Origin of the sequence: Gluconobacter kanchanaburiensis NBRC 103587 (assembly GCF_007988905.1) — a bacterium.
GTDB lineage: Bacteria > Pseudomonadota > Alphaproteobacteria > Acetobacterales > Acetobacteraceae > Gluconobacter > Gluconobacter kanchanaburiensis.
On record NZ_BJVA01000013.1, the window covers coordinates 1 to 57,671 of the forward strand.

52 protein-coding genes, 1 tRNA gene, 2 pseudogenes and 1 riboswitch are annotated in these 57,671 nt (G+C 56.9%); of the genes and pseudogenes, 34 read left to right on the forward strand and 21 right to left on the reverse strand.

The window, feature by feature from the left end:
* Positions 1–668: 668 nt before the first annotated feature.
* Positions 669–743, reverse strand: a tRNA-Val gene (locus GKA01_RS10180).
* A 75-nt stretch (positions 744–818) separates the two neighbouring features.
* On the opposite strand from GKA01_RS10180, the gene GKA01_RS10185 reads away from it, so the two are divergent.
* A complete protein-coding gene (locus tag GKA01_RS10185) occupies positions 819–1,679 on the forward strand; it encodes an N-formylglutamate amidohydrolase (RefSeq protein ID WP_146862424.1) in 861 nt (286 codons plus the stop codon).
* 34 nt (positions 1,680–1,713) lie between these two features.
* Here the strand turns inward: GKA01_RS10185 and GKA01_RS10190 are convergent, their stop codons facing one another.
* The 5 genes from GKA01_RS10190 to GKA01_RS10205 form a co-directional block, all read right to left on the reverse strand.
* On the reverse strand, positions 1,714–2,868 hold the full coding sequence (locus GKA01_RS10190; protein WP_146862427.1) for a hypothetical protein: 1,155 nt from the start codon (positions 2,866–2,868) through the stop codon (positions 1,714–1,716).
* A 750-nt stretch (positions 2,869–3,618) separates the two neighbouring features.
* Positions 3,619–3,756 carry a hypothetical protein gene (locus tag GKA01_RS13710; protein WP_208653409.1) on the reverse strand — a complete coding sequence of 46 codons (138 nt, stop codon included), beginning with the start codon at positions 3,754–3,756 and terminating at the stop codon, positions 3,619–3,621.
* 45 nt (positions 3,757–3,801) lie between these two features.
* Positions 3,802–4,023: an MFS transporter gene (locus GKA01_RS10195; RefSeq protein ID WP_146862430.1), complete on the reverse strand. Its 222-nt coding sequence runs from the start codon at positions 4,021–4,023 to the stop codon at positions 3,802–3,804.
* A gap of 387 nt (positions 4,024–4,410) precedes the next feature.
* Positions 4,411–5,754: a GntT/GntP/DsdX family permease gene (locus GKA01_RS10200; RefSeq protein ID WP_146862433.1), complete on the reverse strand. Its 1,344-nt coding sequence runs from the start codon at positions 5,752–5,754 to the stop codon at positions 4,411–4,413.
* 135 nt (positions 5,755–5,889) lie between these two features.
* Positions 5,890–6,660 carry an SDR family oxidoreductase gene (locus GKA01_RS10205; protein ID WP_146862436.1) on the reverse strand — a complete coding sequence of 257 codons (771 nt, stop codon included), beginning with the start codon at positions 6,658–6,660 and terminating at the stop codon, positions 5,890–5,892.
* 285 nt (positions 6,661–6,945) lie between these two features.
* Between GKA01_RS10205 and GKA01_RS10210 the strand changes: the two genes are divergently transcribed.
* From GKA01_RS10210 to GKA01_RS10255, 10 genes are all read left to right on the forward strand, one after another.
* Positions 6,946–8,592, forward strand: coding sequence for an FGGY-family carbohydrate kinase (locus tag GKA01_RS10210; RefSeq protein ID WP_146862439.1), 1,647 nt, complete (start codon positions 6,946–6,948; stop codon positions 8,590–8,592).
* A 93-nt stretch (positions 8,593–8,685) separates the two neighbouring features.
* Positions 8,686–10,014, forward strand: coding sequence for an ABC transporter substrate-binding protein (locus GKA01_RS10215; RefSeq protein ID WP_146862442.1), 1,329 nt, complete (start codon positions 8,686–8,688; stop codon positions 10,012–10,014).
* A 25-nt stretch (positions 10,015–10,039) separates the two neighbouring features.
* Positions 10,040–10,963, forward strand: a complete 924-nt coding sequence (locus GKA01_RS10220) for a carbohydrate ABC transporter permease (RefSeq protein WP_146862445.1) — start codon at positions 10,040–10,042, stop codon at positions 10,961–10,963.
* A gap of 2 nt (positions 10,964–10,965) precedes the next feature.
* Entirely contained in the window at positions 10,966–11,793 is an 828-nt protein-coding gene (locus GKA01_RS10225) for a carbohydrate ABC transporter permease (protein ID WP_146862449.1), read from the forward strand.
* Between the two features lie 53 nt (positions 11,794–11,846).
* A complete protein-coding gene (locus GKA01_RS10230; RefSeq protein WP_146862452.1) occupies positions 11,847–12,950 on the forward strand; it encodes an ABC transporter ATP-binding protein in 1,104 nt (367 codons plus the stop codon).
* 17 nt (positions 12,951–12,967) lie between these two features.
* Positions 12,968–13,741, forward strand: a complete 774-nt coding sequence (locus GKA01_RS10235; protein ID WP_146862455.1) for an SDR family NAD(P)-dependent oxidoreductase — start codon at positions 12,968–12,970, stop codon at positions 13,739–13,741.
* A gap of 180 nt (positions 13,742–13,921) precedes the next feature.
* Positions 13,922–16,108 (forward strand): TonB-dependent siderophore receptor, encoded by a 2,187-nt coding sequence (locus tag GKA01_RS10240; protein ID WP_146862458.1) that lies wholly within the window; start codon positions 13,922–13,924, stop codon positions 16,106–16,108.
* A 13-nt stretch (positions 16,109–16,121) separates the two neighbouring features.
* Complete coding sequence (locus GKA01_RS10245) at positions 16,122–16,394, forward strand: DUF3810 domain-containing protein (RefSeq protein ID WP_146862461.1); 273 nt, start codon at positions 16,122–16,124, stop codon at positions 16,392–16,394.
* Positions 16,391–17,848: a PepSY-associated TM helix domain-containing protein gene (locus GKA01_RS10250; RefSeq protein WP_146862465.1), complete on the forward strand. Its 1,458-nt coding sequence runs from the start codon at positions 16,391–16,393 to the stop codon at positions 17,846–17,848. Before GKA01_RS10245 ends, GKA01_RS10250 begins: the two co-directional genes overlap by 4 nt.
* A 1-nt stretch (position 17,849) precedes the next feature.
* Positions 17,850–18,164, forward strand: coding sequence for a hypothetical protein (locus GKA01_RS10255; RefSeq protein ID WP_146862468.1), 315 nt, complete (start codon positions 17,850–17,852; stop codon positions 18,162–18,164).
* 197 nt (positions 18,165–18,361) lie between these two features.
* Here GKA01_RS10255 and GKA01_RS13830 read toward each other — a convergent pair.
* The 5 genes and pseudogenes from GKA01_RS13830 to GKA01_RS10275 form a co-directional block, all read right to left on the reverse strand.
* Positions 18,362–18,535, reverse strand: a pseudogene (locus GKA01_RS13830) (IS5/IS1182 family transposase); the annotation flags it as partial.
* Positions 18,536–18,653: 118 nt separating this feature from the next.
* Positions 18,654–18,889, reverse strand: a pseudogene (locus tag GKA01_RS10265) (acyl-CoA dehydrogenase family protein).
* Between the two features lie 125 nt (positions 18,890–19,014).
* Positions 19,015–20,277 (reverse strand): glycerate kinase type-2 family protein, encoded by a 1,263-nt coding sequence (locus GKA01_RS10270; RefSeq protein ID WP_146862472.1) that lies wholly within the window; start codon positions 20,275–20,277, stop codon positions 19,015–19,017.
* Positions 20,278–20,397: 120 nt separating this feature from the next.
* Positions 20,398–20,565, reverse strand: a complete 168-nt coding sequence (locus GKA01_RS13640; protein ID WP_167506357.1) for a hypothetical protein — start codon at positions 20,563–20,565, stop codon at positions 20,398–20,400.
* Positions 20,566–20,756: 191 nt separating this feature from the next.
* Positions 20,757–20,981, reverse strand: coding sequence for a hypothetical protein (locus GKA01_RS10275; protein ID WP_146862475.1), 225 nt, complete (start codon positions 20,979–20,981; stop codon positions 20,757–20,759).
* Between the two features lie 172 nt (positions 20,982–21,153).
* Here GKA01_RS10275 and GKA01_RS10280 point away from each other — a divergent pair, with 172 nt between their 5' ends.
* Positions 21,154–21,360, forward strand: a complete 207-nt coding sequence (locus GKA01_RS10280) for a cold-shock protein (protein ID WP_146862478.1) — start codon at positions 21,154–21,156, stop codon at positions 21,358–21,360.
* Between the two features lie 82 nt (positions 21,361–21,442).
* Here GKA01_RS10280 and GKA01_RS10285 read toward each other — a convergent pair whose 3' ends face one another.
* Positions 21,443–22,519 (reverse strand): saccharopine dehydrogenase family protein, encoded by a 1,077-nt coding sequence (locus GKA01_RS10285; RefSeq protein WP_146862481.1) that lies wholly within the window; start codon positions 22,517–22,519, stop codon positions 21,443–21,445.
* 122 nt (positions 22,520–22,641) lie between these two features.
* On the opposite strand from GKA01_RS10285, the gene GKA01_RS10290 reads away from it, so the two are divergent.
* The 4 genes from GKA01_RS10290 (at position 22,642) to GKA01_RS10305 (ending at position 25,804) form a co-directional block, all read left to right on the forward strand.
* Positions 22,642–23,070 carry an Lrp/AsnC family transcriptional regulator gene (locus GKA01_RS10290; RefSeq protein ID WP_146862484.1) on the forward strand — a complete coding sequence of 143 codons (429 nt, stop codon included), beginning with the start codon at positions 22,642–22,644 and terminating at the stop codon, positions 23,068–23,070.
* A gap of 106 nt (positions 23,071–23,176) precedes the next feature.
* On the forward strand, positions 23,177–24,157 hold the full coding sequence (locus tag GKA01_RS10295) for an ABC transporter ATP-binding protein (protein ID WP_146862488.1): 981 nt from the start codon (positions 23,177–23,179) through the stop codon (positions 24,155–24,157).
* Positions 24,154–24,978, forward strand: coding sequence for an ABC transporter permease (locus GKA01_RS10300; RefSeq protein WP_146862490.1), 825 nt, complete (start codon positions 24,154–24,156; stop codon positions 24,976–24,978). Before GKA01_RS10295 ends, GKA01_RS10300 begins: the two co-directional genes overlap by 4 nt.
* Before the next feature lies 1 nt (position 24,979).
* Positions 24,980–25,804, forward strand: coding sequence for an ABC transporter permease (locus GKA01_RS10305; protein WP_228120011.1), 825 nt, complete (start codon positions 24,980–24,982; stop codon positions 25,802–25,804).
* A gap of 12 nt (positions 25,805–25,816) precedes the next feature.
* On the opposite strand, the gene hpxZ is transcribed toward GKA01_RS10305, so the two are convergent.
* Complete coding sequence (gene hpxZ / locus GKA01_RS10310) at positions 25,817–26,218, reverse strand: oxalurate catabolism protein HpxZ (RefSeq protein ID WP_228120010.1); 402 nt, start codon at positions 26,216–26,218, stop codon at positions 25,817–25,819.
* A 171-nt stretch (positions 26,219–26,389) separates the two neighbouring features.
* Between hpxZ and GKA01_RS10315 the strand changes: the two genes are divergently transcribed.
* From GKA01_RS10315 to GKA01_RS10325, 3 genes are all read left to right on the forward strand, one after another.
* Positions 26,390–26,722 carry a hypothetical protein gene (locus GKA01_RS10315; RefSeq protein ID WP_146862498.1) on the forward strand — a complete coding sequence of 111 codons (333 nt, stop codon included), beginning with the start codon at positions 26,390–26,392 and terminating at the stop codon, positions 26,720–26,722.
* Positions 26,723–26,772: 50 nt separating this feature from the next.
* The gene (locus GKA01_RS10320) at positions 26,773–27,153 is read left to right on the forward strand and encodes a VOC family protein (protein WP_146862501.1); all 381 of its coding nucleotides are present in this window, start codon (positions 26,773–26,775) and stop codon (positions 27,151–27,153) included.
* Positions 27,154–27,241: 88 nt separating this feature from the next.
* A complete protein-coding gene (locus GKA01_RS10325) occupies positions 27,242–28,252 on the forward strand; it encodes an MYG1 family protein (RefSeq protein WP_146862504.1) in 1,011 nt (336 codons plus the stop codon).
* A 17-nt stretch (positions 28,253–28,269) separates the two neighbouring features.
* On the opposite strand, the gene GKA01_RS10330 is transcribed toward GKA01_RS10325, so the two are convergent.
* Positions 28,270–29,061 (reverse strand): DNA/RNA non-specific endonuclease, encoded by a 792-nt coding sequence (locus GKA01_RS10330; RefSeq protein ID WP_146862507.1) that lies wholly within the window; start codon positions 29,059–29,061, stop codon positions 28,270–28,272.
* 352 nt (positions 29,062–29,413) lie between these two features.
* On the opposite strand from GKA01_RS10330, the gene GKA01_RS10335 reads away from it, so the two are divergent.
* Positions 29,414–30,757 carry a superinfection immunity protein gene (locus tag GKA01_RS10335; protein ID WP_146862510.1) on the forward strand — a complete coding sequence of 448 codons (1,344 nt, stop codon included), beginning with the start codon at positions 29,414–29,416 and terminating at the stop codon, positions 30,755–30,757.
* A 6-nt stretch (positions 30,758–30,763) separates the two neighbouring features.
* On the opposite strand, the gene GKA01_RS10340 is transcribed toward GKA01_RS10335, so the two are convergent.
* Positions 30,764–32,104 carry a voltage-gated chloride channel family protein gene (locus tag GKA01_RS10340; RefSeq protein WP_146862514.1) on the reverse strand — a complete coding sequence of 447 codons (1,341 nt, stop codon included), beginning with the start codon at positions 32,102–32,104 and terminating at the stop codon, positions 30,764–30,766.
* A 35-nt stretch (positions 32,105–32,139) separates the two neighbouring features.
* Positions 32,140–32,219: riboswitch (Fluoride riboswitch) on the reverse strand.
* Between the two features lie 181 nt (positions 32,220–32,400).
* Here GKA01_RS10340 and GKA01_RS10345 point away from each other — a divergent pair.
* The 4 genes from GKA01_RS10345 (at position 32,401) to GKA01_RS10360 (ending at position 40,337) form a co-directional block, all read left to right on the forward strand.
* Complete coding sequence (locus tag GKA01_RS10345; RefSeq protein WP_146862517.1) at positions 32,401–35,037, forward strand: M1 family metallopeptidase; 2,637 nt, start codon at positions 32,401–32,403, stop codon at positions 35,035–35,037.
* 109 nt (positions 35,038–35,146) lie between these two features.
* Positions 35,147–36,787 (forward strand): ABC-F family ATP-binding cassette domain-containing protein, encoded by a 1,641-nt coding sequence (locus GKA01_RS10350; protein ID WP_146862520.1) that lies wholly within the window; start codon positions 35,147–35,149, stop codon positions 36,785–36,787.
* Between the two features lie 343 nt (positions 36,788–37,130).
* Positions 37,131–38,963, forward strand: coding sequence for a hypothetical protein (locus GKA01_RS10355; RefSeq protein WP_167506358.1), 1,833 nt, complete (start codon positions 37,131–37,133; stop codon positions 38,961–38,963).
* 93 nt (positions 38,964–39,056) lie between these two features.
* The gene (locus tag GKA01_RS10360) at positions 39,057–40,337 is read left to right on the forward strand and encodes an MFS transporter (protein WP_146862525.1); all 1,281 of its coding nucleotides are present in this window, start codon (positions 39,057–39,059) and stop codon (positions 40,335–40,337) included.
* Between the two features lie 68 nt (positions 40,338–40,405).
* Here GKA01_RS10360 and GKA01_RS10365 read toward each other — a convergent pair whose 3' ends face one another.
* Positions 40,406–41,020 carry a YceI family protein gene (locus GKA01_RS10365; RefSeq protein ID WP_371859269.1) on the reverse strand — a complete coding sequence of 205 codons (615 nt, stop codon included), beginning with the start codon at positions 41,018–41,020 and terminating at the stop codon, positions 40,406–40,408.
* A 33-nt stretch (positions 41,021–41,053) separates the two neighbouring features.
* Entirely contained in the window at positions 41,054–41,794 is a 741-nt protein-coding gene (locus tag GKA01_RS10370) for a DODA-type extradiol aromatic ring-opening family dioxygenase (protein ID WP_456305908.1), read from the reverse strand.
* A gap of 186 nt (positions 41,795–41,980) precedes the next feature.
* Between GKA01_RS10370 and GKA01_RS10375 the strand changes: the two genes are divergently transcribed.
* Complete coding sequence (locus GKA01_RS10375) at positions 41,981–42,892, forward strand: LysR family transcriptional regulator (protein WP_146862531.1); 912 nt, start codon at positions 41,981–41,983, stop codon at positions 42,890–42,892.
* A gap of 18 nt (positions 42,893–42,910) precedes the next feature.
* Here the strand turns inward: GKA01_RS10375 and GKA01_RS10380 are convergent, their stop codons facing one another.
* Positions 42,911–44,623 carry a M28 family metallopeptidase gene (locus GKA01_RS10380; protein WP_371859270.1) on the reverse strand — a complete coding sequence of 571 codons (1,713 nt, stop codon included), beginning with the start codon at positions 44,621–44,623 and terminating at the stop codon, positions 42,911–42,913.
* Between the two features lie 68 nt (positions 44,624–44,691).
* Positions 44,692–46,818, reverse strand: coding sequence for a M3 family metallopeptidase (locus GKA01_RS10385; protein ID WP_146862534.1), 2,127 nt, complete (start codon positions 46,816–46,818; stop codon positions 44,692–44,694).
* A 211-nt stretch (positions 46,819–47,029) separates the two neighbouring features.
* Here GKA01_RS10385 and GKA01_RS10390 point away from each other — a divergent pair, with 211 nt between their 5' ends.
* The 4 genes from GKA01_RS10390 (at position 47,030) to GKA01_RS10405 (ending at position 49,441) form a co-directional block, all read left to right on the forward strand.
* The gene (locus tag GKA01_RS10390) at positions 47,030–47,365 is read left to right on the forward strand and encodes a hypothetical protein (protein WP_146862537.1); all 336 of its coding nucleotides are present in this window, start codon (positions 47,030–47,032) and stop codon (positions 47,363–47,365) included.
* Between the two features lie 111 nt (positions 47,366–47,476).
* Positions 47,477–47,989: a hypothetical protein gene (locus GKA01_RS10395; RefSeq protein WP_146862540.1), complete on the forward strand. Its 513-nt coding sequence runs from the start codon at positions 47,477–47,479 to the stop codon at positions 47,987–47,989.
* A 76-nt stretch (positions 47,990–48,065) separates the two neighbouring features.
* Positions 48,066–48,815, forward strand: coding sequence for a C1 family peptidase (locus GKA01_RS10400; protein ID WP_146862543.1), 750 nt, complete (start codon positions 48,066–48,068; stop codon positions 48,813–48,815).
* Entirely contained in the window at positions 48,812–49,441 is a 630-nt protein-coding gene (locus tag GKA01_RS10405; protein ID WP_146862546.1) for a hypothetical protein, read from the forward strand. The genes GKA01_RS10400 and GKA01_RS10405 overlap by 4 nt, the downstream gene beginning before the upstream one ends.
* On the opposite strand, the gene GKA01_RS10410 is transcribed toward GKA01_RS10405, so the two are convergent.
* Complete coding sequence (locus GKA01_RS10410; RefSeq protein ID WP_146862549.1) at positions 49,438–50,625, reverse strand: serine hydrolase domain-containing protein; 1,188 nt, start codon at positions 50,623–50,625, stop codon at positions 49,438–49,440. The two genes, GKA01_RS10405 and GKA01_RS10410, sit on opposite strands and share 4 nt — an antisense overlap.
* Before the next feature lie 244 nt (positions 50,626–50,869).
* On the opposite strand from GKA01_RS10410, the gene GKA01_RS10415 reads away from it, so the two are divergent.
* Entirely contained in the window at positions 50,870–52,915 is a 2,046-nt protein-coding gene (locus GKA01_RS10415; protein ID WP_146862552.1) for a DUF6311 domain-containing protein, read from the forward strand.
* Between the two features lie 29 nt (positions 52,916–52,944).
* Here GKA01_RS10415 and GKA01_RS10420 read toward each other — a convergent pair whose 3' ends face one another.
* On the reverse strand, positions 52,945–53,871 hold the full coding sequence (locus GKA01_RS10420) for a glycosyltransferase family 2 protein (RefSeq protein WP_146862555.1): 927 nt from the start codon (positions 53,869–53,871) through the stop codon (positions 52,945–52,947).
* 338 nt (positions 53,872–54,209) lie between these two features.
* Between GKA01_RS10420 and GKA01_RS10425 the strand changes: the two genes are divergently transcribed.
* The 4 genes from GKA01_RS10425 to GKA01_RS10440 are packed head-to-tail and all read left to right on the forward strand — an operon-like array spanning position 54,210 to position 57,647.
* Positions 54,210–55,280: an MlaE family ABC transporter permease gene (locus GKA01_RS10425; protein WP_371859271.1), complete on the forward strand. Its 1,071-nt coding sequence runs from the start codon at positions 54,210–54,212 to the stop codon at positions 55,278–55,280.
* Positions 55,281–55,285: 5 nt separating this feature from the next.
* Positions 55,286–56,053, forward strand: coding sequence for an ABC transporter ATP-binding protein (locus GKA01_RS10430; protein WP_146862600.1), 768 nt, complete (start codon positions 55,286–55,288; stop codon positions 56,051–56,053).
* Positions 56,053–57,015 (forward strand): MlaD family protein, encoded by a 963-nt coding sequence (locus GKA01_RS10435; RefSeq protein ID WP_146862561.1) that lies wholly within the window; start codon positions 56,053–56,055, stop codon positions 57,013–57,015. The genes GKA01_RS10430 and GKA01_RS10435 overlap by 1 nt, the downstream gene beginning before the upstream one ends.
* Positions 57,012–57,647 carry a PqiC family protein gene (locus GKA01_RS10440; protein ID WP_244289201.1) on the forward strand — a complete coding sequence of 212 codons (636 nt, stop codon included), beginning with the start codon at positions 57,012–57,014 and terminating at the stop codon, positions 57,645–57,647. Before GKA01_RS10435 ends, GKA01_RS10440 begins: the two co-directional genes overlap by 4 nt.
* Positions 57,648–57,671: the final 24 nt, after the last annotated feature.

Sequence of the window (57,671 nt, forward strand, 5' to 3'; positions counted from 1 at the left end):
GGAAAGAGAACATGTCGGGCCGCGTCAACGGTTTTATGCGAACGATTTTGGGAAGTCTTTTGTTTGCAATGGGATGGGCTCGAAGCAGGTGCTGCTCGACCGCTGTGCGGTGTTTGCGGTTTGCACATCTACGAAGAAATACGGCGAACGATGACGCCCCCTGTCGCTTGCCCTCACGGGCTGCACCAGCGTGCGCTATGTACTTTTGACGTACTCGTCCACGGACCAGCGGGCGCTTGCCAGGGAGATCGCAGCCCATCCCCAACCACAGACTATCCGCTGGATCGGCAACTACATCGGCATGCGGGATCAGGTGCGGGCGTGTTTGACGTTAACGAAACACCGTTTTCATAACACCAAGCCCGTTAGTGTTAAAAACAGATCGAAAAACTGAAGTGAGTTGTAGGGTTTCCACCTGCGGCGAGGTGTGCCAGCCGTTTCCGGCCCATCCACTCGATCCCAGCAATGATTTTGTATCTATAATCCTAGTGCAGGCGCACAGGTCGATACTAAGGGAAATGCGAGTCGGGAGATGGCGAATGACTGCACGGATTTTATCGGTGCAGTTCGATTCTTATCGACACATAACGGGAGCAAGAAAAATACAAACCACCCCAAGTCATCCATAATAAATGTCAGATTTTAAGGGATCTTCTTACCGGACCGAGTGGTGGGCGCAACAGGGATTGAACCTGTGACCCCTACCATGTCAAGGTAGTGCTCTACCGCTGAGCTATGCGCCCCCCGGTCCGGTGAGTGGGTTTCTATCTCTGTCTCTCCAACCTTGCAACCCCCGACAGAGACAAATAAGAAAAAATATGAAATTTTCTTTGCCTTACCGTGGGTTACATCTCGAAAACCCGCGAAAAACAGCTGTTCCAGTGCTGCTTTCCTCTCCTCATTCAGGTCGAGTTTATCCTGAAGATTTCCTTGAAACATCCTGTCTGCCATTCCGCGATCTTCAGCAGAGTGAAGACCGTTTTGTGGATCGACTGTTGGAAGACACTCCCGACCTTGGAATGACGCTTCTTTGTGCGGAATTCCCCCGAGTATGGTGCGACGTTAATCGGGACTGGAGGGAGGTGGATGCGCACATGTTCAGCCCTCCCCCTCCGGCTGATGAGATTATCTCTACTGCGAAAGTGAGTGCCGGCTTCGGGGTCATTCCTCGTTCTGTCTCTCTGGGACGCCAGATTTACGATCGTCCTCTCGATCTTCACGAGAAGGAGATACGACTGGCCCGTGCATGGCTCCCTTATCACGAGTCTCTCTCTGCGATTTTGAAGGAAATGCATGCACGTTTCGGTTATGCGGTCCTCTTGGAAATTCATTCCATGCCTCCGCTACCTTATGCAAGATCGCCCGAGATTGTTTTGGGTGACGTACATGGAAAGAGCTGTCATCCCGATATAACGACACTGGTTGAGGATCTGTTTGAAGAAAGGAAATATACCGTCCGCCGGAATATTCCTTATTCTGGCGGATATATTACCCAGTCTTATGGTCATCCGCAGAATAATATCCATGCTCTACAAATCGAAATTTGCCGATCACTCTATCTCAACACATCTACACTTAAAGAAAATTCCGGATTTTCTAAAACCAGAAAAAATATCACAGAAATTCTGAAAGATTTTTTATCCCGGGCTGAGATGGGCCTGCTGAGCGCCCTTGGATAAAGCAGTTCTGAGCGGGCTGCACTCTTTCGAGCATTCAGCGACAGGGGGTTTCGCTTCTATACAACTGACCTGCTGAACTGAGGCAGGCATAAGCATTCCCTGCCCCCTTCAGAGAATTGGAACTGATATTTCCGTCAAATGTCGTTTTAGGTGCGCGGACACTCAAAGTTCTGCCGTCATTGCTTGTCGAGAGTCGTGGACGCTGTGCGGGTGACATCCCCGGAGAAGATAATTCTATCGCCGTGGCATCATCTTGCTGGCTGATTGAATTTGAGACCACCAATGCGCCGTCCTGCGCCCTTCCAAGCGCCACATATCCAGCCGGTGAGTGAATGGATATCACTTCTTCTCCTGGCCCGCTAAGAATGAATCCCGGATGATTAAGAAGCACCTGCCCGTTTCCCTGAAGGATTTTCAGCGCATCAGGATCTTTGCTGTTTCCAAGCGTAATCCCCGATGGGCTGCGGTTATAAGGATTGAAAATCTGTAGCGTCGCGTCGTTTGCCGAGGCGACGATCTGAACATTGGCCGACGGTCCGGAAAAAGTCAGATGGGTCTGGGTCAGAAAAGAACTTTTAGGTGTTAGGTAGATGTTAAGCGGGGTGTTGATCCCATTTAAATTTCCACCCTGAATATTCACTTTCGTAGACGACTGATAGGCCATGTCCTGTAGTCTGGAGACGCTGTTATCCAGAATGGTATTAATATCCGAAAGCGACCGTTCCGATGATGGTGCGCCTGAAAAGGCTCGCTGGTCAGGCTGATCCGCAGTTCTGAGGGGAGAATAAAGACGCTCGGCTCTGATGACAGCCTCTTCCGATGAGCCTCCAGACATGCGCGGCACGGCAATACCTGCCGGGGAAACCGGCAGCGTCGAAAGATACAAGGCGACCTGATTGGTCGAGTCAGGGGAGTTGTCTCCGTTGACCGTGTTGACCGAACTAATCTGTGTTCCGCAATAGTCTTCAGCCGCATATTCTGTTGGCGGTGGAGCTTTTGACAGAAGATAGGTCACGAAAGCCCGGGTATTCTGTAAATAGTCATGATCAAATGTACAGCCCCCCTTCCCTAGAACGAAGGGGGATACAAGAAGGGTTACCCGCAGGTGATGCCGGATACCCCATGCGATTTCGTTGGCATAATTGTCCAGCGCTGCGGCCGACTGACTCATGGCAAGCGTGGACGGCATATCGATCGCAACCGCACCTGTATAAAGAGCCAGTTTTCTATACGGAGCGTAAAAAGCATCCTGATCCCATACCCGATCCGGTCTGGCGGGGTCTGGCCGCATGAAAGGTGCGATATTTCTGGGACCACCGGGATAAGCGACAACTGCCGCAAGTTTTTTCTCAAGATCTGCCTCGTTAGCGTCCGTCATAATCGCGCCGTCCCCGCCCTCTTCTTTTGGAAGGTTCATGGTTGCGAGCCCCGGAATACGCCCACCATAGTTTCTGGCTGCGGATGGGTCTGGCTGGCAGCACCCAAGCTCCGCAATTCCAGCTCCTCCGCCAGTCAGAAAGCGAGTCCCTCGTTTGCCCCAGACGGCCTGAAGCGCTGCTTTCTGGGCTTGGGAAGTCACCACCGGGTTAACGGAATCCCCATGGAGATAGAGCGTTATATTCCCCGCCGCGAGAGACTTCTGTACATCCTCCGTGGCCTCCGCGAGATGGAATGCTGACCCCATAAAAACAGTGAAACGCCTGCTTTCCACATTGAGCGGTTCTGAGGCAGAAGCCTGCAAGGTCTGAACGGTTTCCGCCTTCAACGGTATCGAGATCGCGGCCCCAAATGCGACCGTGAGAACGAGGGTGAGGCTGAACGCATGATTCACTTTTTTCTCCGGTCTGCTGACGTCTCGACCTTTCCCGCAAGACGATGTGACGTCAACATTCCAACCAAATCATGCGCGAAGACGAGACAGCCCTCCCCACGAAACGCATTACAACGGCACGGTCGCAGCCGCGTCGGTCTGCGGACAGTTCTCAGGCGACAGCTCCTTACGCACCTGACCCGGCGTTGATTTTATAAGTTTCAGAACCGACTGCGCCTCACCCTTCCGTTCGGTAACGATCATCATTTCGTTCTAACATCCCAGACGCTCACGGCGACTGGGATGCGCCATTTACGAAACAAACATCGGAGCCAGTGCGGACGCACCGCCCACAGCAGACACCAGAAGCGCTCTCATGACGACCATGACAGAGACTGAGGGTGCCGTGGCCGTACCGAGCGCACCAGCCACAAAAAACAACCGCGCAACCAAACTGCCACGCGTGCTGTAACGATCGGCGAGATGAACACAGACCAGTGACCCGCTTGTGACGCCGACGTCGCAGGCCCTCACTGAAAGGGGTTAAGAGCAAGTCTTCCTTGTGCAGGCAGTTTCACATGAACGGTAAAGCTCCGGAAATAACGCCGGTATCGTAGCCAAATGCCAGAGCCCCTGTGGTCACAACCATAACGATCTTGATCACGAATTTCTGTTGAAGAGTAAATTTTGCCATTCGCAACCCAACAGCTTACGCGTCACACTCCTTCATACAGTTATAAGCATTAGTAGCCGCAGCAAAAGCCACGACCGAAGCATAGATAACGTATATGAGAGATGAAATCTTCCATTCTTTAGAAAAGCAATCTTCTGGCGTCTAGGTTTTCGGGTTATTCGCGCAATTTTCTGATATTTATTCGAATTTCCGAAACAATATTTATGACCATTCCTTTAGAAAAACAGTCAGTGGATGAAGATTGAAGCCAGCAGACAGAACACAAGACCAAACACCGCGATCAGTGTTTCTAGTACAGACCAGGTTCTGAGGGTCTGCGGTACCGTAAGACCGAGATATTCCTTCATCTGCCAGAAACCGGCGTCATTCATCGGCCCGAAAGCGACAGAACCCGCACCCGTTACCAGCACCATAAGTTCAGGCGATACACCGCTCGAGCGCGCTAGTATGGGGGCGACGATCCCGGACGCTGTGGCCATCGCGACAGTGGAAGAACCGCATGCGACGCGAACGATAGCCGCCAGCATCCATGCGAGCACCAGAAGCGGCATGTGAACTCCGAGTGCAGCATCGGTGATGGCCTTGGAGACGCCGCTATCGACCAGAACGCGACCAAAACCGCCCCCAGCTCCGACAAGAAGCATGATCAGCGCCGTCGGTCCGAGACATTCATTCGTAAAGCGGAGGATCGTCTCACGTGAAAAACCACGCGCCTGTCCCAGAACGTAGAAGGACAGCACAGTTGCCAGCAGAAGCGCGATGTCCGTATTGCCTATGAAATGCAGGAACGTTCCTAAAAAAGTATGAGGCGCAATAAACCCCTCGGACAGCGACCCTATCAGCATCAGGAAAACGGGGGAAAGAATAGTCAGTACCGTGACGCCGAACCCAGGCAGACTTGACGGAGGCTCACTGTTCACGAACTGCTCGGCCAGTGGGTTAACTCCGATGGGGATCACTCTTGATGCAGCGAACCGTCCGAAAAGCGGGCCGGCAATAATCGCGATTGGAGCCCCGATCAGCACCCCGAGCAGGATCGTCATGCCAATATTGGCATGATAAGCGCCCAGAGCCAGCAGGGCCGCCGGATGCGGCGGAATGAGAGCATGTGTAATAGAAAGCGCCGCTCCCATCGGAAGTGCGACACGCAACAAAGGAGTATCGGTACGTTCAGCAAGTACGAAAGCAAGCGGAATCAGCAGCACGAACCCGACTTCAAAAAAAACCGGGAGGCCAATGAGCAGCCCGATCAGCATCATAGCCCAATCAACCCGCCGGCGACCTGAGAGCTGCGAAATGGTGAGAGCAATTCGGTCTGCACCGCCTGACTCAGCCAACATTTTTCCAAGCATGGTTCCCAGGGCAATGACCGTCCCGACATGCCCCAGAACATGGCCTGCCCCCGCCTCAAAGGAGCCGACCACTTTGTCCGCAGGCATGCCCGCGACGAGAGCGAGTGCGATTGATACGGAAAAGAGGACGATAAACGGATTGATCCTCAGCCGAGCGATGAGAATGACGACCGCAGCAATGGCGGCAGTCGCAATCGATATGGCAAAAATGGAACTCATCCGATGACCACTTTCTCGATAAGTGTCTGACAAAAACCCAGCAGATTATTGAAAACGCTTCTGCCACAAACCCGACAATGCCGCTTCCCCATTATGGAATTTTGTCCACAGAAGCGTTTTCTGCCAGCATGTGAGCTACAGCGAGATACTGATCCCACCATCGACCATGAGCATATGACCATTGATAAAGCTCGAAGCCGGTGAAGACAGGAACACTGCTGCCCCCACCAATTCATCCACCTGCCCCCAGCGGCCCGCAGGTGTTCGTTTGCTCAGCCACTCGCTGAAACCTTCGTCCGCTACCAGTCGCTCTGTCATTTCCGTCGCAAAATATCCTGGGGCGAGCCCGTTGATCTGAAGACCATGCCGTCCCCAGTCTGTTGCCATGCCTCGCGTCAGGTTCCTTACTGCGCCCTTTGTGGCAGTGTAGGGAGCGATGCCCGGCCGAGCCAGTTCGCTCTGGACGGAACAGATATTGACGATCTTGCCCCGTGCACGTGGAATCATGTGCCTGGCAACAGCCTGACCAACGAAAAAAACTGCGTTGAGATTTGTCGAGATAAGGTCGTCCCAGTCCTTGCGGCTGAAATCCTCCAGCGGTGCGCGCCGCTGTATCCCGGCGTTATTGATCAGAATATCGATCGGTCCCATCTCTTTCTCGATTCTTCCGACGCCTTCCTCCACAGCATTCTGATCGGTGACGTCAAACGCAGCGACACTGACGGGAGGAAGACCCGGATCAAAACCCGCTCTCGCGACCTTCAGAGCCTCTTCGTTGCGACCGTTGAGCACCACTTCCGCGCCATATCGGGCAAGGCCTTTGGCAAGAGTAAGGCCGATCCCGCGCGAAGCCCCGGTTAGGAGAGCCCTATGTCCAGCAAGTGAAAAAAGATCTGGACCCGTCATATCTGCACCCCCTGGCGACTATCATTGAGCTTTCCTAACAGCCTGGGGTTCTCAGCGAGAGATAACTCTGCGTGTTTTTCAAAGAAAACCTCACCCGAGCCGTTTCTGATCAGCGACTAAAATTTCTCACATAAGTCTGGACAGGTCCAGTGTTATAGTTAACACTATTGACGATAGATTTGGTTTAGCGGATGTGATATCTGGTGCGAAGAAGCGCTCTGAAACATCTTTGAGGCCGGTGCGTTCGTCATCCCGGTCTCTGGTCTGGCTTTGTCTGGGTGGGTTATGGATCTGGTTCTGGGAATTGACGTAGGAACAGGAAGTGCCCGAGCGGGAGTGTTCACGCTCGATGGCCGGAAAATGGCTTCCGCCGTGAAAGCGACCCGAACATGGACCCCGCGGGCTGATTACGCCCAGCAGTCTTCAGAAGACATCTGGTCGGCGGTCTGCCATGCCACGCGCACCGCGCTGGAAGCTCTCACAGCCCCCTATACCATCGTGGGAATTGGTTTTGATGCGACATGCTCGCTGGTCGTGCTTGACGCGGACGGGCATGGCGTCTCCGTGGACCCTCAGGGCGCGCCGGAACAGGATATCATCCTGTGGGCTGATCATCGTGCCATTACAGAGGCGCGTGAGATCAACAGCGGCAACCATGAGGTTCTGCGATATGTCGGTGGAACGATCTCCCCTGAAATGGAAACTCCGAAGCTCCTTTGGCTGAAGCGTCACCTTCCTGAAGCCTATGCAAAAGCGGCACATTTCTTTGATCTGCCCGATTATCTGACATGGCGCGCCACAGGGTCTTTCTCCCGCTCTGCCTGTTCTACGGCCTGTAAGTGGACCTATCTCGCCCACGAAGAGCGTTGGGACGGAGAATATTTTAGCGCTGTGGGCCTGGAAGATCTGAAGAACGACAATTTCAGTCGCATCGGAAATGATATCCGCCCGCTTGGCGGCATTCTCGATGTCGGATTGAGCGCTAAAGCGGCAGCAGATATGGGACTGGACGCTGGAATTCCTGTTGGTGTTTCTGCCATCGACGCCCATGCCGGAGGGATCGGCCTTTTGGGCCTCGATACGGAAGGTTCTCTATCCGATACCCAGCTTGAGCGCTCAATTGCCCTGATCTGCGGCACGTCAAGTTGCCATATGGCAGCCTCGAAAAACGCCCGTTTCGTAAAAGGCGTCTGGGGGCCGTACTGGAATGCCATGCTGCCAGAAATGTGGCTAAACGAAGCAGGCCAGTCTGCAACAGGGGCCCTGATCGATTTCGTGATTGCGAGCCATACGGCGGCCTCCAACCTCAAGGAGGAAGCCCTTCAGTCTGAAACGAGCATTTACGCCCTTCTCAATGCCCGGCTCGAGGTACTGGAGCGTGAGCAGCTTCCCGGCACGATCACGGCTGAACTGCACGTCCTGCCGGACTTTCATGGAAACCGTTCACCGCATGCCGATCCAGATCTGACTGGCATGATCAGCGGCCTGACGCTGTCTGATACCGTCGATGACCTCGCCCGCCTCTACCTTGCGACATTACAGGGCCTTGCCTACGGGACAAGGGATATCGTCGATGCCCTCAACGCGGAGGGCTATAGCATCGATACAATTCTGGCGACTGGCGGCAGCACGAAAAACCCGGTTTTTCTGCGCGAACACGCCAACGCGACCGGTTGTCGCATCCTTCTCCCCGCCGAACCGGATTCCGTTCTACTTGGCGCGGCCATTCTCGGCGCGGTCGCGGGAGGCGTTCATGCCGATCTGCGGCAGGCCATGGCAGGAATGAGCCATGCCGGAGAGGAGATTTTTCCTGACCCGCAAGTCGCTTCCTATCACGCCGCCAAGCGCAGCATCACGCATGACATGCACAACGCCCAGATCATCTGGCGTCAGCAGATGCGTGATGTTCTCGAAAAGGCGAAGGCGCCCTGAGAGCAGATTTTCTGCGATCCGTTTCCCCTGCCCTTTCCCTCTCCGGCTACCACAATGCCCGACGCCGCAGCGTTTTCCAGAGGTTTGATGCCCATGTCCCGTCTGAAAACACCCCGTACTGCCTTGTATGCCCTGACCATGCTGCTGTCAGGCTCCGCCCTCTCCAGCGCCAGTGGCGCCGGAACCCTGACGATCGCTACCGTCAACAACGGTGACATGATCGTGATGCGTCAGCTTTCCAGGGAATTCGAAAAAGCTCATCCGGATATTCATCTGAACTGGGTGACCCTTGAGGAAAATGTCCTGCGTCAGCGCGTGACGACCGATATCGCCATGAAAACCGGGCAGTTCGATGTCGTGACCATCGGCAACTACGAAGTGCCGATCTGGGCGAAGCAGAACTGGCTGGCCGAGATCAAACCGGACGCCGCTTATGACACGAGCGATATTCTGCCCACCGTCCGTGACAGCCTGACGGTGGATGGCAAGCTTTATGCCCTGCCATTCTACGCCGAGAGCGTCATGACCTATTATCGGAAGGATCTGTTTCAGAAAGCCGGGCTAACGATGCCGGAAGCCCCGACTTACGAACAGATTCGCCAGTTTGCCGACAAGATCAGTGACAAAACCAATCAGGTCTATGGGATCTGTCTTCGCGGCAAACCCGGCTGGGGCGAGAACATGGCTTATGTCTCATCGCTTGCAAACACGTTCGGCGCACAGTGGTTCGACATGTCCTGGAAACCCACCATGACATCCGATGCCTGGAAATCTGCGCTGAACTGGTATGTTTCCGCGATGAAGGCAGATGGTCCTCCCGGCGCGACGTCGAATGGATTCAATGAAAATCTCGCACTTTTTGCCAGTGGTCATTGCGGGATCTGGATTGATTCCACCGTCGCTGGCGGCCTGCTGTTCGACCCCAAGCAGTCGCAGGTTGCGGACAAGGTCGGCTTCGCGTCGGCTCCCAAAGGCCCTTACGGCAAAGGTCCGACCTGGCTGTGGAGCTGGAGCCTCGCGGTCCCTGTCAGTTCACATCAGAGCGCGGATGCCCAGACCTTCATCACATGGGCAACGTCAAAGGACTACGTGAAACTTGTCGCCGCGCAGAAAGGTTGGGTTGCGGCACCTCCGGGAACCCGCGCGTCCACCTATGCAGCTCCTGAGTACCTCAAGGCGGCTCCGTTTGCCTCATTTGTCCTGAACGCCATCAAGACGGCAGATCCAAACGGCCCTACAGCGCAGCCGCGCCCATATACGGGAGCGCAGTTCGTCGCCATTCCCGAATTTCAGGCTATTGGAACACAGGTAGGGCAGACCGTCGCCGCCACGCTTTCAGATCAGATGACGGTCGATCAGGCCCTGGCTTCCGCACAGTCCTCGATCACCCGGGCTCTCCGCCAGTCCGGCCGTGCGCGATAATAGTGTTAGAATAAGGCAGGAAACCATGCAGGCCGTTCTCCAGCACAGTCCGTCTTCGGAAGTTTCCTCCGAACGTCGGAAAAATGCGAGTGCGAAAAGGACAGGTTTCCTGCTCCTTTCCCCGTCCGTTCTTCTTCTTCTGGTCTGGTCAATCGTGCCGCTCGTCATGACGCTGTGGTACTCGGTACAGAACTACAACCTCGTCGATCCGACGCTGCATGGTTTCGCGGGGATCGACAACTACTGGTATCTTCTTACCGATCCCGACTTCCTGCATTCTCTCCTCAACACGTTCGTGCTGGTAGCCGGCGTTCTGGCCATCAGCGTGGGCGGGGGAACGCTGCTGGCGGTTCTGTACGATCAGGATTTCTTCGGTCGCGGCATCGCCCGCATCATGGTCATTTCGCCGTTCTTCATCATGCCCACAGTCTCGGCACTGCTGTGGAAAAACCTGATGCTGCATCCTATCTACGGCGTCTATTCCGCCATGATGCGAGCTGTGGGACTAACACCGATCGACTGGCTGGCGCGGTTTCCTCTTCTGACGGTCATGATGATCGTCGCCTGGGAGTGGCTGCCTTTCGCGGTTCTGATTCTGCTTACGGCCGTCCAGTCCCTCGATGGAGAACAGCGTGAGGCCGCCCGGATGGATGGCGCGGACCCGATTGCCCGCTTCCGTTACATTATTCTTCCGCATCTTAGTCGAGCCATCAGCGTCGTGGTGATGATCGAGACGATCTATCTGCTCACGGTATTCGCCGAAATTTCAGTCACCACGGCAGGTGGCCCGGGGGTGGCCTCCACCAATCTGGCCTATCTGATCTATTCCCGCGCCCTGTTGCAGTTCGACGTCGGCGGCGCGTCGGCTGGCGGCGTCATCGCCATCATCATCGCCAATATTGTCGCAATTTTTCTGGTGCGTGCCGTCGCCCGCAATCTGGAGGCCTGAAGATGGCGGTCAAGACAAAAACGAGTACCCGCATCGGCGTCACCATCCTCGGATGGGGCATTGCGGTCTGGCTCTTCTTTCCGATCTTCTGGATGTTCCTTACGAGCTTCAAGAACGAAATCCAGGCGATTTCCACGCCGCCAAAACTGTTCTTCATGCCGACGCTCAGCAGCTATGCCGAGGTCTTCGAACGCGCGAGTTACTGGCACTTCACCCTCAATACTGTAATCGTGTCGGTCGGTGCGACAGCGATCGCAATCGCTCTGGCCGTCCCTGCCGCTTACTCCATGGCGTTTCTGCCTTCGAGCCGGACCCGCAGCACCCTGCTGTGGATGCTGTCCACACGCATGCTGCCGCCAGTGGGCGTGCTGGTTCCCATCTATCTGCTGGCCCGTAATACCCATCTGCTTGATACCTGCACGGGTCTTGCAATCGTGGATATGCTCACGAACCTGCCGATCATCGTCTGGATGCTTTACACATTCTTCCGTGAAGTTCCGGCTCCCATTCTTGAGGCAGGGAGAATGGACGGTGCAAGCCGCTGGCAGGAAATGACAATGGTGCTTCTGCCGCTGGCCCTTCCCGGCATTGCGTCCACCGCGCTCCTGTCGCTCATCCTGTGCTGGAACGAGGCATTCTGGTCCCTGAACCTGACCTCGTCACATGCCGCTCCCCTGACAGCCTTCATCGCATCCTTTTCCTCGCCAGAAGGGCTGTTCTTCGGCAAGCTCTCTGCCGCGTCCACGCTGGCCGTGGCCCCGATCCTTGTTTTCGGCTGGATCAGCCAGAAGCAGCTTGTCCGAGGCCTGACGTTCGGAGCGGTTAAATGACGCGGATCTCGACTTACTCCACTTCACATTCCTGCATGATCGGGGCCTGACCAATGGCGACTGTCGAACTCAAGAATCTTCGCAAGACCTATCTGACGGAAGAAATTATCAAGGGGATCTCCCTCTCCATTGAAGACCGCGAATTCGTGGTTTTCGTCGGTCCGTCAGGATGCGGAAAATCGACACTGCTGCGTATGATCGCGGGCCTGGAAGACATTACATCAGGTGACCTCCTGATTGATGGGCAGCGCGTGAATGATGTTGAACCTGGCAAGCGCGGACTTGCGATGGTTTTTCAGTCCTACGCGCTGTACCCGCACATGGATGTCTACAAGAACATGGAGTTCGGCCTGAAACTGGCGGGAATGCCCGAAGCTGAACGCCGTGAGAAAATCGAACACGTTGCCCGGACGCTTCAGCTCGAACCCTACCTGCATCACAAGCCAGGGCAGCTTTCCGGCGGGCAACGACAGCGCGTCGCCATTGGGCGCGCCATCGTCCGCAACCCCAAGGTCTTCCTTTTTGACGAGCCTCTGTCCAACCTCGATGCGGCCCTGCGCGGACAGATGCGCGTCGAACTCTCGGCCCTGCACCGCAAGCTCGGCGCAACCACGATCTATGTGACGCATGATCAGGTCGAAGCCATGACCATGGCCGACAAGATTGTCGTCCTGCAGAAAGGCGTGGTTGAGCAGATCGGCTCGCCTCTCGAACTCTATCATCATCCCCGCAACCTCTTCGTGGCCCGCTTCATTGGCTCCCCTCCGATGAACTTCTTCCCCGCCATTTTCCAGGGTGGGGATACCACGGGGTCTGCGGTTCAGCTCCGGGATGGTTCAACCCTTTACGTACCCGTGACGTCTCCCGGCCTCCTGCCCGGCACGAAAGTTACGGTCGGCATCCGGCCGGAGCATGTCGAGCTTGCTGCTTCCGGACCGAACAGCGGTGTCGTGGAAGTGATTGAACGTCTTGGCGCCATCACGCTTGTGCATGTCCGCATGCCCGACGGTCAGATCATCGTCGTCCAGATGGACGGCGCAGTTCTGACGGATGTGGACACGCGCGTCAGCCTGACGCTCCCACCGGGGAACTGTCACCTTTTCGCTCCTGACGGAGTGGCTTTCGAAGCCTGTCACCGTCACCCTCTTGCCGCCTGATTTCGGGAATTACACTCATGTATATGGAAAAACTCCGCCTCGATAACCGCGTCGCCGTTGTGACCGGAGGGGCCCAGAATATTGGTCTCGCATGCGTGACGGCGCTGGCTGAAGCCGGTGCCCGCGTCGTTATCGCTGACCTTGATGACGCCATGGCCGCAAAGGCCGTGGAGGACCTGCGTGCCGAAGGCCATGACGTGAGCAGTGTCTCCATAGATGTGACAAAAACGGAGAGCGTGCAGACTGCCATGCGCTCCGTCCATGAGCAGGAAGGACGGCTGGATATTCTCGTTGCATGCGCCGGGATCTGTATTTCCGAAGTCAAAGCCGAAGACATGACCGACGGACAATGGCTCAAGCAGGTCGATATCAACCTGAACGGGATGTTCCGGTCCTGTCAGGCAGCGGGGCGGATCATGCTTGAGCAGAAGAAAGGCGTCATCGTTGCGATCGGCTCAATGTCCGGCCTCATCGTCAACCGACCGCAGCAGCAGGCCGCCTATAACGCTTCGAAAGCAGGCGTTCACCAGTATATCCGCTCTCTCGCAGCCGAATGGGCACCACACGGCATCCGAGCAAACGCCGTGGCGCCGACCTATATTGAAACTACTCTCACCCGCTTCGGGATGGAAAAACCGGAACTCTACGATGCCTGGATTGCAGGGACGCCCATGGGACGTGTGGGGCAGCCTGACGAAGTTGCATCCGTCGTGCAGTTCCTTGCTTCCGACGCCGCGAGCCTCATGACAGGCGCGATCGTCAGCGTGGATGCCGGCTTTACGGTCTGGTAATTTCCAGCCTTCCGGACGCTTTCATTGCGTCCGGAAGCATTCCCAGAAATACCGTAACAACCTGCCTTCAAGACGAAGTATTTCAATTTCCTGATCTTTCCGCTCGCTACTTGCAACTGACTCGCAATAGCGATACCTGCCTCTGATCATGCGCCAGCACGAACAGCACTGAGGTCGGGTATGCACCGCAACAGGATTTTTTACGCGATCCCCCTCTCCCTCGTCATGAGTGGAGAAGTTTTCGCAGCCGACCAGCTTTCTTCGCCGCAGCAGTCAAAAGCCGGACCGCCTAAGGCGGCCGCGACAGACACCCAGGCCCGGACCGAGGAAAAGCTCGAAGTCCACGCCCGGCGTCTGTCCACGCTTGCCTCCTCGGCTACCAAGTCGGATACGCCGCTGATTGAGACGGCCCAATCGGTCACCGTCATTACCCGCAATGAGATGGACATCCGTAACGTCCTGAATCTCAATCAGGCTGTGCGTTATACCGCAGGCATCACGCCCGACCTCCGTGGTGGTGGTGTCGGAACGCGTTACGATCAGTTTGCATTGCGTGGCTTTTCCGCTCCAACTTTTCTGGACGGATTGAAACTTCAGGGCAGCCCCACGGGATATGCTGTTGCACAGACCGATACGTCCCGTCTTGAACGCGTTGAGGTTCTCAAAGGCCCGGCTTCCGCGCTTTACGGCCAGTCCAGCCCCGGTGGCCTTGTAGCGCTGTCCAGCAAGATCGCTACGGATCAGCGCTCCTATGGAAGCGTCAACGCGACCGGTGGCATGTTCGATCTGTATCGTGTGGATGCAGATGTTGGTGGGTTTGTGACGGATAACGGCTTCGTGCGTTACCGCGTCAATGGCACGATCAACGGCCAGCACAGCCAGCTTGCCCGTACGGGCAGCCGCCGCTTTTCCATCAGCCCGTCCTTCACATTCGGCGGCGACGGTCCCACGACACTCACCATTCTTGGCAACTACCAGTACGATCCGGAGAACGGCACCTATGGTGGCGTCCCGCTCGTGGGATCCCTCAAGCGGGCGCCTTTCGGCTTCCTGCCCCGCAATTTCTACGATGGCGATTCATCATTCGAAAAATATAACCGTCGCCACGGCTCCATCACTTATATTTTCAATCATCGTTTCAATCAGGACTGGAGCTTCAGTACACGCGGTCGCTACGACGATATCAAGACCCAGTACCGCAGCGTTTACGACGGCGGATATTATATCTCCGACGATACACTGGCTCGTTCGGCTATCGCCACCAATGAACACACGCATAACCTGACATTTGACAGTCAGTTCAAAGGTAAGGTCCGGACCGGCCCTCTGCAGCATTCGATGATGTTTGGTTTCGATTACATGCAACAGAGTGCGTCAGAAGTTGGCTTTTTTGGCTCAGCACCATCAATGAATGTCTTTCATCCCAATTACAGGATGGCCATCCCTACGCCCTCTCCCTGGGTGAATTATGATACGGATTCACACCAGGCCGGTATTTATGGACAGGACGAAATTCACTGGCGCCGCCTGATCCTGACGGGCAGCATTCGCAACGACTGGTATCGTTCCCACCAGACCGACAATCTGTATCACAGCACCACAAACCAGAGCCCCAGCCAGATCACATGGCGTGCCTCGGGTCTGTATCACTTCGATTTCGGCCTCGCGCCATATATCAGCTATTCGACGTCTTTCCAGCCTCAGTCAGGCAGTGTTTCGACCGATGGCGGGAAGACCGTCCGTCAGGCGAGGCCGTCCGTTGGCAAACAGCTTGAAGGGGGCCTCAAATACCAGCTTCCGGGAACGTCGCTTCTCCTGACAGCAGCAGGCTTCCACATCGAGCAGACGAACGTCCTCGTGGGTATCGGCAATACGGGTTACAACGCCGAAAGCGGGCTGGTTCACTCGGATGGTTTCGAATTCGAGGCCCACGCCGAACCTTTCCACAACCTTGTCCTGACCGCCGCCGTAAGCATCCAGAAGGTGCATGACGATTCCACCGGAAAGCCGCTTATCCAGTCTGGCAAAGGCAATGCGTCCCTTTTCGCATTCTATACGATGCCGTCCGGCCCGGCCAAAGGTCTCGGGTTTGGGGGTGGAATGCGTTATTCCAACAAGTCCTATGGTGGCGAGGCCTCTTATGGCAGCGTCTGGGTTCCGCAATATGCCGTCTTCGATGCCTCCGTACGTTATGACCTGTCCAACCTTTCCCGCAGCCTGCACGGCTGGAATGTCGGGGCCAGTGTCCGCAATCTCTTCGATAAGAATTTCATCGCAAACTGCCTGAGCTATGCCTCTTACGGTCAGGAATTCTGCTATTACGGAGAGCGCCGCAACGCTCAGGCCAATATCGGCTTCAACTGGTAAGGCAAGTTCCAGAATGACCGCGCGCCGCGCCCTGATCATGCGCCTGATCGCGGCCATTCCGGTCGGCTATACTGTGTCCGCACTGGCTGGGACATGTCTGTGCCTCTGGCTGCCCTTCTCACGGGCAGACAAAGCCATTGCGGGGGTCCTTGCAGGGCTGATCGTCTGGCCTGTCATTTTCATTGCATCCTTCGGCATTCGTGATGCCAGACGACTGGTCACCCTTCTCCTCCCTTTAGGCCTGCTTATGGCAGCCCTGATCATTGCGGGATTTCGGCGGGCATGAGAAATACATTCCGGGCATCCATGGCACTGGTCCATACAACACTCGGTCTGGTGACAGGCTGGGTTCTGTTCGCCATTGCACTGTCCGGATCGCTCAGCGTGTTCCGACAGGAAATCAGCCTCTGGGCCAGACCCGAACTGTCCGTCACACCCTCCGATCCGCTCCTTGTCGATTTGCATGCCCTGAACTGGCTGAGCCAGCATGCTGGACATGCAGGAGCCTGGTATCTGACTGCGGCCAACGAACGCAGTCCGGCCGCAACCGCATTATGGCCCGATGCAAAAGGACATTATGTCCAGCGTATGCTCGATCCCTCGACTGGTAGCCCGGATGGGATTCGGGACACGCTCGGGGGCGAATTTTTCTATCGTTTTCACTTCGAACTCCAGCTTCCCTACCCCTGGGGACGGCTTCTTGCCGGGGTGGCGGCACTGGCTCTTCTGGTCGGGCTGATCAGCGGGATCATCATCCACCGCCGTATTCTGGCGGATTTTTTTACTTTCCGTCTCTCACGTGGCCAGAGAAGCTGGCTCGATCTCCACAATCTTCTTGGCGTGGCAGCCCTGCCATTCCATCTCATAATCTCCTTCACCGGAGCTATAACGCTCGGAACGATGCTTCTGCCCTGGACGACGCTGGTTCTGTACCCGCATGACATCACCGCCTCCTATGCCGATCTGAACCCCGCGCTTTACTCACGCCCGGCGAGTGGTCATCCCGGCCATCTCGCCCCGCTCCTGCCCATGCTGAAAGAAGCCGAACTTCACTTCAGAGGCACTGGGCTGGAACAGATCTATGTGTTCAATCCATCGGATCGGTCGTCAATCGTCACGGTCGTCGCGGGAAATGCCCATACCGTCAGCACGACATCAGACGTCATCACGTTCGATGGCCCCTCGGGCAAGATCCTGAAAGAACATATAGAGCGGCGCCCTGTCATCCGGGCGTATATATTTCTCTATGGTCTTCACGTCGCACGCTTTGCGCCCGCTATGACACGCTGGCTCTATTTCCTGTCCGGCCTAGCCCTTGCGACAGTCATCGGAAGCGGCATGCATCTGTGGTGTCTCAAACGCCTTCGGCGCCCGGGACATCGCGGCCACAGGATCGTCTTTCGCCTCAACGTCGGCATACTGGCAGGAACGCCTCTTGCATTCTCGGCATTCTTTATCGGAAACCGGATTTTTCCTGCGACAATGCCCGACAGGGCGTTTTACGAAGTCGCATGCGTATTCGCGACCTGGGGAATCACTTTGCTTTATGCCCTGCTGAGACGCAGTAACCACGCATGGCCCGAACTTCTGGGCGCGGACGCAGTGGCCTGTCTGTCAGTCGCTCTTATGGGACCATTATGGCATGGCGGATACATAACAGCTGTTAGCATGACGGCATTGGCTCTGTCTGTATCGTTTACTCTCGGAACGCTCCATACGACCCGCAAGGTCCACACCTGATATGACATGGATCTCGCTTCTGTTCGCACAGGTTGCAATCGGCTTCCTGCTTTTCGGTTCCGAGCGGGGAAAGCGGATTTTTTTTGAAGGCCAATTAACGCGGGAGCGCCAAAATTTCCTGAAGTTCTGCGGCACTACAAGCCTTTGCTTCAGCCTGCTTCTTCAGCTCTTTGCAGTCCGGGAACCTGTGCTGGACATTATCCAGTGGATCATGGGCATAGCGATCGAAATTATTGTTGCGGCACTCCTGTGTGCGCTTTGGGAGAAGGAACATAATCGGTTTTTTCGAGCAGCTTCACAACACCTAAGGAAGTAATCCTTTTCTAAAGATCGCACGTGAAGTAATCGAAGAACTTTTATTTGATGCTCCTGATTTGTGTTTTGATGGTTGTAGCTTATTTTTTGAAGGTTCCTGGGGTCGCTTTTGACCTGTATCTGGGCAGATCGAGTATTGACACCCGCTGGATATGCGAGGCATCGATTTTAGATGCAGTTTTTTCTATGGATAAACTAAAAGTTCCGGTCAATTGAAACGTAGGATTTGTAGTTAAAGAACCGGATGGCGAGATCACTGGACGACATGGTTTCATCGTCTTGCCGCTTTTCTTTTGTGAACTTCAGCCTCCAGCGCGTAGGCCTGTCCTGGTGGGATAGTTTTGCAGCTTTATCCTCCCACTCTTCAGGAATACTCCTGAGCCCGCCCCCAATAGACGGAAGACTTCAAAACTACCGGATTTTTCGAATAATCAATCTGCTCCGGCGTTCCATGACGTAGAAACGTGGAGATTAGCTCCACCAGGCCCCACTAGTCGGCCACGCTGAGGTCGCCGCAAGAGAGTTCTTCCATCACCACAGCATAAGTCAGCGTGTCGCAACCCGCTCCGCCCTGTTCGTCGGGAACGCAATGCCGAACAGGCCAAGGCTACCCACTTCCTCGTAGATTGCCGCCGGGAAGCGCCCCTCACGGTCCAGCGCCTCAGCGACAGGACAGTTGACGTTATCCACGAAAGACCGGGCCGTTTCGCGGACTGCATCGTGCATTCCGTTCAGAAATATTATCGGATTTCCACAGATAACCAACCAGATGGTTACTAGTGAGACTGTAAAAAACTACAGCCGCCACCACATGCACAGATCAATCATTATTGAAACTCCCCGGGCCAGTCCTAGCGAAGCAGTACAGCTCTGAAATCATTAACATTTGTTCCGGTCGGACCCGGAACAAACAGGTCTTCCAGTGCCTCAAACGCAGTATAGGCGTCGTTCTCCATCAGAAGATCCATGGGGTTGAACCCCTTCTCCCTCAGACGCCTCATGCTAACTCCGTCAGCGAACGCCCCGGCATTGTCTTCCGAGCCGTCAATACCATCGGTATCCGCCGCCAGAGCCGAAAACGTCAGGCCCTCTGCCGCCAGCGCAAAAGCAAGAAGAAACTCGGTATTGCGCCCGCCCCGCCCACTTTGTCCGCGTATAGTTACGGTGGTTTCCCCCCCTGACAGGATGACGACAGGGCGGCGGAAAGGCCGTCCCCGTAGAATAACTTCCCGCACCAAAGCCGCATGAACCTTGGCAACATCCCTGGCTTCACCTTCAATCGCATCCGACAGAATCACGGGGTAGATCCCCGCCTGCCGCACCTTTGCCGCTGCTGCTTCAAGCGACAGATGTGCCGAGGCGATTACGCGAACTTCGTTCCCGCTGAATACTGGATCGGTTGCCAGCGGTGCGCGGCCTTCTTCTCCATCCAGCCAAGACTGGACTTTTTCGGGCAGATGCAGTTTCCACGTCTTGGCCAAACGACAGGCCTCTTCCCGCGTGCCCAGATCTGGCACGGTAGGTCCGGAAGCCACCTGTGCCGGATCGTCGAAAGGAACATCCGACACGACCAGAGACACAACTTTCGCCGGAGCCGCCGCGGCCGCAAGACGACCTCCCTTGATTCCCGACACCTGTTTGCGGATGCTGTTCATGACCGAAATTGGTGCACCGGATGCAAGCAGAACACGGTTCAGTTCGGCCTCGTCCGCAAGCGTTATGCCCGGCGGCGGTGACGGCAGAAGAGCAGAACCGCCCCCACAGATCAGCGCCACGACGAGATCATCTGGCCCCAGTCCCCTCACCGCTTCGAAAAGCGCCTTCGTAGCCTTCAGACCCGCTTCGTCCGGCACCGGATGCGAGGCTTCCAGAACCTTGATGAACTGCGTTGGACAGACATTGCCGTAACGCGTGACTACGACTCCACTGAGCGGTCCTGTCCAGACACGTTCGAAAGCCGCCGCCAATTGGGCCACGCCTTTTCCAGCACCGACAACAACCGTCCGGCCCTTGGGTGGCTCGGGAAGATGTGCTGCCAAGATCTGCTCCGGCTCTGCCGCACCAACGGCGGCGTCGAAGAGTTCTGTCAGAAACATGCGGTCCTGAAGCATCATGGTCAGTTCCTGTCTGGCTGGCGCGAGGAGGGACAGTTTATAGGGCCAGCCCCGAGGATTCATCCCGGAACAGAGCCGCGTTCATGTATTTCCAATCCAGCGAAACCTCGAGATGAACCGTCACCTGACATGGAATGTCCCGCTAAAAGTCGATCCCTGCGCAATCTCGGTGACCTTCAGCTTGCCATCGAGCACCCTCAGAACGCAACGCTCCGTCACACAAGTGATCTCCTGTCCGGTCCCGGCGGCACAACGACTGGTGAAACTGACCTGAGACACTTCCGGCATGATTTTAGGGATCTTGCCTTTTCGCACGCTCCTAAATCGGGGATCTCGTACATGGGCAGCGAACAGAAAATCTCGCCTGAAATAGCGGGGTCATAGGCTGTTGGGGTCGCCTTAAGGTGCTCCGGCGCTTCAACGATCACGTCCGCCAGAACAGCTGGAGCCATTTCCATGGTGCCCCGCGTGCTGCCTTCCTATTCAAAGACCAGCCTACCGTTCTCATCAACCGTCGACGCTCGAATGATTGCCACTCCAGGACGGAGCGCCGGGAAATAGAGCCAGTCCTCACCCTCGAAATCCATATGACGGACCAGCGGGTTCTGGCGGGCCGCCTCGTTTATTGCGCAGCCATCGCGTGTCGGCTCGGCGAAGAGGGACACAATACGGGCTCTGATCGACCTTCCAGAAACGTCAGACACCGCCCGAACCAGAATTTTCTTCTTGCATCCTATTGGAATGTCACGTCTAGCTGAGTGAGGCAGGTGCTCTTAAGTGGGTTCTCGACGCATGTTGCGTCATTCTTTCTCCTTAAGCGTTATGATTTCGTATGCACTTTCGTATGCGACTGCCAGTTCAATAAGGAGCCTCGTTATGGCAACAGGCACCGTAAAATGGTTCAACTCCACCAAAGGCTTCGGCTTCATTCAGCCTGATAGCGGTGGACCGGATGCGTTCGTTCACATTTCTGAACTTGAGCGTGCCGGGCTTCATACTCTCAACGAAGGTCAGCACGTTTCTTACGAACTGGAAGCTGGTCGTAACGGCAAGACGTCGGCTGTGAGCATCAAGGCAATCTGATTGTCTTGCAAACAGTGCTGATGCATGGAAAGCCGCCCTTTCAGGGCGGCTTTTTTTATGCAGCTCAGGCACCTGTGCACCGTTAATGGTGCTCCTGATAGACCTTTCCATAGCGGTTCGAAAGAAACGCATCGAGAGGAATATCCTCCTGTCGCACGAAGCCACGGGAGGGAATCACACCGTTCGCAAGCAAGTCGAGAACAGCACAGATCGAACCTGCGGTGGTCAACTGGATGGCCGTGCGATACCCTCCCATAAACTCCCGTGCATGAATGGTACGGGCCAGTGTTTCCTGCTGCTGTCTTCCGTTTCGCGTTCCGGTCACGATGACTGAGAGAACCACCAGATCCTGCAATGTTCCCGGGATCGCATGAGTGAAGATGTCCTGAAGAATATGACGCCGCTCCGACAGTCTCAGATCGGAGAGCAGAACCTTCATGATATCGCGATGACCGGGATAGCGCATGGTGCGGTAATTGAGTTCCCGCACGCGTCCTTCATATGTTTCACAGAGCGACCCCAGGCCGCCGGACGTGTTGAAGGCTTCATAGGTGACGCCATCGACTCCCATGGTTTCCACCCCTTCCAGTGCCGGTACCAGCGCCCGGCGACCGCTCACGATGGCTTCACACGGTTCGATATATTCGTTGATGAGGCCTTCGGTACTCCAGGTCAGGTTGTATCCCAGAGCATTGGCGGGGAAACGTGGGAGCGCTCCCACCCGCAGACGGATCGTGTCGATCTCGTCGAAATGGCTGGCGAGGTCATGGGCGGCTATGGAGACGAACCCCGGCGCGAGACCACATTGCGGTATGAACGCACTTGCCGCACCTTCAGCGAGCGCACGCACGTCCTTGGTCGATGCCACGTCTTCAGTCAGGTCCAGATAATGTACCCCGGCTTCCGCTGCAGCACGCGCGACGGTGCGCGTCAGATGAAATGGAAGCGCGGAGAGAACCGCAAACTGACCTTTCAGCAGATCCGGCGTGAAACCTTCTCCAATGTCGACGGTCTGCCGACGGATACCATCGGGAAGCGCGAGGCTGTTGAGATAATCAGCATGACAGTCGAGCAGTGTCACACTGTAGCCACCGTGATGGAGGAGTTCTGCAATTGCGGAGCCGATTTTGCCTGCGCCCGCGACTGTAACCTGCTTCATGAGAATGATCCTGTTCCGGAAGTGTTATGGAAAGGATCATGGCGGCGACCGACTGATCTCAAGAGGCAGGTCGCCGGCATAAAGACGTTTCTTTCGGCATATTGCCGTCTATAAAGAGCATTATGCCGGATCAAACTGACCAAGCCCTTCTCGATATCCTGAGGCGCAATGCGCGCACCCCCACAGCCGTGCTGGCACGGAGGCTGGGTGTTTCGCGCACAACACTTCAGGGACGGATCGAACGACTGGAAAGACAGGGACATATCCGGGGCTACACGCTTGTCGAATCCTCAGACGATGACCTTGTGCGGGCGCATGTTTCGATTGTTCTTACACCCCGTCACCGTCAGAAAGTGGAGCGAGATCTGAAAACCCTGCCGGAACTGCGTGAGCTCCATGCCGTCAGTGGAGCGTCGGATCTGATCGCACTCCTCGGCGCTTCGACGACCGAAAGCATCAACAGAGCCATTGACGATATTGGGCAACTGGAAGGTGTGGAGCGAACGGTGTCAGCCATTATCCTCTCGACGCGCTTCAGAAGGAGCCACTGATCCCGGTCGGAAGACGCCGCCCTGATGCCTGAAAACCGCTTGATTTCATCGCTACCGGCTGCCCACTGTCTCTTCAACGACAGTTGACGCCCACGACGGAGTTCCGATGCAGACGCCTCTTTCTTCCAATGATGCCATCACGGTCAGAGACCTGCAGAAAATTTACAGGATTCGCGAAGGAGGAAGCTGGCGCGGAAAAACGCGTGACATCCTGGCGCTTAACGGCATTTCATTTTCCATTCCAAAGGGGCAGATCGCGGGCTTCATCGGTCCGAATGGCGCGGGAAAATCGACCGCCATCAAGATCCTTTCCGGCATTCTGCGCCCCTCTTCCGGTGAAGTCCGCGTCAACGGCCTGATCCCCTGGGCGAACCGTGTCGAGCATGTCGCAAGAATCGGGGTGGTTTTCGGACAGCGGACGCAGCTCTGGTGGGATCTGTCCGTCGGTGAAGGGCTGGCCCTGCTACGCGATATCTATGGCGTAGACTCCGGGCGTTTTGCCCGGAACCGGGCCCGGCTGGCGGATGCGCTGGATCTGGGCGGCATTATGGACCAGTCCGTACGCCAGCTCTCTCTCGGCCAGCGGATGCGCGCAGAAATTGCCGCGTCTCTTATCCACGATCCTGACATTCTCATTCTCGACGAGCCGACGATCGGTCTGGATGCCCCTTCCAAACTTGCTGTCCGTGCCTTCGTTCATGAACTCTGCCGCGATCGTGGCACGACTGTCCTGCTCACCACCCACGACATGCATGACATCGAGGCTCTGGCTGAGCGGGTTATTGTTATCGGTCATGGACGTATTCTCGCGGACAGTCCTTTTGAAGACTTACGCACGACCACGCTTTCAGAGCGTATTCTGGAACTTGATTTCAACGGAACGCCGCCTGAGCTGACGCTGCCGACGGGTGCGACGGAAACGACCCGCACACCCCACAGCCTCACCATCACCTTCGACCCGCACCAGATCCCTGCCCCGGCGCTCGTCGCACATGTCGGGCAGCTTCCGGGACTGGACGACGTGCGTGTCAGCCGTCCCTCGATCGACGAGATCATCACCCGTTTCTATGCGGATCATGCAGCATGATCCTGCGTCCCTATTTCACCGCGTTCGGGCTTCAGTGGAAGATCGGGCTGCGTTATCGCATTGCCGTTGTCGCAGGTCTTGTCGCTCAGATGTGGTTCGGAGCCGTCACATTGATGGCCTATGCCTCCGTCTATCATGCCGCACCGGACGTACAGGCCCCGCTCTCCCTGCGGCAGGCTATGACCTACACCTGGATCCAGCAGTCGCTTTTCACGCTCCTGCCTCTTGGCTGCCTGCCCGCGATCGGAGATGCAGCCCGTACGGGGGCCATCGTTTATGACCTTCTGCGTCCCGTCGATATGTGGAACTGGTGGCTTTCCGCCAGTCTGGCCCGGCTTCTGGGTAACGCGGTGCCCCGCGCTGTTCTTCTCGCCTGCGTGGCAGGGCCTCTGGCCATGCTCATGGGACTCGGCGCATGGAGTCTTGCGCCGCCCGCGGGTTTGGCTGCTGCCATTCTCGCGCTGATGTCCATCACGCTGGGCGCCTTTCTCTCCGCCACGATCGTCATGTGGTGGAACATCCTGACCGCGCGAACCCTGTCCCCTCTGGGCAGCTATGCGGTCGGAACGCCGCTCGCCGTTCTTCTGTCGGGTATGCTGCTCCCCCTGCCACTTTATCCGGACTGGATCCGCCCATTTCTTCTCGCCCAGCCCTTCGCAGGCATCACCGATATTCCGATCCGCATCTATCTCGGAACACCGATCCCCGGTGGCGTGGTAACGGGACTTGGACTTCAGATCTTCTGGCTATCTGCCCTGACTCTGCTCGGTCGCCTGTGGATGCGTCAGACCGTAAACCGCCTTGAGGTGCAGGGTGCCTGACATGTCTCCTTCCCCCACACGCACACTGGGCGCATTCGGTCTCTATCGCAGAATGGCGGGCGCCTCGATCATCGCGCAGTTGCGCTATCCCGGCACGTTCATCATTCAGGCCATCGGCAACTTCGTCACGACGCTGTTAAGTTTTTTCGGCATCTGGAGCCTGTTTCAACGGTTTGGCAGCATTGCTGGATGGGATATCGGCACGGTTGCGGTTCTTTATGGTTTGGTGAACGTCGCTTTCTCTGTCGCTGAAACACTGGGCCGGGGTTTTGAAGTGTTCGGAGGCGAATATGTCCGGACCGGAAGTTTCGACCGCCTGCTCCTGCGACCTCGTTCCACCCTACTTCTGCTTCTCGGGCACGAACTCCGTCTTCGCCCGATCGGCCGCTTTCTTCAGGGCGTGTTTGTGCTCGTGGCGGGGCTCTGGCTCGCCCCACACGTCCAGTGGACCGCAACCCTTGTCTTGCCCTGGGCCGTGGCCGGGGGAGCGGCCATGTTCCTCGGGGTGCTGATCGGACAGGCGGCCCTGTGCTTCATCACCGTTGAAGGGTTGGAGGTCGTGAATGTCCTGACCTATGGCGGCGTCGAAGCCGGCCAGTATCCGCTGACCATGTTCGGACGCTGGTTACGACGGTTCATTACCTTCGTCCTGCCGCTCGCCGCGGTATGTTATTATCCGGCGCTGTTTAGCCTCCATCATCCGGATCCACTGGGCCTGCCGATCTGGATCGGTGCGTTCTCACCCCTCGCAGGCTTCGTATTTCTCGGCATTATGGTTCTGGCGTGGAACCGGGCTGTTGCCGGCTATGTTTCAAGCGGGAGCTGATCTCCCGCTCTTTCAGGATGTCGTCCCCATCAGCGACACATGGGCAGCAATGATCTTCCATCCCTCAGGCGTGCGAAACCATGTCTGGCTCTGCCGGGCGATCCGGTCGGACCCGGCCCGGCGGAATTCAAGATCGACTGTGGCCGTGTCTTTTCCGATGGCGTTAATCACACGTCGCAGGACCTGCCGTTCAGGTGAACCGCCTGTCCGATTGCGCCGGAATTCCCTTATTTCTTCCGATCCATAAAGATTTTCTCCAACGCCATAACGGACGGTTTCGGGACCATCATGGAAAAGGGCATCCAGTTCCGGCAGCCTGTTCTGTCCAAGAGCCTGCTCATAATGGTCCGACATCTGCCTGATTTCCCGTAATACATCCGGATCGTTCAGGACTGGACAGGAGGGGTGCATCATGACTGATCTCCACGGGGCATGTGCCGTCATATTAACAGATGTCGGATCATAACCATCAGTCTTCATGATGCGGAAGGCATTGACCTTTTCCGGAGCAGGCCCCCATTAGACGTTCAGCGCGCAAGTGCCTCGCAGCTTTACTCCATTTCCTGTCACGAGTAGGTTTCCGTCATGCGTTATGCCATCTTCCCTGCCATGTTTCTGCTTGCCTCCTGTTCTGCAGCACCATGGGTCACGGGGCATACAGACAGCAAATGCATTCGCGAACAGATGCTGAGCGGTGCCAACGGAAATGCTCTTCCGTTTGCAACAGCAACGGCAAAATGTGTTGCCATTGCCCGCAACGATAACGGCGGACATGACCGCCCGCTGGATGTGCGTGACGACATAACCCTTCAGGCTATGGCGGAAAATCCGGAATATAACCGGAATGGCGTGACGTTCGTATCACGCAATTCCAAGACCCGTATTCCGGGCGGCATTCGCAATATCAATATCGATTAAATTAAAGGGCGGCCCTTTTCTGCCCCCCTATTTGATGAAGGATGATCCTGATGTTCAGCCATATCATGCTGGGTAGCAATAACGTCGCCCGTTCCAAGACATTCTATGACGCGACTCTGGGCGTGATTGGCTGTGAGCCCGCGACTCCCAACGACCGTGGGCGCATTACTTACGTTCATTCCGGGGGCTACCTGGTCATCACCCCGCCCCTGAATGGCGAGCCTGCTACTCAGGCCAATGGCGGAACGATCGGTTTCGCAATGCAAAGTGCCGCGCAGGTTGATTCGTGGCACAGGGCCGGAGTGGAAAACGGCGGCGAGACCATCGAGAACCCACCCGGCATCCGCCACACCACGATGGGCAATCTTTATCTTGCCTATCTGCGCGATCCGGACGGCAACAAACTGTGCGCGCTCTATAAGGCAGCCTGAAACTAACGCCTGACGCCCGGTTGTCTGCCAGGCCGCCCTGCTGCATGAAAGGGGCCGATACGTCCCATTCATGCCGCAGGTTTTCCCGATGTCCGAACACACACCGATTGGTCTCAATAACGACGGATCCGCCGTCACAGCCCTGACCCATTCGGGCAATTTCCATGTCGACGAGACCATGGGCTATGTGATCCTGCATTATGCTCTAGCCCCCCAGGGCGATCTGCGCGGACGCATTCTTGACGAAAAATCCGCCGACCGGCTGACTTTCATCCGGACGCGTAATCCCGACATTATCAAATCGGCTGATATCGTCTTTGACGTCGGCGGCCTCTACGATCCACCTCACGGTCGCTACGATCATCACATGAAGGACAAGCCTCTGCGTGAGGACGGCATCCCATACAGTGCCGCCGGACTTCTATGGAAAGATTATGGCCGGGCTGCCATCCGCAACCTCCTTGGAGCACCTATCGAGGACGCTACGGTCGATCTGATCTGGCAGAGCCTCGACAAGTCCCTGATCCTTCCGATCGATCAGGACGACAATGGCGTGGTCAAAATGGGCAAGCTTTCTCTGGCTGATATCGTGTCTGCCTGTAGTCCTCCCTGGGACACAGCAGAGGTGCATGGCCGACAGGAAGCCAAAGCCCGGGAATCCCTGGGGTTCGCCAACGCAGCCACGGCGGTCGCGTCGCATCTGGTCAATATCGTGGATCGGGTCCGCGCCAGCCTGAAGGCGACCGATCGGGTCCTCGCTGCCTATGAGGCGGCGGAAGACAAGCGTATTCTCGTCATGGAAACCGGGATGCCGACGGAAAAGGTCATTTTCGAGCGGGATCTGCCCGTGGTGTACGTCGTGTCCCCCGCGGGACCGGAGCAATGGAACGTCAAGGCGGTCCCGCCGGTCCGGGGCGATTTCGGGCAGCGGGTATCACTCCCGGAGACGTGGGGCGGCCTCGAGCGTGAAAAACTTGCAGTCGTCTCAGGTGTTCCGGACGCTGTATTCGCCCATCCGGCCCGATTCATCTGCGGCGCGGGCAGCCGCAACGGTGCCATTCGCATGGCACAGCTTGCCCTGCAGATTGCCGGGGCATAACAATTCAGGCGTAAAAGCTATTGGACCAGCGCTTTTACAAGAGCCCTGAGCGCCTTCCGGGCCGCCTTTGAGCCCCATTCCCGCAGCAGTTCGCGGGATGCGGGCTCCTTTGAAAGTCGCTCCGGCGTTTCCCTGATGGGTGGCATTGCGCTCACATGGTCCTTCAGGGACGCAGGAACCGCAGGAAACGGGTCGATACCCACAAGCTGGATCAGAAGTGCGACGCTCGTGATCTTGCAGGTCGGCTGGCGAGTGTTCAGACAGACATAAACGCCCGTACCCTCCGCCACGGGATCATAGATCGCCTTCCATGTAACAGCGGGGACGGAAATACGCCCGCGCCCGATCGTTTGCGTGTGGTCGGGATCGTATCCAGGGCCTGTCACGACGAAGATCTCGCCCTCCTGACGCGCCCAGCCTCTGACAGCGCTTTCCACACCCTCCCAGGGGCCACGATTCAATTCGGCCGTCTGAGGAACGATATTGGAGAGAAGAAAAGACTGTTGCTGCGCGACAGCTCCCGGAGCATCGCCGCTGGGAGTCATATGTCCCCGGTCGTAACCGGAACTTCGATAATCATCGAGGGACGCCTGCATAGTGGCTGGAAGGCGCGTATCAAGGAAAAACTGCCCCTGACGGCGGGTCCGGTCAGCAATTTCCAGATTTTCTTCTGTCAGGTCTTCGGCAGACCATAAGGGGCCCCGCGTTGTCTCGGAAGCCAGAACCGCATAGGCCTCGTTGCAAAGCTGAACTGTTCCAATACGCGCTGTCTCCCGCAACACTGCCGGTGCTGCCCCATGTGCAAACATGTCTGGGCATGATGCTGCCTGTGCCGATAGCGGGCAAATGAACAGACACGCCACAAGAGACCGATGTAACCTTAACAAAACGTTGCACCCCGAATGCACTACACCCCACAGCGGCCATAGCTACAGAATTACGAAAATCCGTTCAACATATTGATTTTAAGATATGTTTTCTATGAAGTGCAGAATTCCAACACTTTATACTCCAAGCCGGATATCAATCGGCCTACCCCCCTGCGCCGATCATTTATTCTTTCTGAACGCCCAGGGCAGCTTGGCGTTATCGCCCGAAACAGAGATGAAAAGACATGCCCTGACAGGCCGGGGATGACCTGAGGTGGAGGCAGACAATTTCATGATGAACAATCTAAAAAATACACTGCCCGCGGCCCTTCTCCTTGCAGTCCTGTCGTCTGGTCTGGCGTATGCACGCCCTGCGGCACCGATCGCACATGCTATTCTTGAAAACAGCGCCCATGCCTCGCTATCGGCGCAGGGCGTGAGTGCGGCGCTCGACATCCGCAAGGTTGCAAAATGCGATATTCCGATCGTCTGGACGGACGCGGACAGTAGCCCCGCTTCCCCGTGTCACATGGCGTTTCTGACGTTGCGCGCGCCCGGTTATCCACGTTCGCCTACAGTCTCGTTTCCCCTCTCGCCCTACGGAGCAGACGAGGGGATGACACAGCTTAAAATGTCGTTCCGGAAGCTGGATGCTTCTTCTGCACTCCCTCAGGTTCTCGTATCGGCCTATACGGGTGGTGCGCACTGCTGTTCATTGACATCCATTTTCGATCTTCGGCCGGACGGACGCTGGGCCCATCTGGAACTTGGCGCGATGGACGGCGATGGTGAGCCGGATATTGAGGATATCGCCGGAGACGGACAGCAGGAAATCCTGACAGCCGATCAGTCTTTTCTGTATGCTTTTGCCTCGCATGCCGGTTCGGAAGCACCCGTCGTCATCTCGCGCTACCATGATGGCGAGCTTGAAAATGTGACACGCGATCCCGTTTACCGGACCTACCTGAAGGACGACCTTGCCCGTCGTCGTCGCGTCTGGGTGAAGGGAGGTCGTTTCGAACCCAACGGCTTTCTGGCCTATGAGGTCGCGACCCGAGCCAATATCGGCGACTTCAGTGATGGGTGGCGCGACATGCTTGCCCATGCACAGTCTACAGAGGCGTCCGGTTTTGGGCTGTCTGCCTGTGATCTGAAACCGGCAGCCGAGAAACAGAACGGCCACGGGTGTTCGCCTGCGGAAAAGAAGCCGCTTCCATTTCCGCAGGCCCTCGCCGCATTTCTGGTGCAGACAGGCTATATCACCGCCGAGCAGGCCCGTTCTGTCACGGAACCGCAAAAGCAGACCGCAGACTCCCGGGCGACCGCACCTGCTCCCATGAAGGACGGACCAGCACCAACGAACGCACCGCTGCCATCCTCTGCTGCGGCCAGACCGGCTGAAAATAGTGAGGCCGTGTCGGCTTCTGGCCTGTTCGCAAAATCGGGCACACTTTTTCCCCTCCTCGCAAGTCTGGCGTTGCTGGTCTATCTCGTCCCGCTGCTGATTGCCTACAGGCGACATACAGCCAACCAGCATCGTATCGCCATGATCACGATCCTGCTTGGCTGGACGGGGGTGGGCTGGATTATCGCTCTGATTATGGCACTGTCCCAGCCTTCGTCCCGCAAAGGATAAAACTGGTTACGAAACTCTCTCGCGCCGGGATTCCGCGATCTGACGCAGAGTTAGGCCACAAATCGCCTCTCTTGAACGGCTTTTGGGAATGCCGATACGCTGGGAGAGATAAATCCCCGTGTGACCTGAGCACAGATAAGCGATGAAACATCCCGTAGCGAAGTAAACGATATTCGTTCCGCCAAACAGTTCGACGCCCATCAGCGTGCAGGCCAAAGGCGTATTGGCGGCTCCCGCAAAGACGGCAATGAACCCTACCGCCGCAAGAAGATCAGCAGGGACATGCAGGATCGGTGCAAGCGCATTACCCAGAGCTGCCCCGATAAAGAACAGTGGCGTGACCTCCCCCCCCTTGAAACCGCTGCCAAGCACAGCAACCGTGAAGATCAGCTTCCAGAGCCAGGACCACGGATAGGTTTCCGAACCGAAAAAGCTGACGATCGATGCTCCGCCAGGCTCGGCAGGCAGAACACCCAGCCCTAGATAGTCTCTGCTCCCCACCAGAATAACCAGCACAATAGTCAGAACACCGCCGATTAACGGGCGAAACCAAGAAACTGGGCACAGCCTTTTTACAAGAGCTGCAAAACGATGAACGCTTTGAGCAAAAACACGGCTTATCAGTCCAAATGCCACGGCCGCGATCGCAACACGCCCCACAAGTGACAGATCAAGATGGGAAATCAGGCCATCCCGACCAAGAGTTCCGTGAAATACCAGCGGATATGACGCATGGTGAATGCCCCAGGCTCGACAGGACCAGTCCGCAACAATGGAAGCCATCGCGGCGGGAACAAGAAACCGGTAATCGACTTTCCCAAGGGTCAGCACTTCCAGCGCAAAGACCGCTCCGGCCACAGGGGTGCCGAAGACAGCCCCAAACCCGGCAGCAATTCCACAGGTCAGGAGAACGCAGGTGTCCGATGGTCGCAGCCGGAATAATCGTGCGGTTGCGCTCGCCAGACTGCCCCCTACCTGAATGGCGGTCCCTTCCCGGCCGACCGACGCGCCGAAAAGATGACTGACGACCGTGGCAATAAGAACAAAAGGCGCCATTCGAAGCTGAACACCGGCTCCGGGCTCGTGAATTTCATCCACGATCAGGTTCGCGCCCCCTTCGACATCGCGGCCATACCGGAAATAACACAAGCCGACACCCATCCCGGCAACCGGCAGAGCGAACAAAAGATCCGGATGGGTTATCCGAAAGGATGTCGCAAAATCCAGCAGCCAGAGAAAAAGAGCGCATGCACTGCCGATACAGACGGACAATGCGGCAAGTATGGCGCCAAACAGCAGAAGGTTTTTGAAGCGGGAGAAAAATGGCTCGGACTGGGGTTCAAACATGGCTGACACACGTCTCCTGTCTCGTCATAAATGGACGACTGACAGGAATCATCAGCTCCCGGATGAAGCGGTTTGACCTTTGATCGGTCAGGCAGAATCCATTGCCTTGGACGCAGAGAAAAGCGCGGTATCCCTTGATCTGTCAAGAACTCCGCCTCTTCCAGATGACAGGGATTTTAGCGAAGGGCACTTTTCCGCATGACAGCGCTATGCCACCGTAAATGTAACTGAAGTCGAACGGTCTGGTCCGTTCCTGCTTCCCTGTCTGGTTCATCTGTCTCAAGGAATTGCGTTCCATGCGCCGCCTTCTGGTTCTCACAACCCTGCTTGCGGGCCTTCCGCTCGCCCTCTCCGCTCACGCTGAAGGAACATTTTCCTTCGAGAAAACACCGGGACAACTGCCCAAAACCGTCGTGCCGACGGACTACATCATCGATCTGACAACCGATATGGAGCATCTGACGCTTCAGGGTGACGAGATCATCCGGGTTGAAGTCCGAACACCAACAACAGATGTCACATTGAATCAGGCGGGTCTCAAGCTGGCCAGCGCCCTTCTGGACAACTCGCAGAAGGCAGAGATCCATCAGGACGATGCTGCCGAGACTGTCACTCTGCACTTCCCTTCGCCCGTTCCTGCCGGTGTGCATACACTGGCTATCAAGTATTCCGGACCAATCCTGAAGACGCCGAACGGCATCTATGTGGACGATTATACGGACCCAAAGGGCAAGCGGAAGCGGATGCTGGTCACGCAGTTTGAAGTCGCGGATGCGCGCCGGATGTTCCCGGGCTGGGACGAACCTGCCTTCAAGGCGACCTATCAGCTCAACGTTACGCTGCCTTTCGATTATGCGGCCGTGAGCAACATGCCGATCATCGGCACGACGCAACAGGACGAAAAGACCAAGCGCGTCTCCTTCAGCCCCACCCCACGCATGTCGAGCTACCTGCTCGCACTGGTGGCGGGTGACATGGCATCTGTCGACGGCAAGGCGGACGGAACACCCCTGCGCGTTTTTGCCCCTACCGGTCTTGAGCAGCAGGGCACTTACGCACTTGGGGCCGCCGAAAAAATCCTGCCCTATTACAACGACTATTTCGGAATTAAGTATCCACTGCCGAAAATGGACATGCTCGCCATCCCCGGAAACTATCAGGCCGGCGCGATGGAAAACTGGGGGGCGCTGACCTATATCGACAACGTCCTGCTGTTTGATCCGAAAAACAGCACGCCGCGTACCCGCGAACTGATCTACGAAGTCGTTGCACATGAAATGGCGCATCAGTGGTCTGGCGATCTGGTGACCATGGGCTGGTGGGACAATATCTGGCTGAATGAAGGCTTTGCCTCCTGGATGGAAATCAAGGCAACCGACAAGATGAATCCGGACTGGGACATCTGGCCGCGTCAGCACGAGACCCGTGAAGCCACGATGGCAACGGACGCCCTGTCCACGACCCATCCGATCCAGCAAGTCATCCGTAATGTGAGCGAAGCCAATTCCGCATTTGACGGCATCAGCTACGGCAAGGGCGAACTGGTCATCCGCATGATGGAAGGCTGGCTTGGCGAAGACCATTTCCGTGATGGTATGCGCGCCTACATGAAAGCCCATGCTTTCGGCAACGCGACCAGTCAGGATCTGTGGAACGCGCTCTCCGGCACGTCGGGACAGGATGTCGGCAAGGTCGCCCGTAGCTTCACTGAACAGCCCGGTATCCCGCAGGTCAATGTCGCCGCCGTCTGCAAGAACGGCCAGACGACCTACACCCTGACGCAGAGCCGCTTTACGATTCATGACCCGAATGCGAAGGCCCTGACCTGGAACATTCCGGTTGTCGCCGGCGGCCCCGGCCTTGAGACAAAAAAGCTGGTGCTTGGTGCGGAGCCTGCCACCTTCACCCTGCCCCGCTGCAATGCGCCCCTCAAGCTCGATCTGGGCGAAAGCGGATATTACCGCGTGCATTATGACGATGTGGCTTTCGCACCGGTCGCAGCCTCGATTTCGAAATTCGCTCCCGTGGATCGTGCCAACATTCTTGGTGACCAGTTCGCGCAGTTCCGGGCCGGGCATGGCGCGCTATCCTCATATTTCGACCTCGTGGACCGTCTGACCGCCGCTCATGAGACCGACATTGCCACGCTTGAGGAAATAATCAGCAAGCTGGAAACACTCGATTTCTATGAAATCGGCAGCCCGGATCGCCCTGCGTTCCAGGCCTATGCCCGCAGTCGCCTTGCCCCAGTCCTGAAGCGTCTGGGCTGGGACCAGAAGCCGCATGAGAGCGTTCTGGACACGATGCTGCGCCCGTCCGTCATCTCGGCACTCGGCACCTTCAATGACCCGGCTGTACTGGCCGAAGCCAAACGCCGTTTCGCAAGCTGGCTGAAGAACCCGGCCTCCCTGCGTCCCGATCTGGTTGGTACGGTCTCGGCCCTTGCGATGAAACATGCCGATGCCGCGACCTGGGAGATTATGGCCAAGAAAGTCCGCGATACGCAGGCGACCGAACTCAAGCTCCGCCTCTTCCAGGCCATCGCCAATGCTTCCGACCCGGACCTGATCCGTCGCAATGTGGAACTGGCCTATAGCGGTGCCATCCCGAACGGCCGTATTTCCATGGCACTGTCGTCCATCGCCTCTGCCAGCGAAAATCCGGACCTTGTCTGGAAACTCGTACGTCAGCATGAGGCCGAGATCCGCACACATCTGGCCCCCTGGTCACAGGACGGGTTCCTGCCTGCCATCGCAGGACATTCCAACAGCCCGGACATTCTGGCCGAGCTTCAGAAGGATCCGTCGTCCAGCAAGACGACCGGCGCCAAGATTGCCACAGCCCATGCTCTCAATACCGTTGCGGCCCGTCAGGAAGCGGTTCAGGCGACTCAGAACCAGATCCACGACTGGCTTGCCGCTCGCACCCACTGACAACGACACCTGGACGAGGCAGAAAAGATCTGCCTCGTCCCTGTCCGGGGCGGTCAAACTGTTATAGGGATAGCACTCCCGTTTTACCGTCACCGGACCATCCCGCCTCATGCTTCAGATCGAAAACCTTGTCTTCAACGCCTGGGGACGACAGTTCTTCAATCGTGCAAGCGCCAACCTGCCCAACCCGTCCAAGGTGTCTCTTGTCGGCCGGAACGGTGTCGGAAAATCCACACTTTTCAAACTGATCAAGGGCGAGCTTCAGCCGGATTCTGGTGAAATCGTCATCCCCCGCGCCGCCCGTGTGGCGACCGTGGATCAGGAACACCCCGCCACTCCCATCAGCCTGATCGACACGATCCTCGCAGCCGATACCGAACGCGCTGCCCTGATGGCCGAGCTGGAGACCGCCGATCCGGAGCGGATGGGCGATATCTGGATGCGCCTGATCGAAATCGACGCAGACAGCGCCCCTTCCCGCGCCGCAGAAATTCTTAATGGTCTGGGCTTCTCCACGGCCGACCTCGATCGCCCGATGGCTGAGTTCTCCGGTGGCTGGCGCATGCGTGTAGCTCTTGCGGCTGCGCTGTTTGCAGAGCCTGACCTACTGCTGCTCGATGAGCCGACGAACTATCTCGATCTAGAAGGTGCCCTGTGGCTGGAAGCGCGCCTCGCCCGCTATCCCCATTCCGCGCTCATCATCAGCCATGACCGCGAACTGTTAAACAATTCCGTCGATTTCACACTGCACGTCACGGAAGGAAAGCTGGAACTTTACACCGGCGGCTATGACGATTTCGAACGTCAGCGTGCCGAGAAGATCCGCCTGCAAAGCGCCACACGCGCCAAGCAGGAAGCCGAGCGCGCCCATCTGCAGTCTTTCGTGGACCGCTTCAAAGCCTCGGCCGCCAAAGCCGCCCAGGCCCAGAGCCGCGTCAAGCGCCTTGCCAAACTGACACCGATCGAAACCACGATTGAGGCCTCAGTCTCGCCCTTCCTGCTTCCCTCACCGGCCCGTCCGCTCGCGCCGCCCCTGATCCGGCTGGAAAATGTGGAGGTCGGCTACGGAGACGATCCAGCCATTCTGCGTGATCTGAACCTCAGGCTCGACGTGGATGACCGTATCGGTCTGCTCGGCGTTAACGGCGCCGGTAAGTCCACCTTCGCGAAAATGATCGCAGGCGCACTCGAAGTGCGCTCCGGGGAGGTGTCCCGTTCTCCCCGCATTGAAGTCGGCTGGTTCCATCAGCACCAGATCGAAGCGCTCGACCCCGAACAGACCCCGCTCGACATCATGCGTGAGGCGCGTCCAACGGATAGCGACCAGTCCCACCGCTCCCGTCTGGCGCAGTTCGGCATTCATTTCGAAAAACAGGGCACCAAGGTCGAGGCCCTGTCCGGCGGCGAGCGCGCGCGCCTACTGCTGAACATGGTGGCGATGGCCGCCCCGCATCTGCTGATCCTCGACGAGCCGACCAACCATCTGGACATCGACAGCCGCCGCGCCCTGCTGGACGCCCTGAACAATTACGAAGGCGCGGTCATTCTTATCACTCATGACCGTTCGCTGATGGAACTGGTCGCAGACCGTCTCTGGCTCGCCGCAGACAACCAGATCGTTCCTTTCGACGGCGACATGGACGATTACGCCCGCTTCGTGATCGAGCGTGCAAAAGGTGGAACGTCCGCCCCGTCGCAAAAAGCGGCTAAGGAAAAACGGGCCAAGAACAAAAAACAGAAGTCAAAGTGACATAAATCCGGGCCGGTTGACGTTTCAGTTTCCATTCGGGATTTCAATATAAACCTCGACTGAAAGGAGCAATATTAATTCAATCAATGTAAAAATATTTATTCACGCAATTGTAATTAATAAATAATATGTCATTTTCGTAATTTTTGCGTTAAATCAATTTTCTCAACAACGCACTGGCGTAAGTTCCGTGCTGCGGAATAGACATGATCTGTCGTACACGAAACCAGCCTCTTTCGCCGTACTGCGCAGATTTAAGAAAGGGCAAGATGTGTTTCCTGTTGGCGGTCTGATAATCGCGGGGAAAAATTTGCCGAGACGATACAGACTGCTTCTGGGTGCCATGGTCTTCGGGACTTTCCCTGCCACTGCGTCGGCACAGAGCGCCGATGATCAGGAACTCGCCGCCATCAAAGCGGAAATGCGTGTACTGGAAGGACGGCTTCATGCCATCGAACAGAGGCGGCATGCCTCTGTTGCCCCTCATAGCGCACGCTCGGCTTCCCTGAGGGCCGATCCGGTCCATAAATCTCCCTCCCGGATCGAAACAGCGCGTCTTGGGGCTGGACCTGACATGACACATCGGGGCGTTCCCGCAGGCCTGTCCACTCCGTCACCTTCAACAGCAAGCTTTGCACCAGCGCGAAAAGCTGGCGATTCCTCGGCACCCGGACCAGTCCCTGTGTCCGCCCACCAGACCCCCTCACCCCTTTTCCAGTGGCTGGGCAATCAGCGGAATGAGGCACACCGCACCAGCATCGATCTGACTTCATCGAGCCCGCTTGCGATTACTCAGACCGAAGTGGATCATCTGCCTCCCATTTTCCAGATCGGCAACCTGACTGTCCGGCTGGGCGGCTTCATCGACTTTTCCAATATCTGGAGAAGTTCGAACATGACCAGCGGACCGGCGACCGCGTGGAATAATTTCCCTTATGCCAACAGCCCCAATCACGGACTAAGCGAAGAGCGCTTCTCTGCGCAGCTCACCCGGTTTTCGACGCTTCTCGAGGCCAATCCGACAAAAGCGGTGCGCCTTCAGGCCTATGTGGAGGCAGATTTCGGTGGATCGGGTGGCACTACAAACAGCGTACAGATCAATGGTTACACGCCTCGTCTTCGGCAGGGATATTTCACATTCACGCAAAAAGACTGGGGCTTTCATCTGCTCATGGGTCAGGCCTGGAGCCTAACGACCAATTACGCGAAGGGTGTTATCCCCCGTCAGGAGCAACTTCCTGCGGTGACGGACAATAACCAGATCCCCGGAATCACTTTCACCCGTGTGCCCCAGATCCGCATCGCCAAGGACTGGGACAAGAAATACTGGCTGGCGTTGTCGATTGAAGACCCGCAGGCGACAGTCGGTTTCTCGGATGCCCTCAGTTCTGGCGGAACACTTCCGGCGGCCTATGGCCGTCTGTCTGGTCCACGCGTCTACTATGCCAATAGCGGAGGCGTACTGCTTAATCCGAATACGCAATACAGTTACAATCCGGCTCCGGATATCGTTCTTAAAACAGCGGTCGATACGTCTTTTGGGCATTATGAGGTTTTCGGACTGGCCCGCTGGTTCCGGGGGCTCGTACAGCCTGCCGGAGAAAACCATACCCACAAGAGTACGCAGTTTGGGGGCGGCGTTGGCGCGGGAATGACAGTTCCGCTGGGAACAGACCGCCTTCAGTTGACAGGCAACGTCCTTGCTGGCCAGGGCGTCGGCCGTTACGGACCGAGCCTCATCCCCGACACCACGTTCGATCATAACGGCAACCCCAGTCCGGTCCCCGAGATCATGGGCTCTCTCGGGCTCGTGGGCCACCCTGCACGTTCAGTGCTGCTCTACACCTATGGCGGCGTCGAGAGCGCTGGCCGACGCACCTATCTGGGCGCGGATGGTTTGCAGCACGGTTACGGCGCAACCGATCTGAATCTGTCCGGATGTGATTATGAATTTGGAACATGCTCGGCCCAGACCAGAACACTGGCTTCCCTGACTGCCGGTGGATGGTGGCACTTTCTGGACGGTCATTACGGCAGTGTCATGGGCGGCCTTCAGTACACTTACATCCGCAAGTTTGCCTTCAAGGGTAATGACGGTGCGGATCATGCTGTCGATCCCACAACCTACGGGCATACCGTATACGTGACCTTCCGCTACTACCCGTTCCAGCAGTGATGTCAGGGAAGCACCGATCTTCCCGGAGATCCTACTCAGGACTGGCCGAAACCTTTTCATAATCCTTACGCCCCTGACACCCAGGAGAATTTCATGTCCGGCACCACAACACAGGCGCCACCATCGGCATCAGTGCAACCGCAGACACTTCAGCCACTTTACGTGCTGTCGTGGTTTCTCTGCGCCCTGTTCTATTTTTACCAGTACGCCATCCGCTCTGCCCCTGGCATCATGCAGGATGAACTGACCCGGGCCTGGGGCAACAGCCATCTAGGTCTGATGATCGCGTCCTACTATATCGTCTATGCGCTGATGGCTCTCGCGGTCGGTGTGCTACTGGACCGGTATGGCGCCCATGCCATCATGCCGATGTTCATTGCAGTGACCGGCGTGGGATGTCTGATCTTCAGTCAGGGTAGTCTCGCTGCCGGGATCGGCGGCTACGTCATACAGGGCATTGGAGCGATCTGCGCGTTCGTTGGTGCGTCCTATGTGGCCGCGCGTTATCTCCCTGCACGGACGCTTGCGCTGTTTGTCGGGCTGACACAGTGCATGGGCATGGCCGGCGCTGCATTCGGCTCCAAGCCAACGCGCATCCTGATTGATCCGCATGGTTCATTCCATATTCCCTGGCAATCCGTCTGGCTGGGCTTTGGCGTGATCGGTCTGCTGCTGGCGGTAGCGGTCTTTTTTGTCATGCCGCGCGACACGGGTGACAGCGCCCACCACCACGGTGATTTTTCGGTCGCAAATCTGCTGCGCCCTTTCAAAATCATCTTTTCCAATCCCCAGAGCTGGATCGCGGGTCTTGCCGGAGGTCTGCTGTTTGTTCCGACGACGATCGGAGCTCTGGGCTGGGGGGCGCTGATGCTCAGCAAGGGCGAGCATACGACCATGGGCTTTGCAGCAACTGACGTCTCAATGGTTCCCATCGGCTGGGTGATCGGATGTCCACTGCTGGGATGGATTTCTGACCGGATCGGCCGTCGCAAACCCGTACTGATCGGCGGCGCGCTGGTTCTGCTGGCGGCTTCGCTATGCGCCCTTTATGTTCCAGTCGGCGTTCTGCCGCATTATTCCGTCGCGCTGATCATGGGCATCGCATCCGGCGCGGCGATGATTCCGTTTTCCTCGATGAAGGAAGTGAACCCACCGGAGGTCAAGGGAACGGCCGCGGGCGTCATGAATTTTCTTGTTTTCGGTACGACGGGCATTATGTCCCCACTCGTTTCCGCCCTGATGGGAAAGAATGCGCCGGAGACGATGGAACAGTTCCGAACTGCTTTTTTTCCGCTGGTAATCGGAATTGGCATCGCTGTCGTTCTGGGTTTCCTTCTTCAGGAAACTGGCTGGAAAGTCCGTAAGTCAAACTGATTTTCAGGATAGGATAACCTATAAAAAACGGCCCATTTGCATGGGCCGTTTTTTTGTTCGAGCAAACTTTATTTCGCGGCACTCTTTTCAAAAGCGCCTGCGATCGTCAGCTTCACGTCATCGCCGACATAGGGAACATATTTTTTCACACCGAAATCGCTACGATGGATTGTCGCCTCTGCCTGAAAACCGACCGTGTAGGCTTTGTCCATCGGATTAACGCCAGCCCCGACGAAATGGACATGCAGGACTTCAGGATGGGTCACACCATGTAGGGTCAGATTACCGGTTACGAGGGCTTCGTCGGCACTGGTTTTACGAACCTGTGTGGAAACAAATGTCGCATCCGGATATTTCGCAACGTCGAACCAATCCGCTTCCTTGAGCTCGCCTGTCAGCACAGTGCTCGTGGTGGAAACGCTCGAAACCGGAATGGTTACATTCAGATAGGAGGCTTCAGGATGTGCCGCATCAAGCTGGAGCGTGCCCGTCACGCCGGAAAACTGACCGGAATAATAGGTGAAGCCGAAATGCAGAACGGAAAAGCCGATCTGCGTGTGGCTGCTTTCTACCACGTAGGATCCGGACGAAACGTCTGAGGATGCCGTCGCAGCGAAAGCTGATGAAGACAGAAGAGCGACGGCAAATGCGGCGCTGATATTCGTGAAGAAACGCATGTTCATGGTATCATGATCCTTAGTTGAAAACAAAATAAGTCAGCCAAACCGGAAGCCGGACAGGGCTTTGCCCATGACGACATCGCTGTAAACGCAATGGCCAGGGTCGGTTCCCGCAGCCCCGGCAGCGAACAGCAGGGGAAGCAGGTGTTCTGGTTCCGGATGGCAGTCGCGGGCGAACGGAGCATTGCCCCAGTCCAGAAGCCTGCTACTGCGAAGATCGGAAGGTGCTTCGACAGTGTCACGCAACCATCTGTCGAACTCCACAGATCGTTCATTCGACGTCCTGTCAGGACGCATGAGAAAACGCATGTTGTGGTAGCTCATGCCTGTCCCAACAATCAGGATATTCTCAGTCCGCAGAGGCTCAAGCGCCTGCCCCAGCCGCATGACGCCCGTCGCATCCATTGTCTGTGGCAACGAGATTTCCACGACCGGGATACTGGCTTCCGGAAAGGCGAGCATGAAAGGAATAAACACACCATGGTCCAGACCCCGCTTGGCATCCTCCGTACCAGCGATACCTGCTTCCGCCGCAAGAGCGATAACCCTTGCCGCCAGAGACGGATTGCCCGGGACAGGATACTGAAGCTGGTAAGTATGAGCAGGGAAACCATAATAATCGTAGATCAGGGACGGTTTTGCCGCTGAACCTGCCACAAGGCCAGGTGTTTCCCAGTGTCCGGACATGACCACAATCGCATCCGGTCGGCGTGGCAGTCCCGTTCCCACAGAACGAAGGTAGGCGGCCATACGATCCCAGATGTTCTCCCATTCCATGAAAAAACATGGTCCTCCCCCGTGAGGGAGGAAAAGCGTCGGCTGCCGGATCTGGGCCGGTTTTTGCTTCTCACTTGTCATGATCCTGCCTTCGTCCGGGTTAGAAAGGCCAGATGTTGCCCTTACCACTGGAAAAGAATAATTCCTCATTTCGGGAAATGATCTGACACCAGGAGTGTGAGGCGAATGCTTGATCGCATTACGGGGATGCAGGTTTTCGCAAGGGTGGTAGCTCAGGGAAGTTTTTCGGGGGCTGCCCGTTCCCTGGGTCTGTCGCAAACCATGGTAACCAAGCATATCGCCACTCTCGAAGGAAGGCTGGGAGTATCACTGTTTCACCGCAGCACCCGTAGGCTGTCCCTGACTGAACCAGGACGTCTCCTGCTCGTGCGTTGCCAGAAAATCCTCTCGGATTTCGAGGACATGGAACAGGAAGTCTCCGCCGAAAATCAGGAAGCACGCGGCCTTCTGCGAATGAACGCACCCGTCTCCTTTGCTATCAGGCATGTGGGGCCGATTATGTCTGAATTCAGCCGTCGACACCCTCTTGTCACAGTTGAACTTGGACTGGATGACCGAAGGATCGACCCCATTACGGAAGGCTGGGATCTGACGCTGCGCATTGGGCGAATGCCCTCAAGTGCCCTACGCTCGCGTCGATTGGCAAGGATCGATTTCGTTGTCTGTGCGTCGCCTTCCTACCTTGAAGAACGAGGCCTACCTCTGACAATCGCTGATCTTCAGACCCATCATTGTCTGGGTTACACATTAGGGGAAGACGTCAGCACAGGACGCTGGAGTTTCGGCGCGAATGGTGAACGCACGGTTCCAGTCAATGGTCCCATGCACGCCAATAACGGAGACGTCCTACGTGAAGCGGCCGTTGCCGGTCAGGGCATCATTTATCAGCCGACCTTCATCGTCTGGGATGAACTGAAGTCCGGCAGGCTCGTGGCCCTGTCTCTGGATGCACCAACAATCACCGGGCCCGAGCTTCACGCGGTTTACGCTCCGACCCCGCATGTTCCACTCAAGATCCGGGTCATGATCGATTTTCTGGTGGCACAGTATGGACCGGTTCCGCCGTGGGAAATCTGACGGAACCGGAAATTTGCCTTATTGAGCCGTTTCCGGTGCGGTTTTCTGCATGGTTTTCTGACGAATGGCGGCGAATTCGGAAGTCGCACTCCATTGGGGCCAGTCATGCGAGAACGCAACATCATGCCCGACCTTCCATACCGCCCACACATCCTGTGCAGCCCCCCTGACGTCCCAGGCGGGGCTCCAGGCATCGCAGGCCTGATGGTAACAGGCCATATAGTCTGTCAGCCATTTTTCACCCGCATCCGTGCCGCCCTTCAGCAGATCGAACTTTCCGGCCATATCCATGACGGCAAGCACCGGAACGCCCGCCCGGGCGAAGGGAAGGTGGTCAGCCCGGTAAAACGCGCCGCGCTCTGGCATGGCCTCAGGCTGTGCCGTGCGCCCCTGCAGTTCTACAGCAGCAGAAAACTGGTCCTGAAGGGTATCCTGTCCGGCGCCGATGATGAACGCATTGTGCGCAGGTCCCGCCATTTGCAGAACATCCATCGTCAGGTTTGCAGCCGTCTTGTCCAATGGAGCCAGAGGGTGCGCGACATACCATCCCGATCCCAGAAGACCCCTTTCCTCCCCTGTCCAGGCGGCGAAACGAACAGTCCGCTCGGGTTTTGGCCCCTTCCTGAAAGCCCGGGCAATTTCGAAAAGAGCGGCAATTCCCGACCCATCATCGATGGCGCCCCGCCGAATGACGGTCTTACCAGCGGCATCCGTGCTTTTCCCGTAAGCATCCCAGTGTGCCCCGAACATGACCGTTTCATCCGGATATTTGGCACCCATAATTTTGGCGAGAACGTTCTGGCTTTGCAGCCGGTCGACCGTGACGGGAAGATCAGCGGAGAAGGACGTATGTTTCAAAGTGACAGGCCGGAAATCCTCCGAACGTGCCCTGATGCGCAGCGCCGCGAGATCCAGTCCAGCCTGCCGGAACAGGGCATCGGCGGCTTTTCCTTCAAGCCAGCCCTGCACGGGCACCGGACGGCTTTCGCTGGCCGCATGCGCGACGTCATAGGCTTCCCCGCCCGGCGCAATCACGGTGCTCCAGGGATAGGACGCGCCTGCCGTATCATGAACGATCAGGGCAGCCACGGCACCACGGCGGGCTGCTTCTTCGTATTTATAGGTCCAGCGGCCGTAATACGTCATGGTTTTTCCGCCGAAACGGCCCGAAACCGGCTCGTCGGGTGTGGCGTCGAAATCCGGATCGTTGACGAGGAAGACCGCGACCTTGCCCTTCAGATCCACGTCCTTGAAATCATCCCAGTGCCGCTCGGGCGCGTGAACGCCGTATCCCACAAAGACCATGGGCGCATTCTGGACGCGCAGCCTGTCCTCAGGCAGCAGTGTCGAAAGGTAAATGTCCTTGAGCTGAACGAGAGGCAGGGTGGTTTTGCGTGTTTTTACGCTTACGGTACCCGCGGCCGATGTTCTTGTCCGAAGCATCGGCACGGTCTGAGTCCAGCCACCGTTTTCGCCAGCCGGTTCAAGACCCAGAGCCTTAAATTGTTCGATTAGCCAGGGGACCGTCACCGCCTCCCCTTCAGTTCCCGGCGCACGCCCCTGAAATTCGTCTGATGCCAGCACTTTGATCGTCTGCGACATGCGCGACGGACTGATATCCGCGGACAATTCGGTATTCGCGAAAACAGGAGAACACAGGCCGCTGATGAGTGTGGCGGCAAGCAGCAGGCTGCGTGAGGAAGCAGGCCGGGATTTGGCGGAGGAGGTCACGGATCTTCGTCTTTCGGTTGCGTCTTGCGAAAAACGGGAGGCGGGCTGGCCCCTCCTCCCGTCTGCACTCATTTGTCCTGTTGCGGGACGAGGCCGCGATGCACCAGCATCGGGGTGATGTCCGGATCCTTGCCGTAGAAGGCTTTGAACATGGGACCGTAATCCATGGTGTGCCCCTTCGAGAGGATCATGTCGCGGAAACGTTGCCCGTTTTCACGCGTGAGCCCGCCATGTTCCTGGAACCAGGAGAACACGTCCTGATCCAGCATTTCGGTCCACAGATAGGCGTAGTACCCGGCAGAATATCCGTTGGACCAGATGTGGAGGAAGTAGCTGGAGCGATAACGCGGCGGCACGGCTGCAACGTCCAGACCCGTGCTGTTCAGCGCGTCCGCTTCGAATTTGTCCACATCCTGACGCGGGGCTGTCGCAGGCAGGCTATGCCATTTCATATCAAGTTCCGCGGCCGCCACGATTTCACCCAGCGCGTATCCCTGATTGAAGTGCGACGCCTTCCGGATCTTGCTTACCAGTGCGTCCGGCATGGGCGCGCCGGTTTTGTAGTGGCGGGCATAATGCGACAGGACCTTGGGATCGAGAGCCCAGTTTTCGTTGAACTGCGAGGGGAATTCCACGAAATCGCGCGCGACACTTGTTCCCGAAAGTGACGGATAGGTCTGGTCTGCGAACAGGCCATGCAGGGCATGACCGAATTCGTGGAACATGGTCGTCACATCGTCGGACGTGATGAGCTGCGGCTGCCCGGGAGCAGCTTTGGTGAAGTTGGCAACGTTATAGATGACGGGCTTCGTTCCGAGCAGCTTCGACTGCCCGACGAAATTGGACATCCATGCGCCACCGGATTTGTTGTCGCGCTTGAAGTAATCGAAGTACATCAGCCCGAGCGGGGAGCCGTCCTTGTCGTGCACTTCGAAGACCATGACATCCGGCTGATAGACCGGAATATCCGTCCGCTGCTGAAAGGTGATCCCGTAAAGCTGGTTAGCAGCGAAAAATACACCATCTGTCAGAACTGTTTTGAGTTCGAAATACGGTCTGATTTCGTTCTGATCGAGGTTGTACTTCGCACGGCGGACCTGATCGGAATAATGCTCCCAGTCCCAGGGTTTCAGGTCGAACTTTCCACCGTCCTTGCGGATTGCCTTCTGAAGCACGTCCGCTTCGCGCTTCTGTTCAGCCAGCGTCGCCGGGACGAGCTGCTGCATGAAGTTTTCAGCCGCTTCCGGGGTCTTCGCCATCTGGTCGTACAGGGTATAAGCCGCGAAATTCGGATACCCGAACAGCGCCGCTTTCTGCGCGCGCAGTTCGGCCAGTTCGGCAATCGTGGCCCGGGTATCGTTGCCGTCGCCCTTCTCCGCGCGGCTCCAGCTCTGTTCGAACAGGGCCTGCCGGGTTTCGCGGTCGGTCAGGGAAGACAGGACCGGCTGCTGCGTCGTGTTCTGAAGCGGGATAACCCATTTCCCGGTCAACCCGCGCTCCTGTGCGGCCTTGGCAGCTGACGCGACAGCGTTGTCATCAAGACCTGCGAGTGCCTCCTTGCGGTCAACGATCAGCGCACCGGCCTTGGCGCTTGCGATCAGCTTCTGTTCATACTGCGTCTCAAGGTTCGACAGACGTGTGTTAATCGCACGCAACTTGGTTTTATCGGCAGCAGAAAGCTGCGCACCGGCATGTACGAACTGCTGGTAATAGATCTCGAGAAGCTGGGCCTGCTCCGGGTTGAGCGACAGGGTTTCACGGCGATCGTAGAGGGATTTAACGCGAGCAAAGAGCTTCGCGTTCAAATAAACCTCGTCTTCATGAGCTGTCAGACGGGGAGCTTCCTGGCTCTGCACCTTGTCCAGAGCATCATCAGTATTGGCCTGGTAGACGCCGTAGAACGTCATCTGCACGCGATTGAGAGTCTGACCGGCACGTTCCATGGCAGCAATGGTATTATCGAACGTTGGTGCAGCACGGTTTGAGGCGATGGCTCTGATCTCGCGCAGATGCTCCGCCATTCCGCGTTCGAAAGCAGGTGCGTAGTCGGCATCCTTGATCTGGTCGAACCGGGGAGCCTGATATGGCAGGGTGCTGGCGGAAAAGAAAGGGTTCGCGGACGCCGCCTGTGCATGCGCGGAAACGGAAAAAGCCGAAGCTGCAAGTGCTGCGGCAAGCCTGAAATTGAAAGCCATGAATTCGCCTGTAAGATGCGTGATGATGCGAAACCGTATGGCGTTCGTCAGGGATCGTCAAACACGTGACATCGTTCTGAAGTCGCCTAAGACATCCTGATTACGACTTGACGACATTTTCTCCTTGGTGCGTGCGATCGTGCCTGCCTAGACCGGAAAAGTGTGTTGACACGCCCGCCTTCCAAGGCGGTTTTTCCAACCGGAGACGACAATGGACTGGACGCCCCTGTTCCAGACGATCCTGCCTTATCTGCCCGCGAAATATGCAGGTGATATTGTTTCAATCATTACATTTCTTATCGCTGCTGCGGCTCTCGCGCTTCGTTTCTGGAAGCCGCCTTCGAACACATCCAGGCTGCTGCCGCTGTTCCGTATCGTCAGCGCTCTGGCGCAGGCGAAAGGCTGGAACACAAGTGCCTATCAGCCGGGCGCCAAGGCCCTCATGGTACCACTTGGCTCCTCGCGTGCCGAGGGCGCGGCAAAGCTTGGGCTGGATGCTGTCTCGACCCATCCGAAAGCCGGGGAGCCTCCCCGCCGCGCCGAATAACTCTTTGAGCCGGCAGAAGCTGTCCCGTTACAGATGGACAGACACAGATTTGAAATCCGTATTTTCACAGCCGCTTTCGAGCGGCTTTTTTTATAACTGGACTATTTCCTGATGCATAAACGTCTCATTGGTCTGAGCCTCGGTGTCGTTCTTCTCGTTTCGACGAGCGCCTGCACGACAACCGGGAGCACGACCACTTTCGATACGCAGGCCCTGAGCAACGATGCTGCAGCCATTGCCTATGCGGTTCAGGCGATCGAAAACATCCCGGATCTGGAAAGCCACCTTTCCGCTGCGGACAAGGCGCAGTTCGACAATCTGATCGCCCAGATCAGAAGCGTTACGGCGCAGGTCGCAGCCAACTCGAATGGCGCCATTGCCGTCAATACCGGCAAAGACTGGGCCAAGAGCCTTGGAACCGACCTCCAGACGCTGCTGGCGATCGCGACGCCAATCGTGAAAGCCTACTCCCCCTCGACCGCCGGCTACATGTCGACTGTCGCTGCGATGATCCCGCTGATCGAAGCTCTGGCCGGTGTCACATCTGCTCCGCTTGCAGCCCCTGAGCAGCCGGTGATGCAGTCCCCTGAGATGGTCCGCGCCCGGATCTATCAGGGCCTCTGAAGCCTTTCATACTTCCTCCCGGATTGGGGCGGCTCCACAGGGGCCGCCCTTTTTTTATGCTTTGCCGGAGTTGTCCATGTCCCGTTGTCTTGGCAAACGTGCCCCCCGTCATGATCCTCGTACCTATCGCCTGGCTCCCCTTCTGGCTGCCCGGCTTCCGGTCGTGCCCCCCCGAAAGGACTGGTCGGAGGGAGTTCCTTATGAAATGTGGGGAAATGACCGTTACGGGTGCTGTGCATTTGCGGCTCATGCGGCCCTGACCGCCACCTGGACACAGGCTGCACAGGGCCTTGTTGCGCTGACGACAGACATGGTTCTGAACAACTATGCGGCCGTCACAGGATTCGATCCGCAGACTGGAGCGCGTGATAACGGGACGATCCTGCTTGATGAACTGAATTTCTGGCTGCGTCAGGGTCTGCACCGTCCCGGCCAGACGCTGGATTACCTCACCGCCTACGGCAGTATTGACCCACAGGATACGGACGCGATCCGTCGGGGGATCTGCTATCTGGGAGGCGTACTCGCGGGGGTGCAGGTTCCGCAGGGGTTCATGGATCTTCCGCTCGGCGCCACATGGGACTGGAATGCCATCTCAGACAGAAAACCCGTCGGAGGTCATGCGATCGCGGTCGTCGGCTATAATCCCGAGGGGCTTTTCTTCAATACCTGGGGCACCCGCACATTCATGCCCTGGAGCACGTTCACACAGATTGCTGACGAAGCCTACGGGCTTCTGTCACGGCAGAACTGGATTGGCATCCCCGGCACGTCGCCCAATGGCGAAACGTTCGAATCGCTTCTGACTGAAGTGAGGGGACTGTGATCCGTGTTTCGGGGGCCGTCTGCTCGGGTTCAGCCATTTTTGTCGCCCTGCTGGTCAGCGGATGTACGACTGGCTCCCCCACGCCCGTCACGATCAGTGAAGCCGTTTCAGGTATCGAGCTGGACCTGACACGCACGGGGGTTGTCAGCACATCTCATATTCAGGACTGGAGCCCCGGACAGGAGGCCAGATTCGATAAGAATGTCCGGGCCCTTCAATGTACCCAGCATGTTTCGGACCCTTTGGTCGCCATGATTTCCGGCCCGGTGACCCTGTCTCTGTCGGGGAGCTTTAGTTCCTCTGGAAGCTTTTCGATCGGGAATTCAGGAACACTACCTGTTTTTGGGCTTCAGGCAGAAGCGAACCGTACGAAAGGGCAGACTCTCAACCTGCCCGTCCAGTTCGTCCCGTTATCAGCCCTCCCGGATGCGGAAATGGCCCGGGAGGTCGGATACGCCGGAGACCTTCTGAGCCAGCCCGGCACTCTGCGCCAGCGCGAAGGCGAGCGGATTACAGCCAACCGTGACGCCCTCGCCCGACATGTCCGTACTCTTGTCTCAGCTTTTCCCGGAACATGTCCTGGGAAAGCGCCTCATCCCTTCGTCGGAAGCCGACATCAGGACTAGACTCCTTTTGAACCAGCCTGTGCTTCTACGGAAAGACCCAGCGCCCTTCCTGCGGCTGTTGCGACATCATGCCTGAGCCTGACGACACTATGCCCTCCAGAGGGATGAACCCGGTTGGTCAGGATCAGGACATAACTGTCACTGTCAGGGTCGATCCAGAGTGACGTCCCGGTAAAGCCGGTATGACCGAAGGAATTTCTGGAAAATACATCTCCGCGCGGAGAGGAATAATGGGTGTCGATGTCCCAGCCCAGCCCCCGGAGTTCCGTCTTTCCGGCAGGCTGCTGGGGCGTGATCATGAGCAACAGTGTCTCCCGCCGCAGGGGAAACCGGCTTGAACGGTCTTTAAGACGGTCCAGCAGGGCCTGAGCGTAGATTGACATGTCATGCGCGTCTGAGAACAGTCCGGCATGGCCCGCGACACCGCCCATCCGGCGGGCAGTCGGATCATGCACGACACCGCGCAGCATCTCTCCGTGTTCATCATACTGGGTTGGAGCGGTAATCGGCCGCAGTTCTTCGGCAGGGCGATAACAGGATTCTGTCATGCCCAGGGGCTCAAGGATATGACTCTGCGCATACCGATCGAGAGGCAGGCCACTCAATTTTTCTACCAGCAGGCCAAGCACGATGTAGTTGATGTCGCTGTAGACAAATTTTTCGCCCGGTGGATTGATCAAGCCGGATTCCATGGCGCGCCGGATACCTTCCGCCTTTCCGGTCCACGGATCATCGAGAGGAAGATCGGGAGGGAGGCCCGAATAATGGGTCATCAGCAGGCGAACCGAAATTTCGCCTTTCCCGTGACTGGAAAATTCAGGAAAATAACGGCTGACACGATCATCGACGCCCAGCCTTCCCTGTTCCACCAGTTGCATCACAGCGAGCGCGGTCATGGTCGGTTTCGTCAGGGACGCCATGTCAAAGCGCGTTCCCCATGTCAGGGCTTCCGGCACTGGGACGCAAGCCCGTCTGCCGTAGACAAGACGGTAAACGATTTTCTGATCATGTCCGATGACCACGACAGCACCGGGGGTTTCACCTGCGCGAACCGCATCATGCACCAGCCGCTCCACTGATCCGAACGGAGCGTTCCTCCCAGCGCATGCCGCGAGCTGTGTGCTTGAGAAGGCCACCGTTCCCAGCAGAAAACTGCGACGGCAGAGAACATTGCTGGTCTTCATAGGGGCCCTATCAAACAATCATTCCAATGCTTCCCGATGCAGGAAAACAGTTACGTTGCAGACTAGACCGTTTCGGGAGACAGACAAGCACTTGAAGATGCGTTGATCCCGCTCCCAGCACTCTGCTTGGTTTAAAGTGACGTCCTCATGTATAAGAAGCACGGTCCCACCAAAGCAACTGCATGAAGAGTACCACCTTTTGCCTGAACAACGTCCAGTCCCGACATCTTTTGCGACCTGCGTAATGGCTTATACCCTGGCGCTGGCTCTTGGCATTTTTCAGGCTCTGAACTGTTTTCCCCTGAAACTGCTTCGCGGAGGGACACCGCCATCTATTCTTGAAAATCACGGCGATTTCCTTCAGCACATTATCGGGCAGATCTATTTCCTGCAGGAGCCATGGCACTGGCCTCTTCTTGTAGCGAGCAAGCTCGATGCCCCAGCGGGAACAAACATCGCCTTAACGGATAGTATTCCGCTCGATGCACTGCTTCTGAAGCTGGTTCATCCTTTTTTCCCGACCATGATGCAGGGTGTGACGCTCTATCTTGTGCTGTGCTGGACACTGCAGCCAGTTTGTGCGGTGTTCGCCTTGCGCTCAATGGGGGAAAAAAGGCTGCTACCTTGTGTCGCGGCAGCGGTATTCAGTGCCTGTTTTCCGACTTTCCTGTTCCGGATCGGTCATGCCGCGCTCTGCGGACAGTGGATCCTCCTCCTTGCAGTCGGGCTGTATTTCCGGGCTTCACGCACTCCTTCGGATCTACGTGCAGTTTCGATATTGGGCGCTCTTACACTTCTGACATTCCTGATCCATCCCTATTTGATGGTAATGACGGCCGCCCTGCTCGGTGCCGTTCCCTTGACCCTTCTTCTCCGTGAACGAAGCTGGAAAGCCTGCGCCAAAGCGACGTTTGTGACCCTCTTTTCAGGACTTGGAATTCTCTTTCTGGGCGTAGTCCTGGGTTATTGGGGCGCTGCAAGCGGAGGCGGTTATGGCTTCTATTCGATGAATCTGGCTTCTCCATTCTGGCCAGTGCATTCTAAGCTGTTTCCGTCCGTCTCGCAGGCATCCACAGATGCCACCGGCGGTCAGTATGAAGGATATCAGTATCTCGGGGCAGGTGTGCTGCTGCTTCTTGGAATGACCCTCGCTACACGCCAGGGACGGGGACTACTGATGCAGGCTGCGAAAGAGCATGCCGGACTGTTTCTGGCACTGGCCTGTCTGACAGCCATCGCCCTTTCAAACCGGATCTATTTCTTTCACGTCCTATTATTGCTGACCCATTTTCATGTTCCCGGTGCGGAACAGATGCGCTCTTCAGGCCGTATGTTCTGGCCGGTTGCCTATGCCATGATGCTTGGAGGGGTCTACGGACTTTGCCGGGCCTGGCCCCGTGCATGGCCTGCGATCATCGTGACAGCCATGACGCTCCAGTGGTATGATACGTATACTCTACGGGACACGGACCGTCAGACGGAAATGGCATTTCTGGATCCTGCACAGGCAGAGGACCGGCAGCTTCTTGCACTTCTGCGTCCCTTTAACCGGATCGAAATTCACCCCCGGCTTGAATGTGACGGTGCAAACGTACCCGCTGTCATGCCCTTGATCTATGCGGCGGCACTGCAGAATTCATTCGTCAATACAATGTACACCGCCCGGGCCATGCCTCTGGCTGCCTGCACTGACGCCAGCGAACAGCCACATCCCCTCACCGCGGATACAATCATCATATTACCTGGTCCTTCACAGCGGACCACCGCTCTCCGCTGGAGTACAAAAGAGCACGCCAGATGCGGGATCATGGAGGACAAGACGTTCTGCGTTTCTGCAGACTCTCACCTTCCCCCCGGACTTGCCACGCTCCCGGAAGCGCCGCTCTTTCCTGTTGATAATGACATCGTCATGTCCAGCACGAAGTCAGAACATCAAGAAATCCTGCAAAGCGGGTGGTCCGGTCTGGAACCATGGGGGGTATGGAGTGACACGCAGGATCCTTCACTGTATTTTCACCTGCCCTCCGATATACACACGGCCACTGTGATACTCCGGCTCCATGCCACGCCAGGCATGATCCAGCACGTGGGTGTCAGCATAAACGGAACGGACATTGCCCAATGGACCGTGGGTTCGGAAGACGCGGACTACAACGCGACGTTCTCGGTCCCTTCAGAAACGCATATAGCCCATATGCAACTGAGGATCAGCAACCCTACCCGCGTCGGCCACGATCCCCGTCTGCTTGGGGTCGGTCTTCTTCGGCTCAGAATCAACAGGATGAACTGAAGAGGTAAAAACCGGGTCGCTTAATTTGTTCAGTATGTGCGGCGCAAGACATAGATCGGCCGCTGCTTCGTTTCCATATAGATCCGACCAATATACTCCCCCAGCATGCCGATACTGATGATCTGGACGCTGCTGAAAAAGATAATCGCCACGAACAGGGATGCGTAACCAGGTACAGGATTGCCACAGACGATCGTCCGGAACACGATGAAGAGCGCATAGAGAATAGCAAGCAGGGCGCCCACCGTTCCCAGATATGTCCAGAGCCTGATGGGCGCGGAAGAAAAACTTGTGAATCCTTCCAGCGCAAAATTCCACAGGGAATAGCCCGAGAATTTTGTCAGGCCTGCGGCTCTCGGCGCTCTTACATAGTCAAGTGTGACCGTGCGGAAGCCGACCCAGGCAAAAAGACCTTTCATGAAGCGCTGCCGCTCAGGCAATCTTTTGAGCGCCTCTACGACACAGCGATCCATCAGTCTGAAATCGCCGACATTTTCAGGAATCCGGATATGGGCGAGACGGTTGTGAAGTGAATAGAACCAGAGCGCCGTTTTGCGTTTGAGCATACTGTCACTGGACCGGTCGATGCGTCGGCCGAGTACGACTTCCGCCCCGTCACGCCATGATCTTACCATCTGTGGGATCATATCCGGCGGATCCTGAAGATCAGCATCAATGATGACCACCGCATCACCGCTCGCTGCATCGAGCCCCGCAGTCAGAGCGGCTTCCTTTCCGAAATTGCGCGACAATTCCAGAACCCTGAAGCGCGCGTCAGTTTCCGAAAGGCTTATCAGTTTACGAAGTGTGTCATCACTACTGCCATCATCTACACATAAAATTTCCCATTCAGTCCCCGCCATGGCGTCCAACACGGGCAAAATACCATTCACGAAATGGCTGATTGCAGCTTCTTCGTTATAAAAAGGGACAATCAAAGAGAGTTTGATGACCATAAACAGGAGCCGGTTCCATATCGTGACAGTGGGAGCATATCAGAATTACACACACCATGTATATTAAGGCTGGTCGAGCGCCCGTACCGAACAAGAGCATTGATCTTTCATCTACACCCGATAAGGTGAAGCTGCAGGACGCTTAGGCTCCTTTCTTTCCGTGCTTTCCCGCAATTTCCAGCCAGTTGTAGTGACGTGCCAGTGCCCCCAAGGTCTTCCCTTCTCTTCCGCCGGACGGAGATGCTGCTCTGGGAGCTGCCGAACTCATGACGGAGGCCGCACCTCGTCAGAGCGCCACACCACAATGGCGCCTGGAAGGACAGCATGCTGCCCCGGTCATGGTACTCAGCGGAACATGGCAGGCCAGGACAGGCAATATTCCCGTTTTCCCCAAAGACGGGCTTCACAAAGCGCCGGGCGCACTTCTTACGTTTCAGACGTCGGAGGTGCGGGACTGGGACACCGGGCTAATTGCCTTCCTATGGGATCTCAAGCGCGTCGCCCATGATGCAGGGATCAGTCTGGATGTTCAGTCCCTGTCCCCGCCCATGCGTCAGCTCCTTGAGCTGCTACCGGACGCCCCTGACGAACCGGTTCACCACCCGTCGGGCCACAAGACATTTCTGGAAAAAATCGGCGCTCACACCATCGCTTCCGTGACGGAAGTGGGAATCGTATCCGAACTGGGGGCACTGACCGCGAAAGGCGCCGTCCAGACCGTTCTCGGACGGAGCCGGATGCGCATGATCGACCTGCTGTCCAACACCAGTGATGCGGGCCCCTACGCCCTTCTGATCGTGGGCATCGTCAATTTCCTGGTCGGAGCCATTCTCGCGTTTGTCGGCGCGGTGGAACTCCAGAAATTCGCCGCCGGGATCTATGTCGCAAGTCTGGTCGGGATCGCAATGGTGCGGGAAATGGCCGCCGTCATGACCGCCATCATCATGGCGGGCCGGACGGGCGGCGCATATGCTGCGCGCATTTCCACGATGCAGGGTAACGAGGAAATAGACGCCCTGAACGTCTTCGGTATCCCGACATCGACGTACCTGATCCTCCCAGCGGTCCTGTCGCTTATCATCACCATGCCCTTCCTGTATCTGTACGGATGTCTCATTGGCATGCTGGGCGGGTTCGTCGTGTCCATTTCGATGCTCGACATCACCGCAGCAGGATATTTCCATCAGACCGTCACGGCCTTCGGCGTCGGACAGTTCATGTTCGGTTTCGTCAAAAGTCTCGTATTCGGAGCTTTCATCGGTCTGACCAGTTGCCGGATCGGGCTCAAGGCTGGTCGCTCCGCCGCCGATGTCGGCATCGCCGCGACCCGGGCAGTGGTGGTCGGAATCGTGGGTGTCATCGCGATCGACGCCATTTTCGCGGTCATAGCAGACGTGATGGGAATATGACCGAGATGCCCGATCAGACCGTCCTTTCCCTGCGTGACGTTACGCTCGCCTTCGGTCCCAAAGTCATCCAGAAGAATATTTCCCTGGATGTCCGCAAGGGCAGTATTTTCGCGGTTATGGGCGGCTCAGGGTGCGGCAAGAGCACCCTTCTCAAAAGCATGATCGGCCTTCTGCGACCTGCCGAGGGCGCATACCATGTCGGAGACGAGGACTACTGGGCCGGGAACGAGGCGCACCGGACGGAGCTCAACCATCGTTTTGGCGTCCTGTTCCAAAGCGGCGCGTTGTGGAGTTCCATGACGATTGGCGAAAATATCGCCCTGCCACTCCAGATGTTCACGGACCTCAAACCGGACGTCATCCGCAGGCTTGTCGAGCTGAAACTCGGTTTTGTCGGGATGCTCCAGGCCATTGATCTCTATCCGTCCGAAATCAGTGGCGGGATGCGCAAACGCGCTGGCCTCGCGCGAGCGCTCGCGCTTGATCCGGATATCCTTTTTTTCGACGAACCGTCCGCCGGTCTCGATCCCATCACGTCCGCGAGACTTGACGATCTAATCCTGAACCTTCGCGACGGGCTGGGAGCGACAATCGTGATTGTCAGCCACGAACTCTCAAGCCTGTTCCATATCGCCGATGACGGCATCTTTCTGGACGCCAGAACGAAAACCCCGATCGCGCACGGCTCACCGCGTGACCTGCGCGATCACTGTACCGATCCCCAGGTGCATGCCTTCATGCACCGCGAACGCGACGAGCAAGGAAACACGTGATGAACAAGCAGGCTCTTGTCGGTGCTTTCGTCCTCGGAGGGACGGGTCTGCTCGTCGCGGCATTCGTTCTGTTCGGTAATTTCCATCCGTTCACCCGGACGGAAAAAGCCGTACTGATTTTCCACGGTGCATCATCCGGACTGGCAGTCGGATCGCCTGTCACATTCCGTGGTGTGCAGGTGGGCGCCGTCGACCGGGTCGTCATTGAGTACAATCCAGCCACCAAGGACGCCTACATTCCCGTCTACGTCACGATGCGTCCAGACAACATCGTCCTGACCAACAGCAGTCATCATGCTCGCCCCAACATGGCCGAGCTCGTCAGACAGGGACTGCGCGGCGAAATGAATCTCAAAAGCTTCGTAACGGGCTCTTCCGAAATCGATCTAGACTTCGCGCCCAACACCCCGGCTGTCCTCCATCCAGACATCGCGCAGATCACGGAAATTCCTACCCGCCAGTCAACCATAGAAGCGATGACGAAGAGCTTTCAGGACCTGCCTCTGAGGCAGATTGGCGAGAACGCGGATGCCACACTGGCGTCGGTGCGCAAGCTGTCCGACCAGCTTGACCGGGATCTTCCCGCTCTCGTGCAAAGTGTCCGGGAAACATCGGATCATAGCCGCGAGATGATCGATGCTGCCCGAAAGATAGTGACGGATCTTGAACCTACACTGACGCATACGCTCACCAGCGTTGACCGCCTCGCAAGTACGGGCGCCACACAACTCGATGCGCGCGGAAAAGAGCTGCACACGGTCCTGCTGAGTACCAATGACGCCGTCCGTCAGGCAACGAAAAGTCTGGCCAATCTGGACAGCATGACATCTCCCCGTTCGGCTGACCGCGCCAATCTCGAAGCCAGCCTGCGGGATATCGCCGCCGCCGCATCCGCAATGCGCGGATTTGCTACCGATGTTGAGCGCAACCCGCAGCTTCTCCTGACTGGACGCCGCCCGTGACCCTCTCCCTGCACCCGATCCCGACAGCTTCGGAGACCCGACCCGTGACACGGCTCATGACACGTTGCGCAACGTCCCTTACGCTACTCGCACTTGCTGCCCTGTCAGGGTGCGCGGCTCCGCCTGTGCAGTTTTACACTCTGGGGGCACCCGCCATCGCGCAGGCTGATGCCGCAATCCCGGCCACAGTGCCGGTTCTCAACGTTTCACATGTCGCATTGCCGGATTATCTGGACAGTCAGGATATCCTGACGCGGCAGGGAGACAGGCTCGATCGCAGCACCAACGGACGCTGGGCCAGTCGCCTATCGCAGGGCGTGACCGATCTTCTGGCAGCGAAACTGGGACAGGACTGGCCGGGTTACATGGTCACGACCCAGCCTCTGGCGGAGAGCCCGGCGCTCCGTCTTGCGGTCAATATAAGCCGTATGGATATCGACAGCAGCGGTCAGGGGTCCCTTGCTGCGGACTGGGCGCTGATTCCCGCGGATGAACATCAGCCGATACTGCGAAGCCGCGGCTCCTTCACGACGCAAGGCAACATCACTACCGACGCCGGGAAAGTCGCCCTCACCCGGGAACTGGTCGAACAGCTCGCGAGCCGGATCGCCAGCAGTTTTCCTCACCCCTGACCTGCGCCGTAACCGTCGCCCCTT

Coding starts and splice junctions, on each gene's coding strand:
- GKA01_RS10185 (WP_146862424.1), top strand. CDS start 819: ATGAAATTTTCTTTGCCTTACCGTGGGTTACATCTCGAAAACCCGCGA.
- GKA01_RS10190 (WP_146862427.1), bottom strand. CDS start 2,868: ATGCCGTCCACGCTTGCCATGAGTCAGTCGGCCGCAGCGCTGGACAAT.
- GKA01_RS13710 (WP_208653409.1), bottom strand. CDS start 3,756: ATGATGATCGTTACCGAACGGAAGGGTGAGGCGCAGTCGGTTCTGAAA.
- GKA01_RS10200 (WP_146862433.1), bottom strand. CDS start 5,754: ATGAGTTCCATTTTTGCCATATCGATTGCGACTGCCGCCATTGCTGCG.
- GKA01_RS10205 (WP_146862436.1), bottom strand. CDS start 6,660: ATGACGGGTCCAGATCTTTTTTCACTTGCTGGACATAGGGCTCTCCTA.
- GKA01_RS10210 (WP_146862439.1), top strand. CDS start 6,946: ATGGATCTGGTTCTGGGAATTGACGTAGGAACAGGAAGTGCCCGAGCG.
- GKA01_RS10215 (WP_146862442.1), top strand. CDS start 8,686: ATGTCCCGTCTGAAAACACCCCGTACTGCCTTGTATGCCCTGACCATG.
- GKA01_RS10220 (WP_146862445.1), top strand. CDS start 10,040: ATGCAGGCCGTTCTCCAGCACAGTCCGTCTTCGGAAGTTTCCTCCGAA.
- GKA01_RS10225 (WP_146862449.1), top strand. CDS start 10,966: ATGGCGGTCAAGACAAAAACGAGTACCCGCATCGGCGTCACCATCCTC.
- GKA01_RS10230 (WP_146862452.1), top strand. CDS start 11,847: ATGGCGACTGTCGAACTCAAGAATCTTCGCAAGACCTATCTGACGGAA.
- GKA01_RS10235 (WP_146862455.1), top strand. CDS start 12,968: ATGTATATGGAAAAACTCCGCCTCGATAACCGCGTCGCCGTTGTGACC.
- GKA01_RS10240 (WP_146862458.1), top strand. CDS start 13,922: ATGCACCGCAACAGGATTTTTTACGCGATCCCCCTCTCCCTCGTCATG.
- GKA01_RS10245 (WP_146862461.1), top strand. CDS start 16,122: ATGACCGCGCGCCGCGCCCTGATCATGCGCCTGATCGCGGCCATTCCG.
- GKA01_RS10250 (WP_146862465.1), top strand. CDS start 16,391: ATGAGAAATACATTCCGGGCATCCATGGCACTGGTCCATACAACACTC.
- GKA01_RS10255 (WP_146862468.1), top strand. CDS start 17,850: ATGACATGGATCTCGCTTCTGTTCGCACAGGTTGCAATCGGCTTCCTG.
- GKA01_RS10270 (WP_146862472.1), bottom strand. CDS start 20,277: ATGATGCTTCAGGACCGCATGTTTCTGACAGAACTCTTCGACGCCGCC.
- GKA01_RS13640 (WP_167506357.1), bottom strand. CDS start 20,565: ATGCCGGAAGTGTCTCAGGTCAGTTTCACCAGTCGTTGTGCCGCCGGG.
- GKA01_RS10280 (WP_146862478.1), top strand. CDS start 21,154: ATGGCAACAGGCACCGTAAAATGGTTCAACTCCACCAAAGGCTTCGGC.
- GKA01_RS10285 (WP_146862481.1), bottom strand. CDS start 22,519: ATGAAGCAGGTTACAGTCGCGGGCGCAGGCAAAATCGGCTCCGCAATT.
- GKA01_RS10290 (WP_146862484.1), top strand. CDS start 22,642: ATGCCGGATCAAACTGACCAAGCCCTTCTCGATATCCTGAGGCGCAAT.
- GKA01_RS10295 (WP_146862488.1), top strand. CDS start 23,177: ATGCAGACGCCTCTTTCTTCCAATGATGCCATCACGGTCAGAGACCTG.
- GKA01_RS10300 (WP_146862490.1), top strand. CDS start 24,154: ATGATCCTGCGTCCCTATTTCACCGCGTTCGGGCTTCAGTGGAAGATC.
- GKA01_RS10305 (WP_228120011.1), top strand. CDS start 24,980: ATGTCTCCTTCCCCCACACGCACACTGGGCGCATTCGGTCTCTATCGC.
- hpxZ (WP_228120010.1), bottom strand. CDS start 26,218: ATGATGCACCCCTCCTGTCCAGTCCTGAACGATCCGGATGTATTACGG.
- GKA01_RS10315 (WP_146862498.1), top strand. CDS start 26,390: ATGCGTTATGCCATCTTCCCTGCCATGTTTCTGCTTGCCTCCTGTTCT.
- GKA01_RS10320 (WP_146862501.1), top strand. CDS start 26,773: ATGTTCAGCCATATCATGCTGGGTAGCAATAACGTCGCCCGTTCCAAG.
- GKA01_RS10325 (WP_146862504.1), top strand. CDS start 27,242: ATGTCCGAACACACACCGATTGGTCTCAATAACGACGGATCCGCCGTC.
- GKA01_RS10330 (WP_146862507.1), bottom strand. CDS start 29,061: ATGTTTGCACATGGGGCAGCACCGGCAGTGTTGCGGGAGACAGCGCGT.
- GKA01_RS10335 (WP_146862510.1), top strand. CDS start 29,414: ATGATGAACAATCTAAAAAATACACTGCCCGCGGCCCTTCTCCTTGCA.
- GKA01_RS10340 (WP_146862514.1), bottom strand. CDS start 32,104: ATGTTTGAACCCCAGTCCGAGCCATTTTTCTCCCGCTTCAAAAACCTT.
- GKA01_RS10345 (WP_146862517.1), top strand. CDS start 32,401: ATGCGCCGCCTTCTGGTTCTCACAACCCTGCTTGCGGGCCTTCCGCTC.
- GKA01_RS10350 (WP_146862520.1), top strand. CDS start 35,147: ATGCTTCAGATCGAAAACCTTGTCTTCAACGCCTGGGGACGACAGTTC.
- GKA01_RS10355 (WP_167506358.1), top strand. CDS start 37,131: ATGGTCTTCGGGACTTTCCCTGCCACTGCGTCGGCACAGAGCGCCGAT.
- GKA01_RS10360 (WP_146862525.1), top strand. CDS start 39,057: ATGTCCGGCACCACAACACAGGCGCCACCATCGGCATCAGTGCAACCG.
- GKA01_RS10365 (WP_371859269.1), bottom strand. CDS start 41,020: ATGAACATGCGTTTCTTCACGAATATCAGCGCCGCATTTGCCGTCGCT.
- GKA01_RS10370 (WP_456305908.1), bottom strand. CDS start 41,794: ATGGAATGGGAGAACATCTGGGATCGTATGGCCGCCTACCTTCGTTCT.
- GKA01_RS10375 (WP_146862531.1), top strand. CDS start 41,981: ATGCTTGATCGCATTACGGGGATGCAGGTTTTCGCAAGGGTGGTAGCT.
- GKA01_RS10385 (WP_146862534.1), bottom strand. CDS start 46,818: ATGGCTTTCAATTTCAGGCTTGCCGCAGCACTTGCAGCTTCGGCTTTT.
- GKA01_RS10390 (WP_146862537.1), top strand. CDS start 47,030: ATGGACTGGACGCCCCTGTTCCAGACGATCCTGCCTTATCTGCCCGCG.
- GKA01_RS10395 (WP_146862540.1), top strand. CDS start 47,477: ATGCATAAACGTCTCATTGGTCTGAGCCTCGGTGTCGTTCTTCTCGTT.
- GKA01_RS10400 (WP_146862543.1), top strand. CDS start 48,066: ATGTCCCGTTGTCTTGGCAAACGTGCCCCCCGTCATGATCCTCGTACC.
- GKA01_RS10410 (WP_146862549.1), bottom strand. CDS start 50,625: ATGAAGACCAGCAATGTTCTCTGCCGTCGCAGTTTTCTGCTGGGAACG.
- GKA01_RS10415 (WP_146862552.1), top strand. CDS start 50,870: ATGGCTTATACCCTGGCGCTGGCTCTTGGCATTTTTCAGGCTCTGAAC.
- GKA01_RS10420 (WP_146862555.1), bottom strand. CDS start 53,871: ATGGTCATCAAACTCTCTTTGATTGTCCCTTTTTATAACGAAGAAGCT.
- GKA01_RS10425 (WP_371859271.1), top strand. CDS start 54,210: ATGGTACTCAGCGGAACATGGCAGGCCAGGACAGGCAATATTCCCGTT.
- GKA01_RS10430 (WP_146862600.1), top strand. CDS start 55,286: ATGCCCGATCAGACCGTCCTTTCCCTGCGTGACGTTACGCTCGCCTTC.
- GKA01_RS10435 (WP_146862561.1), top strand. CDS start 56,053: ATGAACAAGCAGGCTCTTGTCGGTGCTTTCGTCCTCGGAGGGACGGGT.